This is a genomic window from Streptomyces sp. ATCC 21386 (genome assembly GCF_018728545.1).
Taxonomy (GTDB): Bacteria; Actinomycetota; Actinomycetes; order Streptomycetales; family Streptomycetaceae; genus Streptomyces.
In genome coordinates, this window is the sequence record NZ_JAAVVL010000001.1 from 1,311,949 (window position 1) to 1,369,619 (window position 57,671).

Annotated in this window: 50 protein-coding genes (2 of these 50 only partly in view); 20 read left to right on the top strand and 30 right to left on the bottom strand. The window is 70.6% G+C overall.

Features of this window, described 5'->3' with window-relative positions:
* The 6 genes from GWK25_RS05765 to GWK25_RS05790 all read left to right on the top strand — a co-directional run.
* Positions 1 to 580: the 3' end of a sensor histidine kinase gene (locus tag GWK25_RS05765; RefSeq protein ID WP_215448780.1), read on the top strand. Its footprint begins 599 nt before the window's first position; only the last 580 of its 1,179 coding nucleotides appear in the window; its start codon lies beyond the left edge, outside the window; the stop codon is at positions 578 to 580.
* Positions 573 to 1,343, top strand: a complete 771-nt coding sequence (locus tag GWK25_RS05770) for a response regulator transcription factor (protein WP_215448781.1) — start codon at positions 573 to 575, stop codon at positions 1,341 to 1,343. Before GWK25_RS05765 ends, GWK25_RS05770 begins: the two co-directional genes overlap by 8 nt.
* 105 nt (positions 1,344 to 1,448) lie before the next feature.
* Positions 1,449 to 1,661, top strand: coding sequence for a hypothetical protein (locus GWK25_RS05775; RefSeq protein WP_215457223.1), 213 nt, complete (start codon positions 1,449 to 1,451; stop codon positions 1,659 to 1,661).
* A 5-nt stretch (positions 1,662 to 1,666) separates the two neighbouring features.
* A complete protein-coding gene (locus GWK25_RS05780) occupies positions 1,667 to 2,284 on the top strand; it encodes a pilus assembly protein TadG-related protein (protein ID WP_308404177.1) in 618 nt (205 codons plus the stop codon).
* A gap of 15 nt (positions 2,285 to 2,299) precedes the next feature.
* Positions 2,300 to 2,896, top strand: a complete 597-nt coding sequence (locus GWK25_RS05785) for a hypothetical protein (protein ID WP_215448782.1) — start codon at positions 2,300 to 2,302, stop codon at positions 2,894 to 2,896.
* Between the two features lie 2 nt (positions 2,897 to 2,898).
* Positions 2,899 to 3,582: an OmpA family protein gene (locus tag GWK25_RS05790; protein WP_215448783.1), complete on the top strand. Its 684-nt coding sequence runs from the start codon at positions 2,899 to 2,901 to the stop codon at positions 3,580 to 3,582.
* A gap of 31 nt (positions 3,583 to 3,613) precedes the next feature.
* Here the strand turns inward: GWK25_RS05790 and GWK25_RS05795 are convergent, their stop codons facing one another.
* The 10 genes from GWK25_RS05795 to GWK25_RS05840 form a co-directional block, all read right to left on the bottom strand.
* Positions 3,614 to 4,711 carry an ankyrin repeat domain-containing protein gene (locus GWK25_RS05795; protein ID WP_215448784.1) on the bottom strand — a complete coding sequence of 366 codons (1,098 nt, stop codon included), beginning with the start codon at positions 4,709 to 4,711 and terminating at the stop codon, positions 3,614 to 3,616.
* Positions 4,712 to 4,837: 126 nt separating this feature from the next.
* Positions 4,838 to 6,244 carry an AI-2E family transporter gene (locus GWK25_RS05800; protein ID WP_251828735.1) on the bottom strand — a complete coding sequence of 469 codons (1,407 nt, stop codon included), beginning with the start codon at positions 6,242 to 6,244 and terminating at the stop codon, positions 4,838 to 4,840.
* 165 nt (positions 6,245 to 6,409) lie between these two features.
* Complete coding sequence (locus GWK25_RS05805) at positions 6,410 to 7,132, bottom strand: transglycosylase SLT domain-containing protein (RefSeq protein WP_215448786.1); 723 nt, start codon at positions 7,130 to 7,132, stop codon at positions 6,410 to 6,412.
* 387 nt (positions 7,133 to 7,519) lie between these two features.
* Entirely contained in the window at positions 7,520 to 8,845 is a 1,326-nt protein-coding gene (locus tag GWK25_RS05810; RefSeq protein ID WP_215448787.1) for a PhoH family protein, read from the bottom strand.
* A gap of 326 nt (positions 8,846 to 9,171) precedes the next feature.
* Positions 9,172 to 9,945, bottom strand: coding sequence for an isoprenyl transferase (locus GWK25_RS05815; RefSeq protein WP_215448788.1), 774 nt, complete (start codon positions 9,943 to 9,945; stop codon positions 9,172 to 9,174).
* A 612-nt stretch (positions 9,946 to 10,557) separates the two neighbouring features.
* A complete protein-coding gene (locus GWK25_RS05820; protein WP_215448789.1) occupies positions 10,558 to 11,340 on the bottom strand; it encodes a class I SAM-dependent methyltransferase in 783 nt (260 codons plus the stop codon).
* A gap of 197 nt (positions 11,341 to 11,537) precedes the next feature.
* Positions 11,538 to 12,071 (bottom strand): carboxymuconolactone decarboxylase family protein, encoded by a 534-nt coding sequence (locus GWK25_RS05825; RefSeq protein WP_215448790.1) that lies wholly within the window; start codon positions 12,069 to 12,071, stop codon positions 11,538 to 11,540.
* A 72-nt stretch (positions 12,072 to 12,143) separates the two neighbouring features.
* Positions 12,144 to 14,507, bottom strand: a complete 2,364-nt coding sequence (locus tag GWK25_RS05830; RefSeq protein ID WP_215448791.1) for an ABC transporter permease — start codon at positions 14,505 to 14,507, stop codon at positions 12,144 to 12,146.
* On the bottom strand, positions 14,504 to 15,208 hold the full coding sequence (locus tag GWK25_RS05835) for an ABC transporter ATP-binding protein (RefSeq protein WP_215448792.1): 705 nt from the start codon (positions 15,206 to 15,208) through the stop codon (positions 14,504 to 14,506). The genes GWK25_RS05830 and GWK25_RS05835 overlap by 4 nt, the downstream gene beginning before the upstream one ends.
* Complete coding sequence (locus GWK25_RS05840; RefSeq protein WP_215448793.1) at positions 15,205 to 15,729, bottom strand: PadR family transcriptional regulator; 525 nt, start codon at positions 15,727 to 15,729, stop codon at positions 15,205 to 15,207. The genes GWK25_RS05835 and GWK25_RS05840 overlap by 4 nt, the downstream gene beginning before the upstream one ends.
* A 344-nt stretch (positions 15,730 to 16,073) precedes the next feature.
* Between GWK25_RS05840 and GWK25_RS05845 the strand changes: the two genes are divergently transcribed.
* Entirely contained in the window at positions 16,074 to 18,461 is a 2,388-nt protein-coding gene (locus tag GWK25_RS05845) for a transglycosylase domain-containing protein (protein WP_215457225.1), read from the top strand.
* A gap of 186 nt (positions 18,462 to 18,647) precedes the next feature.
* Here GWK25_RS05845 and GWK25_RS05850 read toward each other — a convergent pair whose 3' ends face one another.
* From GWK25_RS05850 to GWK25_RS05865, 4 genes are all read right to left on the bottom strand, one after another.
* Positions 18,648 to 20,771, bottom strand: coding sequence for a SpoIIE family protein phosphatase (locus GWK25_RS05850; protein ID WP_215448794.1), 2,124 nt, complete (start codon positions 20,769 to 20,771; stop codon positions 18,648 to 18,650).
* A 343-nt stretch (positions 20,772 to 21,114) separates the two neighbouring features.
* Entirely contained in the window at positions 21,115 to 21,807 is a 693-nt protein-coding gene (locus GWK25_RS05855; RefSeq protein WP_215448795.1) for a DUF402 domain-containing protein, read from the bottom strand.
* Positions 21,808 to 21,921: 114 nt separating this feature from the next.
* The gene (locus GWK25_RS05860; RefSeq protein ID WP_215448796.1) at positions 21,922 to 23,307 is read right to left on the bottom strand and encodes an aspartate ammonia-lyase; all 1,386 of its coding nucleotides are present in this window, start codon (positions 23,305 to 23,307) and stop codon (positions 21,922 to 21,924) included.
* 216 nt (positions 23,308 to 23,523) lie between these two features.
* Positions 23,524 to 25,191 carry a fumarate hydratase gene (locus GWK25_RS05865; protein WP_215448797.1) on the bottom strand — a complete coding sequence of 556 codons (1,668 nt, stop codon included), beginning with the start codon at positions 25,189 to 25,191 and terminating at the stop codon, positions 23,524 to 23,526.
* Between the two features lie 189 nt (positions 25,192 to 25,380).
* On the opposite strand from GWK25_RS05865, the gene GWK25_RS05870 reads away from it, so the two are divergent.
* Together GWK25_RS05870 and GWK25_RS05875 are read left to right on the top strand one after the other, a co-directional pair.
* Positions 25,381 to 26,103: a DUF1707 domain-containing protein gene (locus tag GWK25_RS05870; protein ID WP_215448798.1), complete on the top strand. Its 723-nt coding sequence runs from the start codon at positions 25,381 to 25,383 to the stop codon at positions 26,101 to 26,103.
* A gap of 184 nt (positions 26,104 to 26,287) precedes the next feature.
* Positions 26,288 to 26,665 carry a WhiB family transcriptional regulator gene (locus tag GWK25_RS05875; protein WP_215448799.1) on the top strand — a complete coding sequence of 126 codons (378 nt, stop codon included), beginning with the start codon at positions 26,288 to 26,290 and terminating at the stop codon, positions 26,663 to 26,665.
* Between the two features lie 90 nt (positions 26,666 to 26,755).
* On the opposite strand, the gene glpX is transcribed toward GWK25_RS05875, so the two are convergent.
* Positions 26,756 to 27,790, bottom strand: a complete 1,035-nt coding sequence (glpX, locus tag GWK25_RS05880) for a class II fructose-bisphosphatase (protein ID WP_184898984.1) — start codon at positions 27,788 to 27,790, stop codon at positions 26,756 to 26,758.
* A gap of 134 nt (positions 27,791 to 27,924) precedes the next feature.
* On the opposite strand from glpX, the gene GWK25_RS05885 reads away from it, so the two are divergent.
* A complete protein-coding gene (locus GWK25_RS05885; protein WP_215457226.1) occupies positions 27,925 to 28,434 on the top strand; it encodes a DUF4245 domain-containing protein in 510 nt (169 codons plus the stop codon).
* A 109-nt stretch (positions 28,435 to 28,543) separates the two neighbouring features.
* Here the strand turns inward: GWK25_RS05885 and GWK25_RS05890 are convergent, their stop codons facing one another.
* From GWK25_RS05890 to xseA, 3 genes are all read right to left on the bottom strand, one after another.
* On the bottom strand, positions 28,544 to 29,134 hold the full coding sequence (locus GWK25_RS05890; RefSeq protein WP_215448800.1) for a malonic semialdehyde reductase: 591 nt from the start codon (positions 29,132 to 29,134) through the stop codon (positions 28,544 to 28,546).
* A gap of 191 nt (positions 29,135 to 29,325) precedes the next feature.
* Positions 29,326 to 29,604 (bottom strand): exodeoxyribonuclease VII small subunit, encoded by a 279-nt coding sequence (locus GWK25_RS05895; RefSeq protein WP_215448801.1) that lies wholly within the window; start codon positions 29,602 to 29,604, stop codon positions 29,326 to 29,328.
* Between the two features lie 10 nt (positions 29,605 to 29,614).
* Positions 29,615 to 30,865, bottom strand: coding sequence for an exodeoxyribonuclease VII large subunit (gene xseA, locus GWK25_RS05900; protein ID WP_215448802.1), 1,251 nt, complete (start codon positions 30,863 to 30,865; stop codon positions 29,615 to 29,617).
* Positions 30,866 to 31,147: 282 nt separating this feature from the next.
* Between xseA and GWK25_RS05905 the strand changes: the two genes are divergently transcribed.
* Together GWK25_RS05905 and ppgK are read left to right on the top strand one after the other, a co-directional pair.
* Complete coding sequence (locus GWK25_RS05905) at positions 31,148 to 32,158, top strand: 4-hydroxy-3-methylbut-2-enyl diphosphate reductase (RefSeq protein ID WP_215448803.1); 1,011 nt, start codon at positions 31,148 to 31,150, stop codon at positions 32,156 to 32,158.
* A 140-nt stretch (positions 32,159 to 32,298) separates the two neighbouring features.
* Positions 32,299 to 33,045, top strand: coding sequence for a polyphosphate--glucose phosphotransferase (gene ppgK, locus GWK25_RS05910; RefSeq protein ID WP_215448804.1), 747 nt, complete (start codon positions 32,299 to 32,301; stop codon positions 33,043 to 33,045).
* Positions 33,046 to 33,160: 115 nt separating this feature from the next.
* Here the strand turns inward: ppgK and GWK25_RS05915 are convergent, their stop codons facing one another.
* Entirely contained in the window at positions 33,161 to 33,628 is a 468-nt protein-coding gene (locus GWK25_RS05915) for a DUF6542 domain-containing protein (protein ID WP_215448805.1), read from the bottom strand.
* Positions 33,629 to 34,082: 454 nt separating this feature from the next.
* Between GWK25_RS05915 and ychF the strand changes: the two genes are divergently transcribed.
* Entirely contained in the window at positions 34,083 to 35,171 is a 1,089-nt protein-coding gene (ychF, locus tag GWK25_RS05920) for a redox-regulated ATPase YchF (protein ID WP_215448806.1), read from the top strand.
* A 130-nt stretch (positions 35,172 to 35,301) separates the two neighbouring features.
* On the opposite strand, the gene GWK25_RS05925 is transcribed toward ychF, so the two are convergent.
* From GWK25_RS05925 to fxsA, 7 genes are all read right to left on the bottom strand, one after another.
* A complete protein-coding gene (locus tag GWK25_RS05925) occupies positions 35,302 to 35,946 on the bottom strand; it encodes a TetR/AcrR family transcriptional regulator (protein WP_308404179.1) in 645 nt (214 codons plus the stop codon).
* A gap of 76 nt (positions 35,947 to 36,022) precedes the next feature.
* Positions 36,023 to 36,421 carry a PaaI family thioesterase gene (locus GWK25_RS05930; RefSeq protein ID WP_215448807.1) on the bottom strand — a complete coding sequence of 133 codons (399 nt, stop codon included), beginning with the start codon at positions 36,419 to 36,421 and terminating at the stop codon, positions 36,023 to 36,025.
* Positions 36,422 to 36,493: 72 nt separating this feature from the next.
* Positions 36,494 to 37,585 (bottom strand): HEXXH motif-containing putative peptide modification protein, encoded by a 1,092-nt coding sequence (locus GWK25_RS05935; RefSeq protein ID WP_215448808.1) that lies wholly within the window; start codon positions 37,583 to 37,585, stop codon positions 36,494 to 36,496.
* Positions 37,582 to 38,862, bottom strand: coding sequence for an FxsB family cyclophane-forming radical SAM/SPASM peptide maturase (locus tag GWK25_RS05940; RefSeq protein ID WP_215448809.1), 1,281 nt, complete (start codon positions 38,860 to 38,862; stop codon positions 37,582 to 37,584). The genes GWK25_RS05935 and GWK25_RS05940 overlap by 4 nt, the downstream gene beginning before the upstream one ends.
* 90 nt (positions 38,863 to 38,952) lie before the next feature.
* On the bottom strand, positions 38,953 to 42,924 hold the full coding sequence (gene fxsT, locus GWK25_RS05945) for an FxSxx-COOH system tetratricopeptide repeat protein (RefSeq protein ID WP_215448810.1): 3,972 nt from the start codon (positions 42,922 to 42,924) through the stop codon (positions 38,953 to 38,955).
* Positions 42,914 to 44,215: a TIR-like protein FxsC gene (locus GWK25_RS05950; protein WP_215448811.1), complete on the bottom strand. Its 1,302-nt coding sequence runs from the start codon at positions 44,213 to 44,215 to the stop codon at positions 42,914 to 42,916. The genes fxsT and GWK25_RS05950 overlap by 11 nt, the downstream gene beginning before the upstream one ends.
* 160 nt (positions 44,216 to 44,375) lie before the next feature.
* Positions 44,376 to 44,546, bottom strand: a complete 171-nt coding sequence (gene fxsA, locus GWK25_RS05955) for an FxSxx-COOH cyclophane-containing RiPP peptide (protein ID WP_215448812.1) — start codon at positions 44,544 to 44,546, stop codon at positions 44,376 to 44,378.
* Positions 44,547 to 44,842: 296 nt separating this feature from the next.
* On the opposite strand from fxsA, the gene GWK25_RS05960 reads away from it, so the two are divergent.
* Positions 44,843 to 45,016, top strand: a complete 174-nt coding sequence (locus tag GWK25_RS05960; protein ID WP_215448813.1) for a hypothetical protein — start codon at positions 44,843 to 44,845, stop codon at positions 45,014 to 45,016.
* A 36-nt stretch (positions 45,017 to 45,052) separates the two neighbouring features.
* Here the strand turns inward: GWK25_RS05960 and GWK25_RS05965 are convergent, their stop codons facing one another.
* Positions 45,053 to 46,159, bottom strand: coding sequence for a threonine synthase (locus GWK25_RS05965; protein ID WP_215448814.1), 1,107 nt, complete (start codon positions 46,157 to 46,159; stop codon positions 45,053 to 45,055).
* 219 nt (positions 46,160 to 46,378) lie between these two features.
* Here GWK25_RS05965 and GWK25_RS05970 point away from each other — a divergent pair, with 219 nt between their 5' ends.
* The 6 genes from GWK25_RS05970 (at position 46,379) to GWK25_RS05995 (ending at position 53,341) form a co-directional block, all read left to right on the top strand.
* Positions 46,379 to 47,596, top strand: a complete 1,218-nt coding sequence (locus GWK25_RS05970; RefSeq protein WP_215448815.1) for a DUF4190 domain-containing protein — start codon at positions 46,379 to 46,381, stop codon at positions 47,594 to 47,596.
* Between the two features lie 147 nt (positions 47,597 to 47,743).
* Positions 47,744 to 48,496 carry a GntR family transcriptional regulator gene (locus tag GWK25_RS05975; protein ID WP_215448816.1) on the top strand — a complete coding sequence of 251 codons (753 nt, stop codon included), beginning with the start codon at positions 47,744 to 47,746 and terminating at the stop codon, positions 48,494 to 48,496.
* Between the two features lie 446 nt (positions 48,497 to 48,942).
* On the top strand, positions 48,943 to 49,143 hold the full coding sequence (locus tag GWK25_RS05980; RefSeq protein WP_215448817.1) for an SPOR domain-containing protein: 201 nt from the start codon (positions 48,943 to 48,945) through the stop codon (positions 49,141 to 49,143).
* 45 nt (positions 49,144 to 49,188) lie between these two features.
* A complete protein-coding gene (locus tag GWK25_RS05985; protein ID WP_215448818.1) occupies positions 49,189 to 49,596 on the top strand; it encodes a (deoxy)nucleoside triphosphate pyrophosphohydrolase in 408 nt (135 codons plus the stop codon).
* Positions 49,597 to 49,826: 230 nt separating this feature from the next.
* Positions 49,827 to 50,234, top strand: a complete 408-nt coding sequence (locus GWK25_RS05990) for an ATP-binding protein (protein ID WP_215448819.1) — start codon at positions 49,827 to 49,829, stop codon at positions 50,232 to 50,234.
* A gap of 317 nt (positions 50,235 to 50,551) precedes the next feature.
* Entirely contained in the window at positions 50,552 to 53,341 is a 2,790-nt protein-coding gene (locus tag GWK25_RS05995) for a SpoIIE family protein phosphatase (RefSeq protein ID WP_374105846.1), read from the top strand.
* A gap of 28 nt (positions 53,342 to 53,369) precedes the next feature.
* Here the strand turns inward: GWK25_RS05995 and GWK25_RS06000 are convergent, their stop codons facing one another.
* From GWK25_RS06000 to GWK25_RS06010, 3 genes are all read right to left on the bottom strand, one after another.
* The gene (locus tag GWK25_RS06000; protein ID WP_308404181.1) at positions 53,370 to 55,346 is read right to left on the bottom strand and encodes a hypothetical protein; all 1,977 of its coding nucleotides are present in this window, start codon (positions 55,344 to 55,346) and stop codon (positions 53,370 to 53,372) included.
* A gap of 106 nt (positions 55,347 to 55,452) precedes the next feature.
* The gene (locus tag GWK25_RS06005) at positions 55,453 to 56,229 is read right to left on the bottom strand and encodes a succinate dehydrogenase/fumarate reductase iron-sulfur subunit (protein WP_215448820.1); all 777 of its coding nucleotides are present in this window, start codon (positions 56,227 to 56,229) and stop codon (positions 55,453 to 55,455) included.
* Positions 56,226 to 57,671, bottom strand: partial view of a fumarate reductase/succinate dehydrogenase flavoprotein subunit gene (locus GWK25_RS06010; RefSeq protein WP_215448821.1) — the 3' portion only. It continues 504 nt past the right edge of the window; only the last 1,446 of its 1,950 coding nucleotides appear in the window; its start codon lies off the right edge, out of view — the gene reads right to left on this strand; the stop codon is at positions 56,226 to 56,228. The genes GWK25_RS06005 and GWK25_RS06010 overlap by 4 nt, the downstream gene beginning before the upstream one ends.

Genomic DNA, 57,671 nt, shown 5'->3' on the forward strand with positions numbered 1-57,671 from the left:
CAGACAACAGGCCGGCCTGGTCGCGTCGGCCGCCCGCCGGGCCGCCGCCGAATCCCGCGACCTCCTGACAGACCTACGCCGTCACACCGACCTGACGGCACCGGCCCCGACCACCGACCTCACGGCCGAACTGAGGTCGAGGGCAGCGGACTTCGCGACCCGCACCGCCCTCCCCACCCACGTCACCGTCACCACCCACACCGGCGGCGAGGCACCCCCACCCCTCCCACCCGAAACGACCCACCACCTCCTGGCCATCACCTCGGAGGCCCTGGAGAACATCCACCGCCACGCCCACGCGACGAGGGCGGTCGTGTCCCTGACGACCACACCGGACACGCTCCAGCTCACGATCAAGGACGACGGAGTGGGCCTGCCGCCCGACCTCACCCTCGAAGAAGCGCAAAGATCCGGCCACTTCGGCCTCCTGGGCATGGCGGAACGAGCGGCCCGCACGGCCGCGACCCTCGACGTACGCACGACCCCCACCGGCACGGAAGTAAGACTGACCCTCCCGCTGCCCACCGCCGAGTCCCCGGTCACCCCCCTCACCTCCCGACAGGAGGCCGCACATGCCTGACCAGCCGCAGGCACGCCCCGGCCCGCCCCTCCGCGTACTCGTCGCCGACGACAACCCGGTGGTCCGCGCCGGCCTCACGGCCCTGCTGGGCGCGCACCCCGACATCACGGTGGTGGCCCAGGCCACGAACGGCGACGAGGCGGTGGACGAAGCGCGTCGGCACCGCCCTGACGTCGCCCTGCTCGACGTCCGCATGCCGGGCACGGACGGTCTGACCGCGCTCCCCGAACTGACCGCCCTCTGCCCCGTGATGATGCTGACCTACAGCACGGAGCCCGAGGTGGTGACCGAAGCCCTGCGCCGCGGCGCGTCCGGCTACCTGGTCCACGGCGACTTCACGGCTCCCGAACTGATCACGGCGGTACGGGATGTACGGGAGGGGCGCCCGACCATCTCCGCGACTGTCTCAACTTCACTCGGCGTTTCCTACGAACCTTCACACGAAAGTCATGACCTAGCTTCGCAGCTGCAACCATTTATGACACAGTCGCCCAAGGCGACTCCGGTGCGTGCACCGACCCCGCACCGCCATGCTCTCGACCGCTTCAACCGACCGTCCTTCGGCCTGAGTTCAAGGGAGGTGGAGGTGATGGACCTCATCGCGTCCGGCATGAACAACCGTCAGATCGCCGCCACCTGCTTCATCAGCGAGAAGACGGTCAAGAACCACATCAACCGCATCTTCGCGAAACTGCACAGCCAGACGCGCAGCGAAGCCATAGCCCACTGGTTGGGCACGTCCCTCGGAGGGTGGTCCCGATGACCCCACCCCCCAATCAAAGTTGGGCCCCCGGACCCACCCCCCGTACGTGCCGACTCACGTACGGTGATCCGGTTGGTGTCGGCATCGCGCGGGAAGGCAACCGCCATGAAGGTGAAACACCGTTTCGAAACCTGGAGGACCACGGTCACGTCCCGCATGCGCGGCAAGGACCGCGACGCGGGCGCGGGTTTCGTGGAGTACGCGGGCATCATGATCATCGTCGCGGGGATCTTCGTGATGATCGACCAGCTTGGTCTCGACGGTCTGATCTCGCAGGCGATCGGCGACGCGGTGGGGGACGTGGTCGGTGGCGGCTGAGGTGGGTGACATTCCGTCGGCTGAGTAGCGATCGAGGCTCGACACTCCCGATCTACATCTGGCTGACGACGATCCTGCTCTTCACAGCGTTGGCCTTCTTCGTGTTCGCACAGGCGGCATCTGCTCGCAGCGGCGCCCAGTCCGCAGCGGACGCTGCGGCGCTGGCGGCTGCACAACAGGCGCGGGACGAACTGCTGCTGGAACTCGTGGACGCCATTGATACCGGCAACGGAAACTGGCTGGACTGGCTCGACCTGTCCGGAGGACTCCCGCCCGAGGGCGAGGCCACCGCTGCGGCTGCGGAATTGGCCGCCCAGAACAACTCGACCCTCGAAGGTGGTGCCCAGGCCACCGAGGTGGATGGCTTCCCTGGGTTCCAGGTCGACGTCGTAACGGACTACACCGTGGGTGATTCGATCATTCCCGGTACCGAGGACATGACGGCCACGGCCCAGGCCGTGGCCGTCATCCAGCCACGCTGCGACTTCCCCCCGAGCACCAATCCCACGGATCCCGTCTCTCTTGACTGCGACGGTGTATCCGTGGACATCGACCCAGGAAACTTCAATCCGGGCGCCCTTCCCGACGCGTCCGTGCTGTTCTCTGTGTATTTGGCCAAGTGAGAGGAAGCCGTACCGATGAACCTCCGGCACACCATGAAGAGCCGCAGGGCAGTGACCGCGGTGGCGATCGCGACCGGGCTGCTCCTCACGGTGGCCGGCTGTGGAGGAGGAGGTGAGGATGACTCGAAGGAGCCCTCATCGTCATCCTCCGCTCCCAAAAAGAGCGACGGCGATGGAGCCGAGGAGACCGAATCGCAGCCGTCGGAGTCGAACGAGACGCTGGCCACTGCCAAGGACGGCGACATCTCGGTGACCATCACATCCGCTGTGCGCGATTCGGGCGGCTTCATCACGGTGGCAGGCACGGTCAAGAACGACGGCAGCCGATCGTGGCTCGGTGCCAACTGGGCGAGCGACGAGCGCGAGCTCAGGTCCAACGGGGGCTCGTTGTCGGGTGCCAGTCTTGTCGACAACGTGGGCAAGAAGAAGTACCTCATTCTGCGGGACACCTCAGGACGCTGCCTGTGCACTAAGTTCAGCGGCCAGATCATGCCCGGGGGCACAGCCGACTGGTACGCCCAATTCCCGGCCCCCCCAGAATCCACCACCTCCGTCGACTTCCAAGTCGGCTCCATGCCCCCCGCCACGATCGAACTCTCCGAGGACGAGTGACCATGACCGTCCTCACCCCACGGGTCACCGCGGCCCTCGCCGTCCTCGCCGCCCTCGGGCTCGCCCTGGCGACCCCCTCCCCGGCCGCCGCGGACGACCCCAGCGAACCCCCGGGCACGGTCACCACCTCCCCACCCCCGGAGGTCGACGCGAACAGCCCGGGGCTGAAGCTTGCCCAAGGGGCCACGCTCGCCCCGGCCAAGGTCCTGGACATCAAGTCGGTCGTGGAGGACCTCGGCGGCGAGGAACGCCGCGAGGACACCAACGAGAACGTCACGTTCGCCCTCCAGGCCGAGGTCCTCTTCCCCAAGGACAGCGCGAAGCTCAACCCACAGGCCCGCTCCCGCATCCAGACCATCGCGGAGGAGATCAAGAAGCAGAGCGCGGGCACCGTCCGCGTCTTCGGCTTCACGGACAACCTCGGCTCGTACGCCCACGGCCTGACCCTCTCCAAGAAGCGCGCCGAGGCAGTTCACGACCTCCTCGCCGCCGACCTGGGCGGCAACGTCACCTTCGAGGTGCGCGGCTACAGCGAGGACTACCCGATCGCCGACAACTCCTCCGAGGAGGGCCGCAAGAAGAACCGCCGTGTCGAGGTCTCCTTCCCCCGCACCGGGGCGGACCCCCAAACCGCCGCCGACACCAGCACCGACACCGGTACCGGCACGGACGACGGAGAGAGCTGACGCGAGGCGACGCCCGCCCCGCCCCGGCCTCTCACTCCGGCAACGAGTCCCGTACCTCCCACAGCCGCTCCTGGGGCCACCGCTCGATGACCCGGTACGCACGCGAGTAGTACCGGGTCTCACGCGGCTCGTCGAGATACCGCCGTACGAGAATCTGCTCGGCACGGAACGGCAGTGGTCGCCCGGCGTCGTGACGGCCCAGCGCGCAGGCCGCGTCGTGGACCACGGACGGGTCCCGGTCGTACAGAGCGCGGCGCAGCAGGGTGTGCACGGCGCGCATCGGCTCGGCGGGGTCGAAGACGTGCGACAGCGTCGCCAGGGCGTAGCCACGCACCTCGGCGCACGGGTCGCGAGCCAGGTCGAGCAGGACCCCCATCCCCTCCCGGTCCGTACCGCCCTCGCCGTCCTCCCCGCCCTCCACCTCCACGACGTAGGCGACCGCCGCGCGCACCTCGGGGTGCGGGTGACGGGCGTAGCGCAGGATCTCCCGGGCGTCGTCGGCGTAGCCGGACTGCTGCACCAGCCCCCGGATGACGAGCCCGAGGACGGCGGGATGCTCCTCCACGGCCATCCGCGCCCGCAGCAACGCCGCGGCCTGCCGCATCCGGTGTGCGCCGTTGCGCAGGGAGGCGTTGTAGAGGCAGAAGAGCCTGAGCAGGTGGGCCGCGAAGTACCGTTCGGGCGCCCGGGGGCTGTTCAGGGCCGCTTCGGCGCCGGCCACGGTCTCGTCGTCCGCCCAGCCGTCCAGCGTCCAGACGGCCCTGGACCAGATGTCGCTGTCGGGGTCACCGAACCGGATCGCCCGCTCCATCGTCGTCGCGAAGTCGGCCCGTCTGCCGAAGTACTTCTCCAGATCGGTGACGATCATCAGATACCCGGGTGCGTCCGGGTGGCGCGCGGCGCCCTCCTCCGCGAAGTCGAGCGCGCTGCGGCCGTGTTCGTCACGCAGCGCCACGTACGCCCCGTTGTCCCGCAGCACGTCCGCCGCGTGGTGGGCACCGGCCCCCGCCGCCAGCATCAACGCGGTCAGCCCGCCGGGCGACCGCCCGTTGACATCGGCACCGCCGTCGAGAAGGGCCTTGACCGACTCCGCGTCGTCGTCCCGCGCGGCCCGCCCCAGTGGCTCCAAACCGGCTCCCCCAACCCTCGACTCCCTCGAACGTCCATCCGAGGCACCCTAGGCCGGTACGCCGACACGAGCGACCGAATTCCCCACCGCGACCCACGTCCGTGCGCCCGGCCCCCGCCGCGAACGCTAGCGGCTGCTCTCGTACAGGTCCCGCCCCTGCTCGTCCGCGTAAGCCCGCAGTGACCCCACCACCGTGTTGGTGACCGCGACCAGCGGCACGGCCACCACCGCGCCCCCGATCCCGGCGACCATGCCACCGGCGGCGACCGCCAGCACGACGGCCAGGGGGTGTACCCGGACGGCCCGGCCGAGGATGAACGGCTGGAGGATGTGCCCCTCGATCTGCTGCACGGCGAGCACCACGGCCAGCGTCATGACGGCCGTGAACACGCCCTGGGTCACCAGCGCCACGACCACGGCCAGCGCGCCCGAGACGACCGCACCCACCAGCGGGATGAAGGAGAACAGGAAGATGAAGACGGCCAGCGGGACCGCCATCGGCACATCGAGGAAGTAGATCCCCAGGCCGATGAAGATGGCGTCGATCAGCGCCACGACCACCGTGCCGCGCACGTACGCCGTCAGCGTCCGCCAGGCGCGCGGCCCCGCGTCGGCGACACCCGGCCGGGCCGCCGTGGGCACCAGCTTCAGCGTCCACTGCCAGATCCTCTTGCCGTCGTACAGGAGGAAGAGCGTGGAGAACATCGTCAACAGGATGCCGGTGAGCGCCTCGACGATGACCGTCACGCCCTCCAGCCCCGCCGAGGTGATCGTGTCCGTGTTGTCGCTGATCGCCTCGCGGAGGTTCTTGGCGATGTCGTTGATCTGGTTCTCGGTGACATGGAACGGGCTGTCGAGCAGCCAGCGCTGCAACTCGTCGATGCCGTCCTGGATCTGGTCGGAGAGATCGTCGATGTTCTCCATGACCTGCCAGGTGACGAACCAGCCGATCAGTCCCATGACGATGAAGCCGAGGGCGGCGGTCAGCGCGGTGGCGAGGCCGCGCGGTACGCCGTGCCGGGTCAGCCGTGCCACGGTCGGCTGGAGCACGGCGGTGACGAGCAGGGCGGCGGTGAACGACAGCACCAGCAGCCGTACGGAGCTGATGACCCGCATCAACACCCAGACGGTGCCCGCGAGCACGAGCAGCCGCCAGCCGGCCTCGGCCGCCACCCGCATCCCCCAGGGCACCGCCGACGCGGGATCCGGACGGGTGTAGAGGACGGGGGCGGTCGTCGACCGGCTCTGGCCACCCGCGGCTCCACCGGAACCCGCGGACCCGGTGGAGCCGCCACCGGGGGCGTCGGACCCACCCGCCCCGCCCGTAGCATCGGAGCCGCCCGCCCCGGCACTCGTGCCGGAGCCGCTCGGATCGTCGGAGCCGCTCGGACCGTCGGAGCGGGTCGGGCCGTCCGTGGGCGGCTCGGAGTCCTCCGCCTCCGCCGCCATCTCCGCCCTGCGCCGCTCCAACCGCTCGCCCCATCCGCTCAGTCCGGCGCCGAGCCGGCCGAGCCACCCTGGAACTCGCGACATCATCCGTCCTCTTCCCCCGTCGCTCCTGTGGGTCACCACTCCTCCCGGAGGCCGCGAATCCTCTCGGGGGCTCCGACCGTACATGGCCGAAGCCCCCCACCAAAGGACGGTGGAGGGCTTCGGAAGGTTGAGCGGCGGGTGTGCGTCACCCTGTCGCCGACCGGCCTAGTACCAGTGGTTGGCCTGCCAGAAGGACCAGGCCTCGCACGGGCTGCCGTAGCGCGATTCCATGTAGTTCAGGCCCCACTTGATCTGCGTGGCCGGGTTGGTCTGCCAGTCGGAACCGGCGGACGACATCTTGGAGCCGGGCAGCGCCTGGAAGAGACCGTAGGCGCCCGAGGAGGGGTTCACGGCCTTGTAGTTCCAGGTGGACTCGTGGTTCACGATGTTGCTGAAGCACGTCCACTGGTCGCTGGCCACGACCGCCTTCGCCATCGCCTGGATCTCGGCGACGGTGTACGAGCTCTGTGCGGGGATGTCACCGAGCGAGCCGGCGGCAGCGGCCTTCGACTTGGCCTCGGCCTCCGCCGCCTCCTTCGCCTTGCGCTCCTGCTCCGCCTTCTCCGCGGCCTTCTGCTTGTCGATCGCGTCCTGGGCCGCCTTCTTGCGGGCGGTCTCCTCGGCGTCCTTGCGGGCGCTCGCGTCGGCGGCGATGGCCTGGGCGTCGGCCTGAGCAGTCAGGGACGCGGTCTGCACCTGGGCCTGCTGGCCCACGGGTATGTCGGCGAGCAACGTGGTGTCGTTCGCGACCGCCTCGGCGTCGTCAGTCGTCTGCGCGGTGCTGCCCGAGGCAACTCCGACGACACTGCCGACTGCGGTGACCGCGGTGGCCGAGGCCACTGCGAATCCCCGGACCGAAATCCGGCTCACACGGTTTCCTTCCAGCATCGCCCGCCTCGGTGACCCTGGCGGACGCAATCGTGCCCCTGACGCTGGCCTCCCAACTGCGGGGTCACGGAGGCGCGGGCCCGGTGGGCAACTCCCCTGCGGGGAGCGCCGCGTGGTGCTCGGGCGGCATACGACGACGCTGTTGAGTTGACCTGGTGGTGCTGTTGTTCCGTACCGCTGGGGGTACAGGTGTGTCGTATGCGGGGCCTGACAGGAATGAGACTCTGCCGTAACCCGACACCGGGAGGCAATTCAGTGGTGAGTGTGAAAGGTCACACCTCGTTTGACGCCGGAGATTCCAGGAAACGCCCACACGCCGAGGCGCCGCCCGGCTAGGCTGCTGAGCCTTTTGCCGGGCGGCGCCCCGGGGTTGGTGCGGGAGTCGGGTTAAATCTGGCCGTCCTCCAGCATTTCGGTCACAAGGGCCGCGATCTGGGACCGTTCGGACCTCGTCAACGTGACGTGGGCGAACAGGGGGTGGCCCTTCAGCTTCTCGACCACGGCCACGACGCCGTCGTACCGACCGACCCGCAGGTTGTCCCGCTGGGCGACATCATGGGTCAGAACGACCCGCGAATTCGCACCGATCCGGGATAGAACGGTCAACAGGACGTTCCGCTCCAGCGACTGGGCCTCGTCCACGATCACGAACGCGTCGTGCAGGGAGCGGCCGCGGATGTGCGTCAGCGGCAGGACCTCCAGCATGCCGCGCGCGGTGACCTCCTCGATGACCTCGCGGCTGGTGACCGCGGACAGCGTGTCGAAGACCGCCTGCGCCCAGGGGCTCATCTTCTCGGACTCGGAACCGGGCAGATAGCCGAGCTCCTGTCCGCCCACCGCGTACAGCGGCCGGAAGACCATCACCTTCTGGTGCTGGCGCCGTTCGAGCACGGCCTCCAGACCCGCGCACAGCGCGAGCGCCGACTTGCCGGTGCCGGCCCGCCCACCCATCGACAGGATGCCCACGTCCGGGTCGAGCAGCAGGTCCAGCGCGATGCGCTGCTCGGCGCTGCGCCCCTTGATGCCGAACGCCTCCCGGTCGCCGCGCACCAGACGGACGTTGCCGTCGGGCGTGACGCGGCCGAGCGCCTTGCCGCGCTCCGACTGGATCGTCAGGCCGGTGTGGACGGGCAGCGCGCTCGCCTCGGGGACGTAGATGGACCCTTCCTCGAAGAGGATGTCGACCTGTTCGCCCGGCAGGGTCAGTTCGGACATCCCGGTCCAGCCGGAGGCGTCCGTGATGGCCAGCTCCGCGCGGTACTCCTCGGCGAGGAGGCCCACGGAGGACGCCTTGATCCTGAGCGGGAGATCCTTCGACACGACGGTGACGTCGAAGCCCTCGGCCTGCAGATTGCGGGCGACCGCGAGGATCCGGGAGTCGTTGTCCCCCAGGCGGTAGCCGCTCGGCAGCACGCTGGGATCCGAGTGATTGAGCTCGACCCGTACGGTGCCCCCGAGGTCCCCGATCGGGATGGGGGCGTCCAGGCGGCCGTACCGGACCCGGAACTCGTCGAGCAGGCGCAGGGCCTGCCGGGCGAAGTAACCGAGTTCGGGATGGTGCCGCTTCGCCTCCAGCTCCGTGACCACCACGATCGGCAGCACGACTTCGTGCTCGTCGAAGCGGCTCAGAGCATTCGGGTCGGCCAGCAGGACGCTGGTGTCGAGAACGTAGGTGCGCCGGTCTGGCATGCGGCGCTTTGTGCTGGTCACCACGGAAGGACGTACCCCCTCGGATGAGGTCGGGGAGCGACGGGTTCGAACTGGGCCGGTCGTCGGCGCCGTTGCACGGGCCGGTGACCGGCCCTCCGCTGCTTCGTCCGTGCTGTGACCGCACGATCGGGCTGGTGCAAAGGGCCTCCCGGGCGGACGGCCCCGAGCCGCCCGCTGAGATCCGACACCCGTGGTTCGGGCGTCGACCTGACTGGCTTATGCCCTCGAACGTGCGCCGCCATGCCAAGCGGTACGACGGCGGCCCGGTGAACTCCTCGTTACTTCTGCCCCGGTGGAGACGGTACGCACCTCACGCGTATGGCGGAGGGTCAGCCTCCGTAGCGGCGGTGTCGCGCAGCGTAGTCGCGGAGCGCGCGCAGGAAGTCCACCTTGCGGAAGGCCGGCCAGAAGACGTCGCAGAAGTAGTACTCGGAATGGGCGGTCTGCCAGAGCATGAATCCGGACAGCCGCTGCTCGCCGCTCGTACGGATCACCAGATCCGGGTCGGGCTGGTCGACGGTGTAGAGATGGCTGCCGATCAGGTCCACGGAGACCTTCTCGGCGAGTTCCTCCATCGAGGTGCCGCGCTCCTGCGCGTCCTGGATCATCGACCGGACGGCGTCGGCGATCTCCTGGCGTCCGCCGTACCCGATGGCCACGTTGACCAGTATTCCGTCGACGTCCGCGGTGGCCTCCTCGGCCTCCTTGAGCGTGCGCTGCATCCCGGGGGAGAGCAGGTCCAGCGCGCCGACGTGGTGCACGCGCCAGCGGCCGTCGGCGGCCAGGGAGCGGACGGTGTCCTCGATGATCCCGAGCAGCGGGACGAGCTCTTCCTTCGGGCGGTTGAAGTTGTCGGTGGAGAGCAGCCAGAGAGTGACGACCTTCACGTCCGTCTCGGTGCACCAGCCGAGGAACTCCTCGATCTTGTCCGCCCCCGCCTGGTGGCCCTGCACCGTGGTGGAGCCCGCGGCCTTGGCCCAGCGGCGGCTGCCGTCCACGATGACGCCGATGTGCTCGGGCACCTGGGCGTGGTCCAGGTGGCCCTCGACCCTGCGTGCGTAGACCTTGACCAACAGGCCGCGCAGTGTGTCGCGCAGGTTCACGTCTTCCAGCCCCTCCGGTGCGGTGGCAGTCCCCTAGGTTGGCAGAGCCTACCGGGGCTGGAGGCCAACTACGCCAAGGGGTGCGCGGGGTCGGAAGCCCTCCGGGGCCCCGGCGGCGGCCTCGTCGGAGGGCCGCCTTCCGGGCAGAAAAAACGGGCCGGTCCGTGGGGGGGAGACGGACCGGCCCGAGGGGGGGTTTCCACCATAACCCTTCGTGAGTGATGCTGCGTGCATCGGCGTGCCGCAACTACTCTCCGAAGTCGGACGACAGCGTGGCGGTGAGTGCGGAAGGGTTCATTCAGGGTGTGATCGTGCGGTGATCATGGCCGAATCCCGGCGGATTCCAAGGAGAAATGAAGGAATCCCAGTGGGAATGTGGGGTTTGGGCACCCTTGTGCGACTTCCGGGGAGAGGAGTCCCGGCGCCCCGTACGGGTGAGCGCGGGCGGAACGTGCGCTTGACGCCGACGGCGGGGCGCACGGCTTCGCGCAGCCCCCTCCACTGCGCGAGGCCGTGCCGCGCAGCTTTGCTCACGCGAATTACCTTGGTCTGAACCTACGCGAGTAGACCCGGATAAGCCAAGCCGCGGGCGATAACGATGTGGACACCGGCTCAGTCCGCCGACGGCATGCGGGCCTCGAACAGATGGCGGGCGCTGTGCGCCACGAACGGGCCCTCGGTCTCGATCCGCTCGTGCAGGGCGCGGAGCTGCGGGAGATACGCCTCGACCGTGAAGCCGGGGACCATCCAGACGACCTTCTTGAGGAAGTGCACGACCGCCCCGATGTCGAAGAACTCCATCCGCAGCCGCTCGGCCCGCAGATCCACGATCTCCAGGCCGGCCGCCTCCGCTTCGGCGCGCTCGCCGTCGGGGTGGCGGGCGTTCCGGTTCTCCTCGGGCAACGGTCCGGTGAAGTGCTCGACGAGTTCGTAGACGCTGCTCGGCCCCACGTGCTGCGCGAAGTACGTGCCACCGGGCCGCAGCACCCGGGCGATCTCCGACCAGTGCGCCCGCACCGGGTGCCTGCTGGTGACCAGGTCGAACGCCCCGTCGGCGAACGGCAGCGGCGCGTCCTGCGCGCTGGCCACCACCACCGCGCCCCGGGGATGCAGCAGGGCGGTCGCCTTCGCGACGTTCGGAGGCCACCCCTCCGTGGCCACGGTCACCGCCGGAAACCGCGGAGCGGAACCGAGCACCTCGCCGCCCCCGGTCTGGATGTCCAGCGCCGCCGAGGCCCGCCCCAGCCGCTCGGCCATCCCGCGCGCGTACCCCCATGAGGGCCGGGCCTCGGTGGCCCGCCCCTCGAACCAGGAGAAGTCCCACCCGTCGGTGGGCACGGCGTCGGCCTCGGCGACGAGGCTTTCGAAGGTGGGGGAGGGGAGGGAGGAGGCCATGGGGCGAGCTTCCCAAGAAGGCGAGTGCGCGCGCGACCGCATTTATGAAGGGCCGCAGGCTCCTTCAGGGGCGCGGGGAACTGCGCGATCAACCACATCCGACCCGCGGCCGCCCCACGACCCACCACCCCCCGAGCTCGTAGGCGATTCCAGGCCACCCCGCTCCTGGCGACCCGCTCGAAGAGAATCCCGGCGGCCTACTCGCAGAGAATCGACTCGGCCTCCACCGTGACCCCCACCGCCTGCACCACCGACGCGACCCGGAACGCCTCCTGCACGGTCTCCCGGCTGACGCCGGCCTTCCGCAGCACCCGCTCGTGCGAGTCCAGACACGCCCCGCACCCATTGATCGCGGACACGGCCAGCGCCCACAACTCGTAGTCGACCTTGTCCACCCCGGGGTCGCCGATGACATTCATCCGCAGCCCCGTCCGCAGCGACCCGTACTCGTGGTCGGACAGCAGATGCCGCGTACGGAAGAAGACGTTGCTCAACGCCATCGCCGCGGCCGCGGACTTCGCCGCCGTGTACGCCTCCGGCGACAGCCGCGCCCTCGCCTCCGGAGCCAGCTCGCGCAACACGACCGGCGAACGCGAGGCGATCGCCGTGGCCAGCACCGTCCCCCACAACCGTTGCGCCGACAGCCGCGAGTCGCCGAGGACGGCGTCGAGGTTCCGGCGGAGGTCCCCCGCGTAGTCCGGAATCAGGGTCCGCAAGGTGTCGAGCGACATGACGTCCTCACTCCCGGTGGGCGGCCGACGGGGTCCAGTGTGGCGGTGCCGCGGGGACCCCGCGGCACCGGCCTACTCCGTACGCAGCCCCTCCGGCCGCATGAGCCGCACCAGCGGCGGCATGCTCAGGGCCGTGACCAGCAGGACGACGCCCGCCCCGATGCCCGTCATCGACAGCACCCCCAGCCAGTCGACGGCGACCGGGAAGCCCGTCATCTTCAGCAGCACCGCTCCCAGGGTCAGTCCGACCGACGAGGCCAGGACGAGGCCCAGCGTGATCGGGATCGCCGTCTGCCACAGTACGGACAGACCGAGCGTGCGGCGTCGGGTGCCGAAGGCGACCAGGGCCGACAGCAGCTTCCTGCGTTCGCGCAGCTGCTCCAGCTGCGAGACCAGGAGGCTCGCGCCGATGAGGACGAGCACGGCGGACGCGCCGACCAGCAGACCGGTGCGGATGTCCGTGAACTGCTCCAGTCGACGGGTCGACGCCCACTCCCAGGTCCGGATCAGCGGATCGACCGCGACGGCGGCGTTGCGCACCTCGTCGAGCGCGTTCGGCACCTCGGGATCGGTGCGGATGTAGAGGGTGCTGGAGAGTTCCTCCCCGGCCTTCGCGGGCAGGGCACCGCGAGTGGCCAGTAGCCCCTCCATGCCCACCCGCAACGGGTCGGGCCGCTGGAGCACCTGCGGTACCTCGGCCGGCAGCTTCCAGGCGATCTCGGCTCCCGGCTCCTCCCCGCTCAACGACGCGTCGAAGTACAACGTCTTTCCCGGGACACCGAACCGCGCCACGTCGGCTTCCCTGAACCTTTCAGGGGTTCTCACCACGAAGACGTCGCCGTCGCGGCAGGAGGAGAGCGTGGCGAGTTCGCGCAGCGCGGCACAGTCGCCGACGGTCACCCCCATCCATGCCTCGGGGTCCTTGGCGGTGAGGGAGACCTCGGCGGTGGAGAGCACGGCGGTGCTCTTGGCCCCCTTGGCCCGCTTCAGCTCCTTGCCCGCGACGTCCAGGGGGAGGTCGTCCGGCAGCGTCAGCTCCAGTTGGGTGCGCGTGACGTCCATGCCGGTCGACTCGGTGTACCTGCCCTCGGCGCCGGCGAACAGCATCTGCAGCGCGATCGCACCGGCCACCGCCACCGCGATGCCGTTGACCATGCGGGCCGCCGTACCGCTACTCAACTGGAGCCTGCGGACCGCCAGTTGCCAGGAGACGGCACCGGAGCCCAGCCGGGCGACGAACGCCTCGACGACCCAGGGCAGCAGTGCGGTGATGCCGAACAGCAGCAGGACGACACCGCCGGTCACCATGTACTCGTTGAACGTCCCGTTCTCCGCGCCCTGGCCGATCATCGGGTAGAGCAGGGCGAGACCGGCGAGCGGCGGCAGCAGCCGCCACCAGAGCCTGCGGCGCGGCGGTTTGGCCGTGCGGACCACGCCGAGGGGCTCGATGACGACGCCGCGCAGCGCGAACAGGGTGACGAGGACGGCGGCGGCCGGCACCGCGAGGGCCACCAGCAGGGCCAGACCGGGGGAGGGGTCGAGGTCGCTCGGGAACACGCTGACGTCGAAGACCTCGACGGAGCCGGCGACCTCCCTGCCGAGCATGAAGAAGCCGGCGCCGAAGGCCAGCCCCAGGAGGGCACCCGCGAGCGCCTCGCCCGCCGCGATCCGACGGGTCATCCGCCCGTCGGAGCCGACCAGCCGCAGCGCCGCCAGCCTGCGGTCGCGCCGCTCACCGCCGAACCGTACGGCCGTGGCGATGAAGACCGCGACCGGCGTGAGCAGCACCACGAAGACGACCAGGGTGAGCAGCAGGAGGATCGGGTCGACCGGATCCTCGTCGGACGTGCCGGCGGTGTCCGTGCCGAACGCGTCGATCCGGGCCACCACCGAGCCGTCGACGCGGTCGGCGATCCCCTTGGCGCCCGCGTAGTAGACGAGGTCGGTCGAGCCGATGAGCCCGGCCTGGCCGATGGTGCCCACCGTCTCGTACGGCAGGCGCTCGCGCAGGAGCTTCCCGGCGTCGGACCTCAGCAGGTCGGACAGTGCGGGGGAGACGACCATCTCGCCCGGCGCGGGGAACTCGGCGACCCCGGGCGGCAGCGGGGCGCCCGCGCCCTCGGGTTCGAGGAGTCGTCCGCGGATCTCCTGCTGCTGGTACTCGGTGTCGGTGTCGGCGATGACCAGACTCTTGTCGGTCGGCTTCGACTGGGGCTGGAGGTAGCCGATCCCCCGGTCCTGCCGGGCCTCCTCGCGGGTCTCCCGCGCGGACAGCACGTTCGGCACCGCCGCGGTGAGCAGCAGCAGCGCGACCCCGAGGCCCACCCCGACGGCGGTGAGCAGGGCCCGCACCCACCCCTCACGGCCCCCGGTGAAGGTGAACCGCATCCCCATCGCCAGGTCCCGGTACCACTGGCGGAACACGGCGGACCTCATACGACGCGCTCCATGTCCCGGGACTTCCCGTCCCGTACGACGATCTCGCGGTCGGAGTACGCGGCCACCCGCGCCTCGTGCGTGACGAGGACGACGGCGGCGTTGGTGGACCGGGCTGCCTCGGTCAGCAGCTCCATCACCCGTTCGCCGTTGAGTGAGTCGAGCGCGCCGGTGGGCTCGTCCGCGAACAGCACCCGGGGGCCCGTGACCAGCGCGCGTGAGACGGCGACCCGCTGGCCCTGGCCACCGGATACCTCACCGGGCCGCTTGCGGGCGAGGTCGTCGACCTCCAGGCGTTCCATCCAGCCGAGGGCGGTCCGCTCGGACTCCTTGCGGGAGGCGCCGTTCAGCCGGAGCGGCAGGGCCACGTTCTCCACGCATGTCAGTTCCGGGACGAGCTGGCCGAACTGGAAGACGAACCCGAACTCGCTGCGCCTGAGCGCGCTGCGCTGGGCGTCGTTCATGGACGCCATCTCGCGGCCGTTGTACGTGATCGAGCCCGAGTCGGGCGGCACGATCCCGGCGAGACAGTGCAGCAGCGTCGACTTCCCGGAGCCGGAGGGGCCCATCACCGCGACGACCTCGCCGGGGTGGATGGAGAACTCGGCGCCGTCCAGCGCGGTGGTCGGGCCGTAGGCCTTGCGCAGGTCGGTCGCGACGAGGAGGGAGCCGGCGGGGGCCGGCGAGGCGGTCGGGTTCACCGGGTCACCGCCTCGGCCAGCTTGCCCAGTCGGGCGGCGGTCAGCTCCAGCCATCGCAGATCGGCCTCCAGATGGAACAGGGCGTGGTCGCAGATCAGCTGGTCGGCCAGGTCGCCCTTGCGCTTGCGGTCGGTGAGGATGCGCATCATGCGCAGGTGCTCGGAACGCTGGGTGTCGAGGATGTCGCCCGCGTTCCGGTCGGTGAGCAGGGCGAGGACGACCTTCGTGTAGAGGGTCGACTGCAGGTACGGCTCGGGCTTCTCGGGTGTCGCCAGCCACCGCTGGACATCCGTGATGCCGGCCTCGGTGATCGCGTACCGCTTGCGCTCGGGTCCGCCGCCGGGCTCGATGCCGTCGACCTCGACGAGGCCGTTCTTCAGCAGGCGCGACATCGTCGAGTAGACCTGGCCGTAGTGCAGCGGCCGGTCGTGACCGAACTTCTCGTCGAAGGCCCGCTTCAGGTCGTAACCGTGTCGGGGCCCGGACTCCAGGAGTCCCAGGAGAGTGTGACCGATGGACATGAGCACGACTGTACACACGAGGTATACACCGCACGTATACCTGCCGTGTATAGGTCCCGCCGGAGGGAGAGGGAGCGCAGGTCAGAGCCGATTGTCACGGTTCTGTCACCGAGAACGTCAGGAACGTGTCAGAAACTCGTGAGTCGGGTGGGGCAACCATCGCCCCTGTTGGAACGTCCGTTCCGGTGGGATGAGGTCTGTGGACACGCGTCGCGCGTGCGCTTTGTCACGTTGTCACAGAGTGGGCCGACTCCCTCTTGTCATAGTCCTCGGTGTTAGCTTGCTGAGCTGACAAGACCCGAGTGACGTATGAGACCGAGCAGAAGGCGGAGCGGACCGGAGCCATGGGACGAGCGGAAGAAAGACGAGCGCGGCAGCGCGGCGGTCGCCGCGCGGCGCCCCAGCCCTCGTCCGGAGGCGATGCGGGGGCGACGGCGGTCATAGCCCCGCCGGAGGGCGGCGGCCGGGCGGCGGCCCGCGCCGCGGCCAAGGCCGGCAACAAGAAGCAGAAGAAGGGGCAGAGGAGCTTCCTGCGCCGCCTCTTCACCTGGAAGAAGATCCTCGGCGCCTTCTTCGGTGTCTGTCTCCTCGGCATGGGCGCCTTCATCGTGCTCTACCTGATGATCGACATCCCCAAGGGGAACCCCGAGGCGACGCAGGAAAGCAACGTCTACAAGTACTCCAACGGCAAGATCTTCGCCCGCACCGGCGACACCAACCGCGAGATCGTCGAACTCGACAAGGTCCCCAAGCAGGTCCAGCTGGCGTTCGTCGCCGCCGAGAACAAGACCTTCTACAACGACCCCGGCGTCGACCTCAAGGGCATGGCGCGCGGTGTCATCAACACCCTCTCCGGCAAGGGCAAGCAGGGTGGCTCGACCATCACCCAGCAGTACGTCAAGAACTACTACCTGACGTCCGACCAGACGGTGACCCGCAAGCTCAACGAACTGGTCATCTCCCTGAAGCTGGAGCGCGAGGAGACCAAGGACTACATCCTCGCGGGCTACATCAACACCAGCTACTACGGCCGTGGCGCGTGGGGCATCCAGGCAGCCGCCCAGGCCTACTACGGCGTCGACGCCAAGGACCTCGACGTCGCGCAGGGCGCCTACCTCGCCGCTCTGCTCCAGGCCCCCAGCCAGTACGACCTGGCCACGGCCACCCCGACCGGCAAGAAGCTGGTCACGGCACGCTGGAACTACGTGCTGGACAACATGGTCGAGATGGAGGACCAGACCAAGCTGACCGCCTCGGAGCGGGCGGACCTGAAGCTCCCCAAGCCGAAGGCGCCCCAGGCCGCCGCCGGCATGGCAGGCCAGAACGGCTACCTGGTCGAGGCCGCCAACAACCAGCTGGCCAAGCAGCTCGTGGCCTCGGGCAAGGCGGACGACACCGAGGACGCCAAGGCGCTCATCGACCTGCGCGGCTGGACGATCACGCTGAACATCAACCCGAAGAAGCAGGCCGCGCTGGAGAAGGCCGTCAAGGAACGCCTCACCAGCAAGCTGGACCCGAAGAAGCGCAAGGTCGACAAGCACATCCAGGCCGGTGCCGTCTCCGTCGACCCGAAGACGGGGAAGGTCGTCGCCATGTACGGCGGCGTCGACTACGTCAAGCACTTCACCAACAACGCCACCCGCCGCGACTACCAGCCCGCCTCCACCTTCAAGCCGGTGATCCTCGCGGCGGCCGTCGACGAGAACGCCGAGACGCAGGACGGCGACCCGATCACCGCCAGCACGGTCTACGACGGTGACAGCCGGCACAAGGTCACGGACGACGGCACCGCGGTCGGCTTCGCCCCGCCGAACGAGGACAACGTCGACTACGGCGACGTCACCGTGCAGACCGCCATGAACAAGTCCATCAACTCCGTCTTCGCGCAGATGGGCGTCGACGTGGGCATGGAGAAGGTCATGGAGGTCGCCGGGAAGCTCGGCATGGACACCGAGGGCATGCAGGCGGTCCCCGCCCAGACCCTGGGTTCCATGGGCGCCAGCCCGCTGGAGATGGCCGGCATCTACGCCACCCTCGACAACCACGGCAAGAAGGTCACCCCGACCATCATCGCCGAGGCCAAACGCCGGGATTCCGAAGTCGAGTTCGACGACCCGATCGGTGAACAGGTCATCAGCGAGGAGGCCGCCGACACGGTCACCTCGGTCCTCACCGGCGTGGTCGACGACGGTACGGCCCAGAAGTCCGTCCGCGACAACCCGGCCCGCAACGGCCAGCAGGTCGCCGGCAAGACGGGTACCTCGGACGAGAACCGCTCGGCCTGGTTCACCGGCTACACGCCGAACCTCGTGACCTCCGTCGGCCTGTTCGGCGAGGACATGAGCAAGAACGGCAAGCACGTCTCCATGTACAACGCCCTCGGCGTCCCCCGGGTCAACGGCGGTGGCTTCCCCGCCCAGATCTGGGCCACATACACCTTCGGCGTCATGGGCAAGACCACCAAGTTCGACCTCGACACGAAGCAAGGAGCCGCGGTCGCGCCGACGGAGTCCCCGACCCCGTCGCGGACGCCGTCCGAGACTCCTTCCGAGACGCCGTCCGAGAGTCCTTCGGAGACGCCGTCCGAGAGTCCTTCGGAGACACCCACCACGGAGGAGCCGACCAGCGAGCCCCCGACGACCGCGGAGACCTCCCCGGACGAGACCCCGTCGGGCGACAGCGGCGGCATCGAGTTCCCGACGGACCCGAACGACCCACAGTTCGAGGGCTAGCGCACACGACATGCGAAGGGCGCCCGGTGATCTCACCGGGCGCCCTTGGCGCGTCTGAGGGCCGCAGGCCCTCCAGGGGCGCGGGGAACTGCGCGACCAGCCACGACGAACCCGCACCCCGCCGAGCACAGTCGCCCCCGAGCTCTCAAAGGCTCAAAGGCTCAACGGCTCAACCCAGCAGAGCGCTCACGCCTGGTTGAGCTCGAACCACACGACCTTCCCCGCACTCAACCGAGTAGCCCCCCACCGCTTCGCCAGCCGATTGACCAGGTAGAGCCCACGGCCCCCCTCGTCCGTCGCCCGGGCCTGCCGAAGCCGGGGCAGCTGAGGCACGTCGTCGGTCACCTCGCACCGCAGCACATCGGTCCGCAACAACCGCAGGGTGACGGGCCGCGTCGCATACCGCACCGCGTTCGTCACGACCTCACTGATGAGCAGCTCGACCGAATCGGTCAACTCCTCAAGGCCCCAGCGGGACAAGGCATGCCGGGCCAGCCGACGCGCCCGCCCCGGAGCCATCTCCTCCGGTTCCAGGAACCAGTACGCGACATCGCTGGGAGCGATCCCATCGAAGCGCGCGGCGAGAAGCGCGATGTCGTCGTCCCGGTCCCCCGGGCCGAGCATGTCCAGCACCTCGTCGCACAGCGCTTCCAGCGGCGGAGGATGATCCGGCCCGGTCAACTGAGCGGTCGCGGCCAGCTTCTCCCGCAGCTGCTCTATCCCGGTCCACACGTCCCGCAACCGGGACTCCACCAGCCCGTCGGTGTACAGCAGCAGCGTGCCACCGGCGGGCGCGTCCAGCTCGACGGCCTCGAAGTCCACCCCGCCCACACCGATCGGTGCGCCCGGCGGCACCCGCAGCACCTCGGCGCGCCCGCCGAGATGCAGCAGCACCGGCGGCGGATGCCCGGCGTTGGCGATGGTGATCCGGTGCGATACCGGGTCGTACACCGCGTACAGGCAGGTCGCCATGCGATCCGTGCCGAGCCGCTGGGCCTGCTCGTCGAGGTGGTGCAGCACCTCCTGCGGCGGAAGGTCCAGCCCCGCCAGTGTCTGCGCGGTGGTCCGCAGCTGCCCCATGATCGCGGCCGAGGTCATCGAATGACCCATCACATCGCCCACGACCAGCGCGACCCGGCTTCCCGGCAGGGGAATCGCGTCGTACCAGTCGCCGCCGACCCGCGCGGTCTCGGCGGCCGGCAGATACCGGTGCGCGAGCCGCACGCCGGTGCACTTCGGCAGCGCCTCGGGCAGCATCGTGCGCTGCAACTCGTCGGCGATGTACGCCTCGCGGCCGTACAGCACCGCCTTGTCGATGCCGAGCGCGCTGTGCGTGGCGAGCTGGGCGGCGACCAGCAGGTCGTCCTGCTCGAACGCCATCCGTTCCGGGCGGCGCAGGAAAACGGCCGCACCGATCACCCGGCGCCGGCCGCGCAGCGGGGCGAGGATCGCCCGCTGCCCCGTCGGCACCGTCAGCTCGGCGTCCGGGCCGAGCAGTTCCGGCAGCGCGTCGTGCGCGGCGGGCGCGTCCGCGAAGACCGGGCGCACGCCCCGCAGCACCTCGGCGAGCGCCCCTCCGGGCCGCACCTCGCACTGCTCGGCGGTGACGACCGCCAGGTCCACGGGCTGCTCGGGCTGGAGCGAGGAGGGCATGAAGCCGCCCTCGGTGTCCCGTTCCTCCGGGATCCGGTCGGTGCGGCGCAGCCGCAGCACCATGGGCCCGGTGGGCCGCTCGTCCCCGACCGGCAGCGGCTCGCGGAGATACACGAGGATCGCGTCCGAGAACGTCGGCACGGTGGCCCGGCACAGACCCATGACGATCTCGTCCAGGTCGATGCCCCGGGCGATCCGCCGGGTCGCGGCGCCCACGAAGCGCAGCCGGTCGCCGTCGCGCCGCATCGGCATGGGGGCGCCGGGCGGCACTCCCTGCCCGCCGCGCCGCTCCAGACCGCCGCCGTTGCCGCCGCTCGACCGGTCCGGCTCGCCGCCGGGCTGCGCCGGGATGGTCTCCGGCGCGGGCCTCGGGCGGTGCGGGTCGGGCTCGGTCGCCGCGGGCTGCGAGTGCTCGCCGACCGCCGGCTGGGCGTGCTCCGGGGCCTGTCCGGCCTGTCCGCTCTTCGTGCACGGGGCCGCGGTGCCCGGCTCGGCCGACGCGTCACCCATGCGTGCCTGAGCGGGTAAGGCCGTGGCGGGCGCGGTGCGCATCGGCTCCTGGGTACGCAGAAGCGCCCCGCGGGGGTCCGTGGGGCCTGCGCCGCCCTGAGGGCGCTCGTGGGAGGTGGGGTGCTCCGTCACGCGTGTCGAATCCATCCGTCCGGGACTGCGCGTGGTGAGCGCAGTGCGTCCCGCAAACCCGATACTTCGTCCCGCAGAAAGGCCGATACCCGGATTACGTGTCCTGGGAACGGAATTCCCGCGTGGTCAGAGGCAGTTCCTGTGCCACACACGGTACCGGCGGGCACGGCGAACGACAGCACTGCCCGTCCGGCGGGCCGTCTCCGGCTCGTCCCGGTGTAACCCTCGTACCCCTTGATCACGTCTTGCCGCCCCTCGGTGACGTACGGTCAAGCCCTGCCCGAACTGCGGGAGTTGCCCCAGTGAACTATTGCGGAGGACGATCCTACGGTTGCGGACCGGGGGCGCATCAAGGGTCTCATGAGGACAAGTGCGCGGGCGTACGGTCCCAGTCGTCCGGGAGAGACGGTACTCCCCACGCCGGGTTCGGGCGCCAGTGCTGCCAACCGTCCGAGAACGGCGCGTCCCACGCGTGGATCACCTCCACCGCCGAACGTCCCGCCTCCCGCACCCGCTCGGCCGCCTGAGCGTCCATCAGACCGTCCTGCTGGGCCTGCGCGAACTCGTCCTCGTCGAGCCAGTTCCACGTTCGGTCCGGATACACGCAGATGTCCAGGAAGTGGTCCTCGGAGTCCACACCGCCGTCCCAACGGGCCAGCGGCGTCTCCAGGTTGACGTACCAGTTCTTGAAACGCCAACCCTGCTCCCAGAACAGCCACACCGACCACGGCTCTCCCGGCCGCGCCAGCTTCAGCACTCCGGAGCCCGACCACCTGCCGAGCCGCACGCCGCGCGGCTCCTTGTAGCGGGACGCGAGGGGTACCGAGTTCAGCGAGGCACCGTCCGCCAGCACGGGCCGTACACACTCGGTACCGGGCGCCATCCACACGGCCAGTAGCTCCGCGTCGTCGCGCACCACCGTGACGGGACGCGCGATATGGAAGCGTTCGCCGCCGTTCTCCCGGTATCGCCACAGGATCTGACTCCCCGGCTCCCAGAACGCCGCCGACCCGCCCGCTTCCACTCGTCTCACCACTCCGTCGTCTCCCATGCGCAGATATTAGGTGTCATGCGCATATGACGCTGCGGTACCGGTCACGGTTCACGCCCTGGCGGGAATCGGTTACCCGGGCGACACCCACGAAGGCCGGAATCCGCCGTCCGGTCACGGCCGCGTCATGCGCAGGACATCCAGAGCCTCGTCGAGCTGTTCCAGTGTCAGGTCGCCGCGCTCGACGTAACCACCGTCCAGGACGACCTCCCGGATGGTCCTGCGCTCCGCCAGCGCCTTCTTGGCGACCTTCGCGGCCTCCTCGTACCCGATGTACTTGTTGAGCGGGGTGACCACGGACGGGGACGACTCGGCGTACTCACGGGCCCGCTCCCGGTTCGCGACGATCCCGTCCACGGTCCGGTCGGCGAGCAGCCGCGAGACGTTCGCCAGCAGCCGGACGGACTCCAGGACGTTCTTGGCGATGACCGGCAGCATGACGTTGAGCTCGAAGTTGCCGGAGGCGCCGGCCGTGGTGACCGTGACGTCGTTGCCCGTGACCTGCGCGGCGACCATGAGCACGGCCTCCGGGATCACCGGGTTGACCTTGCCCGGCATGATCGAGGAACCGGGCTGGAGGTCGGGCAGGGAGATCTCCGCGAGACCGGTCCTCGGGCCCGACGCCATCCACCGCAGATCGTTGGCGATCTTGGTGAGGGAGACGGCGATCGTACGGAGCTGCCCGGACGTCTCGACGATCCCGTCCCGCGCGCCCTGCGCCTCGAAGTGGTCCCGCGCCTCGGTGAGCGGCAGCCCGGTGACCCGGGCGACCTCCTCGATGACGGCGGCGGAGAACCCGGGCGGAGTGTTGATGCCGGTCCCCACGGCCGTTCCGCCCAGGGGGAGTTCGGCGAGCCGGGGGAGTGAGGCCGTGAGCCGCTCGACGCCGTACCGCACCTGGGCCGCGTACCCGCCGAACTCCTGGCCGAGGGTGACCGGCGTGGCGTCCATGAGATGGGTACGGCCGGACTTCACGACATCCGCGAACTCCACGGACTTGCGGGTGAGGGCGGCGGCGAGATGCTCCAGCGCGGGGATCAGATCACGCGTCACGGCGGCGGTGGCGGCGATGTGGATGGAGGACGGGAACACGTCGTTGGACGACTGCGAGGCGTTGACGTGGTCGTTCGGGTGGACGTCCCGCCCGAGCCGCTCGCTGGCGAGGGTGGCGACGACCTCGTTGGTGTTCATGTTCGACGAGGTCCCGGAGCCCGTCTGGAACACGTCCACCGGGAAGTGCTCGTCCCAGCGGCCCTCCGCGACCTCCTCGGCCGCCTCCCGGATGGCCTCGGCGATGTCCTTGTCGAGCACGCCCAGTTCGGCGTTGACCTTCGCGGCCGCGCCCTTGATCCGGGCCAGGGCCTCGATGTGGGCGCGCTCGAGGTGCTGCCCGGAGACCGGGAAGTTCTCGATGGCCCGCTGGGTCTGGGCCCGCCACTTGGCGTCCGCCGGCACGCGGACCTCGCCCATGGAGTCGTGTTCGACGCGGTAGTCACTCATGACGGGTACAGCGTCCCGGCCGCCCGTGGTGTTCCCGGCGGTAGGCCATGAGGGTGGGCCGGGATCAGCCCGTCCGGCGTTCGAGGACGAGGCCGTTCAGGCCGGCACGGGGTCGGGGGCGGAGCCCCGGCTGGGTCGAAGGGGTGCAGCCCCTGGGATGGGACGGGTAGGGGCGGCGGGTGCGGGAATCCTCCTCCCCCCACCGCCCCTCAGGCGCTACGCCAGCCCCGGCCCCCGCACCGGGATCGACGTGAACGTCGGTGCCGGTGCCGGGTCCTTGAAGAAGTCGTTGCCCTTGTCGTCGACGACGATGAACGCCGGGAAGTCCTCGACCTCGATCTTCCAGACCGCCTCCATGCCGAGCTCCTCGTACTCGACGACCTCGACCTTCTTGATGCAGTCCTGCGCGAGGCGCGCGGCGGGACCGCCGATGGAGCCGAGGTAGAACCCGCCGTGCGCCCCGCACGCGTCCGTGACCTGCTGCGACCGGTTGCCCTTCGCCAGCATCACCTTGGAGCCGCCCGCCGCCTGGAACTGCTCCACGTAGGAGTCCATGCGCCCGGCCGTCGTCGGACCGAACGACCCCGACGCGTACCCCTCGGGGGTCTTGGCCGGGCCCGCGTAGTACACCGGGTGGTCCTTCAGGTACTGCGGCATATCCTCGCCCGCGTCGAGGCGCTCCTTGATCTTGGCGTGCGCGATGTCACGCGCCACGACCAGCGGGCCGGAGAGGGACAGGCGGGTCTTGACCGGGTACTTCGTCAGCTCGGCGAGGATCGACTCCATGGGCTGGTTGAGGTCGATCTTGACGACGTCACCGGCCTCGTCGAGGTGCTCGTCCGTCGTCTCCGGCAGGAACCGCGCCGGGTCCGTCTCCAGCTGCTCGAGGAAGACGCCCTCGGCGGTGATCTTCGCTACCGCCTGGCGGTCCGCGGAACACGACACCGCGATCGCGACCGGGCAGGACGCGCCGTGGCGGGGGAGGCGCACCACGCGCACGTCGTGGCAGAAGTACTTGCCGCCGAACTGCGCGCCGATACCGATCTTCTGCGTCAGCTCGAAGACCTTCTCCTCCAGCTCCTTGTCCCGGAAGCCGTGCCCGAGCGGCGACCCCTCGGCGGGGATCTCGTCCAGGTAGTGCGCGGAGGCGTACTTCGCGGTCTTCAGCGCGTACTCGGCGGACGTACCGCCCACGACGATCGCCAGGTGGTAGGGCGGACAGGCGGCCGTGCCCAGCGAACGGATCTTCTCCTCCAGGAACTTCATCATGGAGGCCTCGTTGAGGACGGCCTTCGTCTCCTGGTAGAGGAACGACTTGTTGGCGGAGCCGCCACCCTTGGCCATGAAGAGGAACTTGTACGCGCCGCCGTCGGTCGCGTAGAGCTCGATCTGCGCCGGCAGGTTCGACCCGGTGTTCTTCTCCTCCCACATGGTGAGCGGAGCCATCTGCGAGTAGCGCAGGTTCAGGTTCAGGTACGCGTCGTAGATGCCCTGGGAGAGGGCCCTCTCGTCGCCGCCCTCGGTGAGCACGTTCTGCCCGCGCTTGCCCATCACGATCGCCGTACCGGTGTCCTGGCACATGGGCAGCACACCGGCGGCCGCGATGTTCGCGTTCTTCAGCAGGTCCAGCGCCACGAACTTGTCGTTGCTCGACGCCTCGGGGTCGTCGATGATCCGGCGGAGCTGCGCGAGGTGCGCCGGACGCAGATAGTGCTGGATGTCGTGGATCGCCTCGGCGGCCAGCTTGCGCAGCGCCTCCGGCTCCACCTTGAGGAACGTCCGCCCGTCGGCCTCGAAGGTGGAGACACCCTCGGAGGTCACCAGCCGGTACGGGGTGGTGTCCTCTCCCATGGGGAGCAGATCGGTGTACTCGAACTCAGGCATGTCGCCCATTCCTCACTCGGCACTCGGCGCTCGGCGCTCGACAAGACGGCGCGGCTGGCCTCCATCGGCAGCGTCCACCAGCGTAGAACCTGGCTCGGAGGGCGGGCTTGTGAGGTAAGGCTCAGTTCGTCGGTCCGGAGTTGTCCACACCCCTGGTCGCGATCTATCGCGAGTGGGTACGCTGCTGCCGTGGACCTTCAGAAGCGCCCCACCCAGGAACCGCCGTTGTCCGCCGCCGAGCTGCGCGCCTCCGACGCCGACCGCGACCGGATCGCCGACCTCCTGCGCGACGCCCTCGCCGAGGGCCGCCTCACCGCCGACGAGCACGCCGAGCGGGTCGAGGGCGTGCTCGCCGCGAGGACGGTGGGCGAGCTGGACGTCTTCGTACGGGACCTGCCGGCCGGTCAGGCCCGCAAGGCGGGCCCGGTGTACGTGCCGCCCGTCTCCTCCGTGCCCAACCGGCCGACGCCCGGCGCCATCCCCGTCGACCCCGACGACCGTCTGGTCGCCGTCTTCAGCGCCTCCACGCGCAAGGGCCGCTGGCGGCCCGGCCGCCGTATCCACGCCTACGCGATATTCGGCAGCGTCGAGCTGGACCTGAGCGAGGCGCTCTTCGAGCACCGCCAGGTGATGATCAAGTCGATATCCGTCTTCGGCAGCGTGGAGATCCGCGTCCCGGAGAACGTCTCGCTGCGGGGCAGCGGCGGCGCCATCCTCGGTGACTTCACGGTGGACGCGCTGGATTCGGGCGAGACCGACGCCCCCGTCGTCTACGTGGACGGGCTGGCGGTCCTCGGGAGCGTCGAGGCCAAGCCCAAGCGGGGGAAGGTGATCGCGGACCTCCTCGGCCGGGTCACCGACCACGTGGCCCGCAAGGTCGACGACCATTTGCGCAAACGCATGGATCGTTGACGCTTGTGAATTCGACCACGCCCGGACAGCCCCGAAGGGATCCGATCCGGTGGTGATCCGGTGGTGACCACGCGGTGTTGACAGCGAATTCCAGCGGTTCGGGACTCAGTGCATAGGCCCGCGCACAGCGGGTATCCCTTGCTGCATCGTCTCTCGCTCGCGAAGCCGTCGTCAGGAGTAGACCGTGCTGCATCCGCCGCATTCGTCCCTGCAGGTCGCTGCTGTACCGCCCCAGCGGGTGCCAGTGCGAGACAGGGACCAGGAAGCCCCGTGGCACACGGAGGCCGTGTGCCGGCGTGACGAGGCCGGGCTGTTCTTCGCCCCCTCCAAGGAACCCACCGCGTCCCGGCTCTCCCGCGAGGAAGCCGCCAAGCGGGTCTGTGCCCGCTGCCCCGTCATGGTCGAGTGCCGGGAACACGCACTCCTGCAACCCGAGCCCTACGGCGTCTGGGGCGGCCTCACCGCCGCCGAACGCCGGGTGGTGCTGGCCCGCAGGCGCCGCCGCGACCTCGAACTGCAGAAGGCCGCGCGGGCGAACGGGACGATAGCGGCGGCGGGTTGACCCCGCCGACACCGTAGAGGGCGCCTTCTCCGCACAAGAGGGCGCCCTGTCCGTGTGGAGGGGCAGCGCCCCGTCAGGGGCGAGCTCGACCTACTTGGCCTTCTCGAAGTCGATCGAGCTGTAGGCCCGCAGCTTGCTCAGCCGGTGCGTCGAATCGATCCGCCGCACCGTCCCCGACTTGGACCGCATCACGATCGAGTCGGTGGTGGCGGTCTCCGAGCGGTACCGCACCCCGCGCAGCAACTCACCGTCGGTGATCCCCGTGGCCACGAAGAACACGTTCTCCCCGGACACCAGGTCGTCGGTCGTCAGCACCCGGTCGAGGTCGTGCCCCGCGTCGATCGCCCGCTGCCGCTCCGCGTCGTCCTTCGGCCACAACTTGCCCTGGATCGTGCCGCCGAGGCACTTCACCGCGCAGGCCGAGATGATGCCCTCGGGCGTACCGCCCACCCCGAGCAGCAGGTCGACGCCCGTACCCTCGCGCAGCGCGAGGATCGAGCCGGCGACGTCACCGTCGGAGATCAGCTTGATCCGCGCCCCGGCCTCCCGGATCTCCTTGATGATCCCCTCGTGCCGGGGCCGGTCCAGGATGACCACGGTCACATCGTCCGGCGCGGACCGCTTGGCCTTCGCCACCCGGCGGATGTTCACCGAGATCGGCGCGTCGATGTCGACGAAGTCGGCCGCCTCGGGCCCGGTGACCAGCTTGTCCATGTAGAAGACGGCCGAGGGGTCGAACATCGTGCCCCGGTCGGCCGCCGCCAGTACGGCGATCGCGTTCGTCATGCCCTTGGCCGTCAGCGTCGTGCCGTCGATCGGGTCCACGGCGATGTCGCACTCCGGGCCGGTGCCGTCACCGACGCGCTCGCCGTTGAAGAGCATCGGAGCCTCGTCCTTCTCGCCCTCCCCGATCACGACGACACCGTTCATCGACACGGTGGAGACGAGGGTCCGCATGGCGCGCACGGCCGCTCCGTCCGCCCCGTTCTTGTCCCCGCGGCCGACCCAGCGGCCCGCGGCCATCGCGGCCGCCTCGGTCACCCGTACGAGTTCCAGGGCGAGGTTGCGGTCAGGGGCTTCGGAGGGGACTTCGAGCTCGGACGGCAGATGATGGTTCTCGGTCATCGGAGCGCACCTTTCTGATACGACGACGGCCGGATGAGGGTTCCGCCCGACTCTATCGTCAGTTCGACAGAATGAGCAGGGGACCCCACGGATGAGCAGACCAGGGCACCTGCGACGATGAGGGCGTGGCAGGTATGAAAGGCAAGCAGACCGTTCGCGACATGGTCCTCTCCCTGGGGCTCATCGTGCTGGCGGCATGGGTCATCTATCTCTTCATCCCGCATGACGAGACCGAGCAGGAGCCCAAGCGCGTCGACTACCGCGTCGAACTGCTGACGGCACGTCGCGCGGCGTCCTATCCGGTGGCCGCGCCCGAGGGTCTGCCCGCCGCCTGGAAGGCGACCTCCGTCCGCTTCCAGGGCGACGAGTCCGACCGGTGGCACCTCGGGTTCCACGACCCCGACGGGCGGTACGTGGGGATCGAGCAGTCCGCCGAGAAGCCGTCCCGGTTCATCGCGGACGCCACGCAGGACGCGAAGAAGACCGGGACCACGCAGGAGATCGGCGACGAGACCTGGACCCGCTACGAGGGCGACCGCTACGACGCCCTGGTCCTGGAGGGCTCGAACTCCACCACGGTGGTCACCGGCTCCGCGTCCTTCGCCCAACTGACGAAGATGGCCGAGGCGCTCAGGACGGAGTGACCGGCGCGGAGCGACGCCCTCGGGGCGGAGCGGCCGCGCCCCCGGTGGGACGAGACGTGCGAAGGGCCCCGGCGTGCGCCGGGGCCCTTCGTCATGGCTGCGGTGGGCCTCAGACCGTGGTGACGACGTGGTCGTAGTCCAGGCGCGGGGAGCGCGGGTAGGACGCGCCCTCGCCCGGCCGGCCGATGTTGACGATCATCAGCGGAGTGTGGTCGTCGTCCAGGAACTCCTTCTGGACACCGGCGAAGTCGAAGCCCGTCATCGGACCGGCGGCCAGACCGGCGGCGCGGACGCCGATGATGAAGTACGCGGCCTGGAGGGCGGCGTTCATCCCGGCCGCGGACTCACGGGCCGCGCGCTCGGCGAAGAAGAGGTCCTTGGCCTGCGGGAACGCCGGGAACAGGGTGGGCAGTTCCTCGTGGAACTCGTTGTCCGCGGCGAGGATCGCGACCAGCGGGGCGGTCGCCGTCTTGCCCTGGTTGCCCTCGGACATGTACGGCACGAGACGCGCGCGAGCCTCGGCGGAGCGGACCAGGACGATGCGCAGCGGCGTCTGGTTGAAGGCCGTCGGGCCGTACTTGACCAGGTCGTAGATCGCCTGCACCTGCTCCTCGCTCACCGGCTCGTCGGTGAACGTGTTGGCGGTGTGGGCCTCACGGAACAGCAGGTCCTGGGCGGCGGGGTCGAGAACGAGCGACATGGGACAACCTTCGTGCGTCGGGCGGTGCGAGGTGTACGCCCCCACCGTACGACAGAGAAATTCAACTTTCAATCAAAGCGGGTCCCGGTGAGCCGCTTCACAGTGGCTCCGCAGGTGAGAACGGTGACTCACCAGGTCGGACAGTGGCTCCGCCGGCGAGAGGTGTTTCCGTGAGAACCGTCAGGACGAGGTCAGCCGGACTCGGCGTCCCCTTCGCTCTCCTCGCCCTCCGCCAGCGCCGCGTCCAGCCGCGCTCGCGCCCCGTCGAGCCAGCGTCGGCAGACCTTGGCCAGCTCCTCGCCCCGCTCCCAGAGGGCGAGGGACTCCTCCAGCGTCGTACCGCCCGCCTCCAGGCGCCGGACGACCTCGATCAGCTCGTCCCGCGCCTGCTCGTACCCGAGGGCGCGGTCGGCCTCCGAGACCCCGGCGGCCTCGGTCGTCCCCTCGGCCTCACTCACGTTGCTGGTCATACGGCCCACCCTATGCGTCCCCTCCGACAGTGCCGGTCTCCTGTCCGGCCCCCGCTCCGTCGACCCGGACGGCGAACTCGCCCTCGGCCACCCGCGCCCGCAACGGCTCTTCCGGCCCCACCTCGCCGGGGGCGCGGACCACATGCCCGTCCGCCTTCTGCAGCACCGCGTACCCCCGCCGGAGCGTCGCCGCGGGGGAGAGGGCCACCACGCGCGCGTGCGTGTGCGTCAACTCCGAGGAGGCGCGGTCCAGATGGTGCCCGAGGCAGCGGCGCCCCCGGTCGAGCAACGACGCCACATGGTCGGCGCGTTCGTCGATCATGCGGTGCGGGTCCTCCATCGAGGGACGGGCCAGCGCGTGGGCCAGCCCCCGCTCCTCCCGTTCCACGAACGCCTGCACGCACCGCCGCGCCCGGTCCCGCAGCCAGCGCACCCGCTCGTACTCCTCGCCCACGTCCGGCACGACCTTCTTGGCCGCGTCGGTGGGCGTGGACGCGCGCAGGTCCGCCACGTAGTCCAGCAACGGGGTGTCCGGCTCGTGCCCGATCGCCGACACCACCGGCGTACGACAGGCCGCGACCGCCCGTACGAGCTGCTCGTCGGAGAACGGCAGCAGGTCCTCCACGCTGCCACCGCCGCGCGCCACCACGATGACGTCCACGTCCTCCATCGCGTCCAGCTCCTTCACCGCCTGCACGACCTGCGGCACCGCGTGCACGCCCTGCACGGGGACGTTGCGCACCTCGAAGCGGACGGCCGGCCAGCGGTGCCGGGCGTTCTCCAGCACGTCCCGCTCGGCGGCCGAGGCGCGGCCGCACACGAGGCCGATGAGCTGCGGCAGGAAGGGCAGCGGCTTCTTCCGCTCGGGCGCGAAGAGCCCCTCGCCGGCCAGCGACTTCTTCAACTGTTCCAGCCGGGCGAGCAGTTCGCCGACCCCGACCGGCTTTATCTCGGTGGCCCGCAACGACAGCTGCCCGCGCGGCGCGTACCACTCCGGCTTGGCCAGGACGACGACCCGGGCGCCCTCGCTCACGACGTCGGCCACCGCGTCGAACACCTGGCGGTAGCAGGTGACGCCCACGGAGATGTCGTGCGACGGGTCCCGCAGCGTGAGGAACACGACGCCGGCGCCCGGGCGCCGCGACAGCTGGGTGATCTGCCCCTCCACCCACACCGCGCCGAGCCGGTCGATCCAGCCGCCGATGAGGCGGGAGACCTCGCCGACGGGGAGGGGGGATTCGGCGGACGTGTTCAAAGCCATGCGGCCGAGCGTAGCGGGGGGTACGGACAAAGCCGCCGCACAGCTCGGGGGTTCGCGTGCGCCGGCGGGTGCGGGTGGTCCGTGGCCGCTCGCGCAGTTCGCAGCGCCCCTGGAAAACCAGGCCCCTGCGGGCCTGAAAAAGCACGGGGCGCAGCCCCGCTTTCTCAGGGGCGCGGGGAACTGCGCGAGAAGCCCCACCGGCCCGCACCCGCCGGCGCACAGGCACCCCCACCCCCTCCCGCGCTCCCCGTCGGACAAGGCCCCGCCAGGGAACCCCCTACGATGGAAGACATGACCGCTTCGCCTGGCCGCCGCCGTGTCCTCCTCGCCGCCCCGCGCGGCTACTGCGCGGGTGTCGACCGCGCGGTGATCGCCGTCGAGAAGGCCCTGGAGCAGTACGGGGCCCCGATCTACGTCCGTCACGAGATCGTCCACAACAAGTACGTCGTGCAGACGCTGGAGAAGAAGGGCGCCATCTTCGTCGAGCAGACGGAGGAGGTCCCCGAGGGCAACATCGTCATGTTCTCGGCCCACGGCGTCGCCCCGACCGTCCACGAAGAGGCCGCGCGCGGCAAGCTCGCCACCATCGACGCGACCTGCCCGCTGGTCACCAAGGTCCACAAGGAAGCGATCCGGTACGCCAACGAGGACTTCGACATCCTCCTGATCGGGCACGAAGGACACGAAGAGGTCATCGGGACCTCGGGCGAGGCGCCCGACCACATCCAGCTGGTCGACGGCCCCGAGGACGTCGCCAAGGTCGAGGTCCGCGATCCGTCCAAGATCGTCTGGCTCTCCCAGACCACCCTGTCCGTCGACGAGACGATGGAGACCGTCGGGGCGCTCAAGGAGAAGTTCCCGCTGCTCGTCTCGCCGCCCAGCGACGACATCTGCTACGCCACGCAGAACCGTCAGCTCGCCGTGAAGCAGATGGGCGCCCAGGCGGAGCTGGTCATCGTGGTCGGCTCCCGCAACTCCTCCAACTCGGTCCGCCTCGTCGAGGTGGCCAAGCTCGCCGGCTCCCGCGAGGCGTACCTCGTGGACTTCGCCAGCGAGATCGACGAGGCCTGGCTGGAGGGCGTGGAGACCGTCGGCGTCACCTCGGGCGCCTCGGTGCCGGAGGTCCTCGTCGAGGAGGTCCTGGAGTGGCTGTCCCAGCGCGGCTACGAGGACGTCGAACTGGTGAAGGCCGCCGAGGAGTCGATCACCTTCTCCCTGCCGAAGGAGCTCCGCCGCGACCTGCGCGAGGAGGCGGCCTCCCTGGTCGCCGAGCGCACCGGCCAGGGCTCCTGACCCTCCGCACGCGCGCGTACGGCCCCGGGACGTGAAGGTTCCGGGGCCGTACCCGTTCGGGGACGTGAGGATTCCGGCCCCCGGCGGCGGTCGCCCACCTCATGAGCGTGACTGTCAGTCGTACGACGTAACGTAGGGCCATGCACATCTTCGGCGTGGACATCGGCGGTTCCGGGATCAAGGGCGCTCCCGTGGACCTGGACCTGGGCGACCTGGCGGACGAGCGGTACAAGGTGCTGACCCCGCACCCGGCGACGCCCGACGCGGTGGCCGACGGGGTCAAGGAGGTCGTCGGCCACTTCGGCTGGACCGGTCCGGTCGGCATCACCTTCCCCGGCGTGGTCACGGGCGGTTCCACGATCCGTACGGCGGCCAACGTCGACAAGAGCTGGATCGACGTGGACGCACGCGCGCTGCTGAGCGAGCGGATCGGCGGGCTGCCGGTGACGGTGGTGAACGACGCGGACGCGGCGGGCGTGGCCGAGGTGCAGTTCGGCGCCGGGCGCGACCGCCGGGGCACGGTCATCCTGCTCACCTTCGGCACGGGCATCGGCAGCGCCGTCTTCTCCGACGGGGTCCTCGTCCCGAACACGGAGCTCGGCCACCTGGAGCTGCACGGCCACGACGCCGAGACCCGCGCCTCCACCAAGGCCAAGGAGGACCACGAGCTGACGTGGGAGCACTGGGCCAAGCGCGTCACCAAGTACCTCGCGCACGTCGAGATGCTCTTCTCACCCGAACTCTTCATCATCGGCGGCGGCGTCAGCCGCAAGTCCGCGAAGTTCCTCCACCTCATCGAGGGCATCAGGGCGGAGATCGTCCCGGCCCAGCTGCAGAACAACGCGGGCATCGTGGGAGCGGCGATGAGAGCGGCAAAGGCCGAGTAACGAAAGGAGGCCCACACCTCCTGACTTACGCCGGCACCCCAAGGGGCGCGAGGAATGGCGCGACCGGCCCCGACGGCGCCGCACAACCCCCGGACCCGGCCCTCGCGCGGAGCGCTCAGCGACCTCGGGGGGCCGTGCGGTGCGGCTGTGCCGGAGGCCTCGGCGTCCGGGGGCCCACGGGCCGGCGGTCGTAGGGGGACCGGTCCCGCTCGGCGGCCCGGCGGGACATCAGCCGCAGCTTGCGCACGGTCACGATGACCCCGGCGACGAGCGTGCCGCCGTACAGCCAGCCGGCCTGCATGGCGAGGGCGGTGACCAGGGCCATCAGATGCCCCCCGAGCCCGCCTTCGCCCTCGGCGAGCAGCGGCAGCCCCACCGCGAAGGCGATCGGCACGACGACGGGCGCGCTCGCCAGGTCACCGGGCCGCACCCACCCCGCCCCCAACATGCTGACCAGCAGGAACAGCACGCCGTACACGGTGGCGGACGAACCGATCAGCAGCCGGTCCAGACCAGCCAGCACGAACATGGACACCCCGCAGAACAACCCGCAGCCCAGCCCGGTGAGGCGCGGCTCCGGCATCCGACGCACGGCCCGGCGGGCGCTCCGTACGGCTCGCGCGATGCTCCGCACCGCTCGGACCGGAGGCGGTACGGGCCCGCGCGCGACCGGAGCACGCCGCGGCGCCCCCGCGCCGGGACCCCGGCCCCCTCTGCCGCCCTGCGGCGGAAGCGGAGAGGCGCCGCGGCGCGGCACGGTCCGAGAGGGCTGCGGAGGGTACGTCCGTTGCTGCTGGTCCACTCGCCCAACCTAGGTCGGTTAATGTGCCGAATGGGTTCACAGACACGCCGTCGAGCGGACCTTGGCCAAGCGTTCGATACCTCGCCGGGGCGGGTGCCGGTAAGCCGTAAACTGGGGGATCGGCCGGCCTTCCGGCCGCTGGGGCACGATCCGCCGGACAGGCTCCGGGCCGGCCCCAGGCCCAGCCGCTCCAGCCCCGGCCGCCTGGCCCTCCTACGTACGGGAAGTCGCAAACGTGTCGCTCACGATCGGAATCGTCGGTCTGCCCAACGTCGGCAAGTCGACCCTGTTCAACGCCCTGACCAAGAACGACGTGCTGGCGGCCAACTACCCGTTCGCCACGATCGAGCCGAACGTCGGCGTCGTGGGCGTCCCGGACGAGCGCCTGACGAAGCTCGCCGAGATCTTCAGCTCGCAGAAGATCCTCCCGGCGACGGTCGACTTCGTCGACATCGCGGGCATCGTGCGCGGCGCCAGCGAGGGCGAGGGCCTCGGCAACAAGTTCCTCGCGAACATCCGCGAGTCGGACGCGATCTGCCAGGTCATCCGTGCCTTCCAGGACGAGAACGTCGTCCACGTCGACGGCAAGGTCTCGCCCAAGGACGACATCGAGACGATCAACACCGAGCTGATCCTCGCCGACCTGCAGACCATCGAGAAGGTTCTGCCGCGTCTGGCGAAGGAGTCGCGCATCAAGAAGGACATCGCGCCGAAGGTCGCCGCCGTCGAGGCCGCCAAGGAGATCCTGGAGAAGGGCGACACCCTCTTCTCGCAGGGCATCGTGCAGGGCTCCGGCAACGAGGAGCTCCTCCACGACCTGCACCTGCTCACCACCAAGCCGTTCCTCTACGTCTTCAACGTCGACGAGGACGAGCTGACCGACGAGGACTTCAAGAACGAGCAGCGCGCGCTGGTCGCCCCGGCCGAGGCGATCTTCCTCAACGCCAAGCTGGAGGCGGACCTCGCCGAGCTGGACGAGGCGGACGCGATGGAGCTCCTGGAGTCGGTCGGCGCGGAGGAGCCGGGCCTCGCCACCCTCGCCCGGGTCGGCTTCGACACCCTGGGCCTGCAGACCTACCTCACGGCCGGCCCCAAGGAGTCCCGCGCCTGGACGATCAAGAAGGGTGCGACGGCTCCCGAGGCGGCCGGCGTGATCCACACCGACTTCCAGAAGGGCTTCATCAAGGCGGAGGTCATCTCCTTCGCCGACCTGGTCGAGACCGGCTCGGTGGCCGAGGCCCGCGCCAAGGGCAAGGCCCGCATGGAGGGCAAGGACTACGTCATGCAGGACGGCGACGTCGTCGAATTCCGCTTCAACGTGTGATCGACTCGCTGCTCTCGGGCAGTGATGTCGGGACGCAGGTCACAAGGGCTGGGCTCCGGCCGGCTCAGCTCTTCCGCCTTCCCGTGCCGACTCGGCGTCGGCTCCCGGCCGCACGTCGCCGCCTGATCGTTCAGCCCGGCTGTGTCACGTCGGCCGTCGAGGGTCTGAGCGTGCGGGACGCGGTGAGCAGAGCGCCGTGGACGGCCGAGGACGCCGCCCGTCCGATGTAGCGGTCGCTGTCGGGAGGCCACACATCGCGCTCCTGGTGGATCAGAAGAGAAACCGCTCCGTGCACGGCGGCACACAACACTCGGGCGGTTTCGGTGCTGCTCGTCACAGGCACTCCCGCATCCCGGCAGGCGATGACCTTCTCCCGGAAATAGCGGAAGCACGCGTCCTCGTTCCGGCGGCTGGCTTCGGTGGCCTCACCGTCCATCACGAGTCGGTACTGGGAAGGATGCCGAAGTCCGAAAGCGATGTAGGCGACGCAGGTCTCGTAGAGCGCCGTCACGGGATCCGGGATTCTCCGGGACACCGCTTCCAGTTCGGCGAACATCGAGCTCCACACACGCAGGCACGTCGCATGGACCAGTTCCCTCTTCGAGGCGAAGTGGAGGTAGACGGACGGCGGGCTGACTCCCGCTCTCGTCGCTACCGCACGAATCGTCAGAGCGTCGGCGCCTCCGGCTTCCAGCAGCTGATCGGCGATGTCGAGAAGCTGGTCGCGGAGCAGACCGCCCTGGCCCTTGGCGGCGCGCACCCGGGAACCGGTCACGGATGCGAGCCTTCGCGAGCAGGTTCCCGTACGCAGGTGACGGAACCTCGATGTCCTGACGGTGCGTGACCGGGCATCACGACGCCTTCGGTCGGACGGTGGCGATCACCTGGGTCACCCGGGTGCACAGTTCACCTTCGGCGTCATGAATGTCGACCTCGATGACCGTGTTGCGCCCCACGCGCAAGGGGCGAGCAGTCGCGACGACGCTCGTGTGTGCGGGCCGCAGGAAATGCGTGCTCGACTCCACGGTGGCCGGCGCGGTGCCGACCGGACCGTTGAGGGCGGCGCACACGGCGGCGCACACATCGGCGAGCCCCATCAACGCCCCTCCGTGGAGGCCGCCGCCCACCGTGGAAAGGGACAGATCGTGCGCGAGTCCCGCTCGAACGCAGGCTGGCGCGATCTCCTGGAACTCGACTCCGAGCGTCTTGGCGTACGGCGCGAGCGCGTAGACGTCTTCGGCTGTGGCCACAGGGGGCTCCCCTCCGGGTTAGTGGCGATAACTTATCGCTGTTAACTCATAGGGGCAACGGTGAGGTCGGATTCATCGGCCGGGTAGCGCCCCCGTCGGCACGGGCGGACGGCGCACGGCCTCGCGCAGCTCCGTCACGAACCGCTCGCCCACGGGCAGGAGTTCACCGCTCGCGAGCAGCGTGTGGGCGGCCGCATCGGTGTGCCCACGCCAGGTGTCGTACTCGCGACGGGCACGCTCGCCTCCCGTCCCGGAGGCGAGTTCGGTGCGCCAGAAGTCCGTCACGCCCAGGTGCGCGTACGTCCCCTGGAGCAGCGCTCCGGCGGGCCGCTGATCAGGGCGCCACGGTGCGTGGTAGCGGGCCTCCGTCGGCGGACCGTGCAGCGGCAGCAGGTCGAGCAGCGCGCCGAGTTGGACATGCAGAAACTCGTGCACGAGGGTCAGCGCGAGAAGTACCGGGTCGTCGGGGAGGGAGGCGGCGACGGCTCCGAAGGCGCGACGGGCTGCCGAGCTCACCTCGGTGCCGTCGGGGTGGGGAAGCAGCGGCACCACTGTGGTCAGGCCGGCGGCGATGGTCTGGGCGTGCCAGGGGTGCCGCCGCACGAGCACGGTCCAGGCCGCGTCCAGTGCTCGTGTCCACTCCCTGACCTGCCCGGGGCAGAGGGGCTCGGCGAGTTCGTGCCCGTGCGACTCACGGAAGGGGCCCTGGTCGGCGAGCCGCAGTTCGAGTGCCGCGCCGTCACAGACGGCTTCGACGCGGTGCCACGCTCGTCGGCCAGGGTCCACCATCAGCTGTTCCAGCCACCGCAGATCCACAGGCACCCCGCGCTCCAGCGCGACGAGAGCGCGGTTCAGACCCTCGTCCAGATAGGGATACAGCATGACCTCGCGCCAGGCCGCGCGGTCCCGCCGGTTCAGTTCGGCCAGGCCGCGGTACACCGCCACCGCGGCGCGTTCGTCCGGATGCCCGTGCGCCGCCTGACGCAGCGCCCGCACCATCAGCATGCGTTTGCTCAGTTGCCCGCTCTGCAGCAGGCCCACGGCGGACGCACCACCACGGGCGCGGGCCAGCGCCGTGAAGACGGGGGCGGGCACGGTGTGCGGGACGAGATCCTGGCCGGGGCGTGGTGCGACACCAGCCCCCTGGTCCGTCGCTGCTCTCATCGGGTCGCCTTCCGCCGGGGCACGGTCAGCGCGGCGACGTCCTGGCGCAGCCGGGCGCCGATGTGGTCGACCAGGACCGCCAGGTCGTCGCAGTACACGGAGGGCGCCGAGAAGACCGGTGCGGCTCCGGGAAAGTATCTGTGGGCGTACAGGCCGCCGCCGCACACGCGGGAGCGGGTGCAGGAGCGGCAGACCGGGCCGAGCCCGCTCAGCCCTCGCTGCCGGGCGCGGAAGGCGGGATGCGCGGCGGCGTCGGCGAAGGTGTCGCGGAACACGTGCAACCCGGTCTCGGGGGCCCCGGGGTAGCTGACCTTGAGAGAGTCGGCCTGTTCGATCGCCCCGTCGGTCTCGACGACGACGAGGTCGACGGGCGTGAGTCCGACCACCTCGCTGCGGGCGGTTCCGCCCAGCAGCAACACCATGATCTCCTCGAACAGCCGGATGCCGGTTTCCCTGCGCGGGGCGCCGTACCAGCGGTCGAAGACCGCGCACAGCCAGTCGGCGTACGGGGTGGCGCGCGCGGCCGTGCCCGGCGCGGGCGGCGCCGAGGGCGGGGCGATCCGCGTGTCGAGGCCGGGCGGCGGAGCCTGCCAGGTCCCGTGCGGGAGTAAGAGGTCCAGCCGGGGGGGAGCGAACCGCAGGAGCGCGTCATACGTCTCCAGCGGGTCGGTGCTGGCGTCGATCACGCACAACAGGCCGGCGAACAGGTGCCGGTGGGCCGGTTCCGTCAGCAGTTCGAGCGCGCGGGCGGTGGCGGCGTGACTGCCTTTTCCATCGGCCCGCCGTCGATGCAGGTCGTGTCCTGCGGGTGTGCCGTCCAGGCTCACCCCGATCCGGACCGCGTGACGGTCGAGTACGGGGAGCAGTCGCGGGTCCTCGGCGAGCCGGATGCCGTTGGTCTGCAGGGAGAAGCGCGGCGTGGCGATCCCGGCCAGGGCATCCGTGACCGTCCCGAGGAGATCTTCCAGGTACTGCGCTCCGACCAACAGGGGCTCGCCGCCGTGCAGCACCACATGCACCTCGGAGAGCGCGTGCTCCGTGGCGTGTTCGGCCATCAGCCGCGACGCCCGCCGTACCGTCGCCGGAGCCATGCTCCTCGGCCGTTGCCGCCAACTCTGGTCGGCCGCCTCGTACATGTAGCAGTAGGTGCAGGCCAGATTGCACCGGCTGTGCACCTTCAGCAGGAACTGCCGGAAGGGCACGGCCTCCGTCCCGCTGTCCGGCCAGGAGGGCGCGGAGGGTGCGGCGGGTGGGGCGTTGGTGGCGGACATCGGCATCGATCGCTCTGCTACGGCGGCGGAGGAAAGAGGCCATCATAGGTACCCCGTGGACGCCGTGGGGCTCGCGGGGCGGATGACGTCCTCTGATCAGGTGGTCGGCGGTTCGATGTCCGAATCGAGTCGCTTCCCGGACAGAATCGCCCGGGTCGTGGGGTGTGCCTCGCCCAGCTTCTCCCGGGCCCTCAGCGCGGCTTCCTCCGCCAACTGCCCCGCTTCCTCGGTACGGCCGATCGCCCGCAGGCTCAGGCCCAGGTTGGAGGTGATGGTGATGGCGTCGTAGTGGTCAGGCCCCAGGATGTCGAGGAAGTACCGCCGCGCACGCCGGTCCAAGTCGACCGCCTGCTCCAGTTCGCCCGCCAGAAAGAGGTCGTTCGCGTGGTTGATCATGCAGCTCAGGCTGTACGGGTGGCTCTCCCCGGCGATCCGTGACATCTGGTGCAGAGCCCGGTGGGACAGCTCGCGTGCGGATTCGGTACTGCCCGTCAGCCGCCGGTACACCGAGAGGTTGGTGGCACAGGCCAGGGTGACGGGATGTTCCGCGCCCAGGTAGGTGCTGTAGCGGTCCATCGCCCGCTCGGCCAGTTGCCGTGCCCGCTGGGGCTCCCCGAGCGCGGCCAGGTCGCAGGCCAGACCACAGGCCGCGGCGAGCGTGTCCGTGTGCTCCGTGCCGTGCGCCTCGACGTACCGGGAGTGGATGTCCTCGTCGATCTTTCTCGCCTGTTCGTAGTCACCCGCCCGACGCAGCGCCACGGCGAGGTTGCGGCGCGTCCTCAGCGTCTCCATATGGCTGTCCCCGAGGGTCTGTTCGTACCACTGGACGGTGGCGCGCAGCAGGTCCAGGGCCTCCCGCAGACTCCCGGTCTCCCGCAGATCCCGGGCGTAGTTGCTGGCGAACAGCAGGGAGTAGAAGTTGTCCCGGCCGCGGGCGTCGCTCTGTTGCCGGTAGGCGAGTTCGTGGAGATCCAGGGCCGCCCGGCGATCGCCCGCGAGGTACTCCGACATACCGAGGTTGTTGGTGTACATAAGGGTGCGCGGATGGTCATCACCCAGTGTCCGCAGGGCTCCGTCGAGGGTCTGACGGTCGAGCTCCCGGGCCTCGAGGTAGCGGCCCAGGGCGCGCAGGTCGGCGGCGACGTTGCCGGCGGCAGCGAGCGTGTGCGCGTAGTCCGGGCCCTTGGTGCGACGGAACCGCTCGAAGGTGTCGTGGTCGATCTCGTACGCCGTCTCCAGCCGCCCCCTGGAGCGGAGCACGTTGCCGAGCTGGATGCGCAGCATCAGGGTCTGCGGGTCGTCGGGGTGCCCGATCCCGCACGCCGTCCAGCGGGCCAGTGTGCGCTCCGCGAGCTCCTGGCCATCCGTGTGCAGGCCGCGTTTCCACAGGTAACGCACGGAATCGGTGACCCACTTGCGCACCTCGGGGTCCGGGCTCTCGGCCGCCAGGCTGGGCCGCAGATGGGGAAGGAGTTCCGCATAGCGGTCCCAGTCCCCCGGTACGTCGGGGTCGCCCGGGTCGGCGTCCACCAGCGCGGCGTGCACCACGCCGCGGGCCTGTGGGGTGCGTGTCTCGTCGACCTGGTCGCGGATGACGGCCTGCACCAGCCGGTGCACCGTGAGGGTCGCACTGCTCTGGTCGCTCTTGGCCAGGCCGAACCGGTTGATCGCCCGGACGAGTTGGGCCACCGCCATCTCGTCGCGCGGCTCGCCCGGCGGCAGGGTCAACGCCTTGGTGACGGCCTTGCTGTAGAGGAGTCGCAACGGAATGGGATCGGGTCCGAAGAAGGAGCAGATCTCCAGCATCTCGGCCGCCGCCTGGTTCACCCGGCGCAGCTCGTCCACCGCCAGGTTCCAGGTGGCCGCGGCGGAGCGCGGGTAGTCCCGCTGCGGTAGCCGGGTCGTCTGCAGCACCTCGGTGAGGCGTGCCTTGAGCAACTCCAGATAGGTGGCCACCGGCATGCTGCTCTCGCTCAGCCACACCGCGGCCTGGGCGACGGCGAGCGGCAGGTCGCCGAGCTCCCTGGCCACCTCGTCGGCGTCGGAGGCCGTGAGTCCGGTGTTGAGGCGGTGCAGCAGGTCGGTGCTCTCCTGGCGCTGGAACACCTCGACCTCGACCAGCCCCGCGTCGTTCACCCAGGTCCGGTCACGGGAACTGAGCAGGACGTGTCCGCCGGGCGGCCCGGTCGGGATGAACTCCGCGAGCTGTTCGGGGCGTCCGGCGTTGTCGTAGACCAGGAGCCAGCGGTCGAAGGGTTCCCCCCGGCGCAGCGCCCTCAGCACCGACTCCGCGGTGCTCACCATGTCCTCGCCGACCTCCAGGCCGAGACGCGGCGCGAGATCGGCCAGGGCCGGGCGGATCAGACCGGGTTGCGCGGCGGTGACCCACCAGACCACGTCATAGGCCGCTTTGAAGCGGTGTGCGTACTCTTGAGCGATTTGCGTCTTCCCTACGCCGCCCAGCCCGTAGAGGACCTGCGTCGTGTTGCCGGAAGTGAAGCCGTTGCGCAGCCGTTCCAGCAGGAAACCCCGGCCGGTGAAGCTGACGTTCCTGGAGGGAACGCGCTGCACCGCGGGGGACGTGCCGGGGAACGGCGGGGCGGGCGAGCCGGGAACCGGTGCGACGCTGCCCGGGATACGGGCGCGGCGGACCGGGCCGACGACCGACAGCAGCTGGGCCTCCGCCTCCTCGGGGGTGCAGTGGGTGAGGTCGGCGGCGTACCGCCCTCCGAAGGGATCCCGAGCACTGGTTTCGCCCTCCTGGACGCGCACCGCCAGCAGCGATCCGTCGGCGCTCTGATGACCTCGCAACTGCTTCCAGACGTCCTGGGCGCGCCGCTGCACCACGTACTCGGGGGAGAGCAGGGCGAGCAGCCGCCCGCGTCCCTTCAGGACGGGGGTGACCTCCGGCAGCGCCCCGGAGCCCGGCTCGGCGGCGCTGTGCAGCGAGACCTGGTATCCGATGCCCTCCAGCCGGGCCGCGATCCACTCCGCCCACATGCGGTCGGCCGAGGCGTAGCTGACGTGGATGCGCGGCCACGACGTCCTGGGGTCGAGGTAGGCGGCACGCATCCGCTGCCGCTCCTCCTCCGGATGGGGGACGAGGGATCGCACCCGGCCGTCGGTGACCCACGAGGTGAGCCGCTCGAAGGCCGCGAGCAGGTTGCCCGGCTGGGAGGGCCGGTCCCGGACCGTGGTCGGGATCTCGGCGTAGGCGTAGTACTTCTTGTAGGGGATCTCGACCTCCCCCCAGTACTGTTCGTGCTCCGGTTCGGCCAGCCAGGCGAGGAACGGCCCGAACTCGGCACGAGCCAGGTCCCGGCCCCATTCGAGCAGTTCCTGTTCGCCGTCCTCGACCCGCATGGGGACCGGGAGGATACGTACGGGGTGGCGCGCTTCCGAGGCCACCGACTGCGCGACGTCCAGGCCGCCCTCGATGCTCTGATGGTTCAGCACGAACCCGTCGACGAGGACGTCCGGCATCACGGTGGTGCAGATCCCCGAGATGTCGCTGACCCCCGTGCGGCTGTCGATGAGGACGTAGTCGTACGAGGCCTTCATCTCCTCCCGCAGCGCCTGGAGGAAGGCGCCGCCGCCCAGGCGTTCGTAGAACGCGCGCCAGTTGAAGCTGGTGACGTCCGCGGAGTACGACGGGGACATGCGCCCCGCGGGCAGGAAGTCGAGCCGGCCACCCGCGGGGAACCGAAGGTCCAGGCCGGTGGTGCGCGGGCCGAGCCGTGCGTGGGATCGCAGTTCGTCGTCACTCATCACCGTGGTCTCGGCGCCGGAATCCGGTGGCTCCCCGGGGCTTATCACCTGTCCGACGAAGGCGTTCACCATGTTGATCAGGCCGTCGGTGTCCCGCAGCTTCGGGTCGAGGAGGAAGGGGCGCAGATAACGGTGCAGGCCGGGAGCCTCGAGGTCCCAGTCGACCAGCAGCACCCGCTTGCCGTTGCTGGCCATGATCCAACCGACGTTGACCAGGGCCATCGTGCGGCCGGTGCCACCTTTGTAGGAGTAGAAGGTGACTATCCTGCCGACGTCACGAGCCTCGGCCTCAGAGCTCATCGTCCTGATCCTTCTGCAGGGGAGTACGACCCGGCTGCTCGGTCGGATCGTCGGTGCTGGGCAGTGGTGTGTACGGGACACTGAGTCCGGGCATGGGCGGTACCGACGGTGCGGCGGGCAGCCGGCGCGGAGCGGCCTTCTCCATGAGGCGGTTCTGGGCGACCACCACCATGCGGGCCAGCCGGTCCTCGAACCGGTGTCTTTCGACCTGGACCTGGAACAACGGATCGTAGGGGTCGTTGCGCCGCATCCAGTTGCGTCTGAAGACCTGCTGAAGGTCGGTCCACAGCGTCTCGTCACCGGATTCCTCGTCCGTCTCGTGACACGGCACGAGTACGCCGGTGACGGGGTGGTTCTGCCGGTCGTAGTCGGACAGCGGAGCGCGGTACTGGCTTTCCCGGGCCGCCCACGCGTCGACGAGCAGCACGGACGTCTGGTTGTTGTACATGGCCTCGTCGAGCTTCTCGCCGAGGCCCCGGTCGACGACCTCCAGACTGGTCGTGCACCCCTCGTCGATGATGACGCGCTGAGCCCGTAGCGCCACGGTGGGATGGATCGGAGGGTGGTACGGCGTCCAGTCGAGCGGTGAGGGCCCGTAGTACTCGCGCCGCTGCCGGCCCGTGGGCAGGGGGTCGGTGACGCCCGCCGCGATGAACATCCGGACGTGACCCGTGCTGTGTCTCCCCGGCCCCGCGGGTTCCCGTCCCTCGAAGGGGCTGCGCACGGCCCCGAGGTCGAGGCCCGGTGCGCGGGGCAGCCGGAAGTGATCGGCCACGTGGTGCACCCGCTTCGCGACCAGTTCCAGGACGGCGCGGTAGGCGCGGCCCCCGGGGGCGGAACGCAGCAACCCCATCAGACCCTGCTCCAGGTACTCCTGGCCCATCGCCGGTTCGAAGTACTGGTACTTGCTGATCTCCGGCGGCATCGCATGGTGCAGGGGGGTCCACAGGACCGGTATGAGCGCCGGCACCTCTATGTCGGTCTGCTCGCGATACCTCAGCAGCCGGGATTCGAACGCGGCCCATTCCTTGCCGCAGTAGAGGCTGTTGACGTAACCGGGCGAGCACAGGGCCACCACGGCCCGGCAGAGCCCGATCTCGCTGCCGAGCGTGCTCTCCCAGTCCATGCCCAGGCCGATCCGCTCGACGTCGAGGAACGGCTGTTGTCCGCTGCAGTCCGCGCCCAGACGGCCCAGCTCCGCGACCAGGTCGTCGTAGAAACGGCCCACGAAGGCGCTGCCACGATCGTCCCGGCGCGCATAGCTGAGGAAGAAGTACGGCTCTCTCTCCAAAGCACCCCCCGGCCGCCGTATCCGGCCGCAGGCGTTTCACCGCGCCTGAGAGCCGGGACACGTGCGTAGCAACGTGATACCCAGCCGGGTACGGGCTCAACTCACCGTGGAGGGACGGATCGTAGTTGGCCGAAAGGAGGTGCGACGGGCCGCCGGTGCGTCAGAGAAGGGCCGACGAGAACGCGGCGAAGCTCTCGCCCGACGGGAAGCGCACGTCGTGGAGCACCGACGCGAGGACCGTGTCCGGCAGGTCGTCCAACGCGTCCATGGGCAGGTCGGCGATGTCCACCAGGTCCGAGACGTACTCGGAGCCGCTCGTCTCTCTCAGCACCTGCAGTGCCTTTCTACCCCGCACGCGCCGACTTCGGCGGCGTACCTGATGTCCGGTGCCACGCCGGAGCACCGGGCGACGGACAGAGCCTAGCCGCAAGGCCGCTCTGTTACGCATCCGGAAGCCCGGTGCCAGGAAAATCGTGCCCTTTGCCGACGGCGAGCGGTTGTAGCAGGTCTGGCCGGAGAAGGACGCTCCCGGGCGGGGTCTGCGGGAAGGCGGGGTTCCGGGGTGTCGATCTCTTGGGGTGGGCAGCTTTCCGGCAGCAGGTGTGTCGGGCCGGGAGGGGGGACCACATGTGGGTGGCATTGGCGATACTCGGCGTGCTCGTCGTGTTCAACGGTGAGTTCCGCGTGCTGGCGGTCGCCGCCGGAGCCCTCCTGTTGTGGGTCGGGCACAAGCGCAGCAGCATGCTGCTGACGGCGGTCGGTGCGGGTTTCCTCGCGCTGATGCTGTACGCGGCGTACTGAGCCCGGCCCGCTTCCGAGGGCCCTCGTCCTCGTCGGTCAGCTCCCCGCCAGCCCCGTCTTCACTCCCGCGCCGCACAGCGGCACCACCGCCGTGCGCGACCCGAGCGCTCCCTCCCGTACCGCCGCCCAGCAGGCCACGCCCGTGGACTCGACGTACAGGCCGCGGGAGGCCAGGTCGCGTTGGGCGTGGCGGATCTGGTCCTCCGTCACGGTGAGGAAGGCGCCCCCCGAGTCGCGTACGGCACGGAGGATCTGGCGGGCCCGGGGCGGGCGCGGGATGGCGATGCCCTCGGCGAAGGTGGGTGCCACGGGTGTGGTCCCGACGAGGTCGTCGGCGCCCTCGGTCCAGGCGTGGGCGAGCGGCGCCACGGCGGCGGACTGGACGGCGTAGAGAGCGGGCCGGCGGTCGATGAGGCCCGCCGCGTGCAGTTCGGCGACGGCCAGGGAGGCGCCCAGCAGCAGCGTGCCGTTGCCCACCGGTACGACGATCACCTCGGGGAGGCGCCCGCCGAGGTCCTCCCACAGTTCGTGGACGTAGGTCTTGGTGCCGTGCAGGAAGTACGGGTTGTAGACGTGCGAGGCGTAGAAGACGCCGTCCTCGTCCGCCGCCGCGCGGGCGATTCGGGCCGTGGCCTCGCGGTCGCCGTCGACGAGGTGGAGCTGCGCGCCGTGCGCTCCGATCTGCTCCAGCTTCTTGTCCGACGTGCCGGCCGGGACGTACACCGTGCAGGGCAGCGCGGCCCGTGCGCAGTACGCGGCGACCGCCGTGCCGGCGTTGCCGCTGCTGTCGGCGATCACCTGCCGGGGCCCCAGCCGCAGGGCCAGCTCGGTGAGGAGCACCGCGCCCCGATCCTTGAAGGAGAGCGTCGGCATCAGGAAGTCGAGCTTGGCCTGGATGCCCTCCCGCAGTTCGACGAGCGGGGTGCGGCCCTCGCCCAACGAGACCGTGGGCGACGCCAGGGGTAGGCATTCCGCGTAGCGCCAGAGCGAGTTCACCCGGCCGGAGAGGGACTTGAGCGATGCCGGTGTGGGCGCGAAGTCCAGGTCCAGGGGGCCTCGGCAGGCCGGGCAGCACCAGGCGAGGGAGGCGGCGGGGACGCGCGTTCCGTCCGTCGGGCAGAAGCGATCCGGCAGAGGGGTCATGCACGCAGGTTAGTTCGGGGGAGGCGGGTCGGCAGGTGCGGCAGAGGTGGCTGTGGTCGCGGCCGAGGGGGAGGGGCCGGGAGGGGCTGCGAGCGCCGCCGGCCCGCTGGGCGCAGCCCGGGGTGCGCCCCGGCGTGTTCAAGGCGCCCGGCACCCGCTTACCATGCGCCCAGTCGTACGTCAGTTCCTCTCTGCGCACCGCAAGGAGTACCCGCACCCGTGGCCACACCCCCGCCCCTCGGGCCCCAGCCGCCGCACGGAGGTGGCCCGTTCCCGCCGCCGGGGCAGCCGCAGCCGGGGGCCGGTCAGCCGTCTCCGTACGGGGCGGCCGCCGAGCCCTGGGGTCGGGCCTGGGGGCAGCCGAATCCCGCGTGGGCGCCCACCCCGCCCGTCAACGGGGTCGCGATCGCCGCGCTCGTGCTCGGGGTGCTCTGCTTCCTGCCGGGGATCGGGCTGGTCCTGGGCGTCGTCGCGCTGGCGCAGATCAGGAAGAAGGGGGAACGCGGCAAGGGCATGGCGGTGGCCGGAATCGGGCTGTCGACGGTGGGCGCGCTGCTGATGACCCTCGCCTTCACGACCGGCGGCGCGCGCGACGCGTATGAGGGCTTGCGCTCCGCGGCGAGCGGCGCGGGTGGCACGTTCTCCGTGGCGAAGGGCGAGTGCTTCGACTCGCGCAGCGGCTCCCTGGAGGGGTACGCGTACGACGTCGACATCGTGCCGTGCGACGGTGCGCACGACGCCGAGGTTTTCGCCTCCTTCGCGATGCCGGACGGCGGCCGTGACTTCCCGGGCGACGACGCCGTCGTCGATGCCGCCGACGAGCGGTGCTACGCGTACTCGGAGGCGTACGCGATGGACACCTGGGCGCTCCCGGCCGACGTCGACGTCTACTACTTCACGCCCACGCGGGAGAGCTGGCGTTACGGCGACCGCGAGATCACCTGCATGTTCGGCAACGTCGACCCGAAGGCCCACCTGAGGGGCTCGCTGCGGCAGGACCGGACGACCCTCGACGACGACCAGCTCGCCTTCCTGGAGGCCGACGCGATCCTGAACGGCGCTTTCGACGCGATGCCTGAGGCGGAGTACGTCGAGGACGACCTGGCCGGACACAAGGAGTGGGCGACGCAGGTCGTCGACGCCCTGGAGCGGCAGGCACGCGCCCTGCGCGCGCACGACTGGGAGCCCGGTGCCGAGCAGGAGGTCAGCGACTACGCCCAGGCGCTGGACGAGGCGCGCGAGGCGTGGGAGGCGGCGCACGAGGCGAGCGACGCCGAGGAGTTCACCGATCGCTGGGACGACGCGCACCGACAGACCGACGGCACGAAGGCCATCACCGCACGCAAGGCTCTGGGGCTGGCCACCGCACCGCCCACGTACGACGACGAGGACACCGGCGAGGGCGACGGCGAGGACGGGCCCGGCGCCGAGGTGTGATCGCACCCATAGTGGGGAGAAAGTGCCTGCGTAAAGCCCTTCCCGGGTGCATGTCATCACATCGAGTGATTCTCTGGCCTTTGCTTGCATGGCTGAACCCACGGTTGCCAGGCTGTTGCTGTCTGTACATCCAGATGGGAGCGGCCAGTGACTTTCGGTGAGCAGCCGGCGTACTTGCGTGTCGCGGGTGATCTCCGCAGGAAGATCGTGAACGGATCGCTGCCGCCGCACACCCGCCTCCCCTCGCAGGCCCGTATTCGCGAGGAGTACGGCGTCTCGGACACGGTCGCGCTGGAGGCCCGCAAGGTCCTCATGGCCGAGGGGCTGGTGGAAGGTCGTTCCGGGTCGGGCACGTATGTGCGAGAGCGGCCGGTGCCGCGCCGGGTCGCCCGCTCCGGGTTCCGGCCCGCCGGGGGCGCCACCCCCTTCCGGCAGGAGCAGGCCGACGCCGCGGCGCGCGGCACCTGGGAGTCGCGCAGCGAGCAGGTGGAGGCGGGACCCACGGTCGCCGAGCGGCTCGCGATCCAGCCCGGCGACCGCGTGATGTGCACCAGGTACACCTTCCGGGACGCGGGCGAGACGATGATGCTCTCCACCTCCTGGGAGCCCCTCGCCCTCACCGGCCGCACCCCCGTGATGCTTCCTGAGGAGGGCCCCCTGGGCGGTATGGGGGTCGTCGAGCGCATGGCCGCCATCGACGTGGTCGTGGACAACGTCACCGAGGAGGTCGGTGCCCGTCCGGGCCTGGCCGACGAGCTGCTCGCCCTCGGTGGTGTCCCCGGGCATGTCGTCCTGGTCGTCCACCGCACCTACTTCGCCTCGGGGCGCCCGGTGGAGACGGCGGACGTGGTGGTGCCGGCGGACCGTTACCAGGTGGCGTACCACCTGCCGGTGAAGTGAGGCCGGAGGGCGGTCCGTTCGGGAATCCGGCGGAATCCGTGTGTAACGGGCGGTGACGCGGGCATGGGTCAAGTGGCCCTTGCCGGAGGGAAGTTGAGACCGTCGCAGCCGCGGGGGAACCGTCCGAACGTAGTTCGAATTCGGTCGTTCTCGGCGGCGGGATGTCATGGCGCCCGGTAGGTGCCCGTTTCGGGCGAAGGGCGCGGGACCGCTGCTCGTCGGAGCGTTGGGGGGCGCGCGGGTGGTGATCGGCGGCGCGTTCGACGGGGTGCGCCCCCCTCGCCCTGGCTGGTTGCGTACCTCTTTGTGAGAAGTCGGATTCGCTGTGTGAAGGTTAGGCGTACGCTCGGGCATATGCGGATTGCGGTTTCCTTAGGTGGCGGGGCGCGGCGACATCCGGGGGCGGGACCTGGAGGGGCCGGGGCGGGAAGGAGCGGTGGGGGTCGATGAACGACGGCACGATCACTCTTCCCTGGCTCGTCATACGGCAGGACGACAACGGCAATCGCTACCGGGTCGGCAGGTACGCGACGCGCGCCGAGGCGCAGAAGATCGCGGACAGTCTCGACGACCGCGGCCACAAGCAGCTCTACTGGGTCGAACGTATCGGGCAGAGCAGTCAGAACGGGATGAGTGGGAGCAAGTGACGCACCCCGCCCGGCGTCCGTGTCCGCTCCCGTAGGCTCCCGCGCATGACCGAACCGATCGTGGTGGTGGGCGCCGCTCTGCTGAGCGGCGGCCGACTGCTCGCCGCGCGCCGCAGCGCACCGCCTGAGCTGGCCGGACGGTGGGAGCTGCCGGGCGGCAAGGTGGAGCCCGACGAGTCTCCCGAGCAGGCGCTCGTGCGTGAGCTGCGCGAGGAGTTGGGAGTCGAGGCGAAGTCCGCGGAGCGGGTGCCCGGCGAGTGGGTGGTGCGGCCGGGCTATGTGCTGAGGGTGTGGATCGCGCATCTGCTGTCCGGTGAGCCTCGGGCGCTGGAGGACCATGACGAGCTGCGTTGGCTCACCGCGGACGAGGTGTGGGACGTCGACTGGCTGGACCAGGACGTACCGGCGGTGATGGAGGCCGCGCGGCTGGCTTGGGGCGACGGGGGAGTGTGACCCCGCCCCTTCCGCCCCGGCTTCGGCGGCGTCGAGGACTCGGGGCTCTGCCCCGGACCCCGTTCGCGCACTTCCCCGCACTCCCGAAGGGCTGAGCCGACGGTTGCGGCTTGTCGCCCCTACGCCGTTCGTGCCACAGTGCGCCCTCGTGCGCGGTACTCCGGCCTCGATATCGGGTATGTGCCCATTAACCCCATGAAACCGGACAGGGTCTGCTTCTGGACTGGGAAGTGATCGGCGTGATCGACAGCGGAGACGACTGCGCCGAATGGACCTTCCCTGCGCAGCCGGGGGCGGTGCGGGACGCTCGTGCGGTGGTGCGGGCGCGGCTGCGCGAGTGGGGGCTCGAAGTGCTCGCGGACATCACGGCCCTGTTGGTGAGCGAGCTGGTGACCAACGCGCTGCGGCACGCGACGGGACCCATCGGAGTGCGGCTCGTGCGTCCCACCGACCCCTCCGGGACGCTCCTGGTCGAGGTCTCCGACCCGTTGCCCGATCCACCACGCGAACGCGCGGCCGATGTCGACGACGAGAGCGGCCGGGGCCTGCAGTTGGTGGCCTGTTCCTCGCGAGCCTGGGGTACCCGCCCCGGGGAGGCGGGCAAGACGGTCTGGTTCGAGCTGGCGGTTCCCGGCTGAGCGACCCCGTCGACGTACAGGGCGATGGGGCGGGTGCACGGCGGGGGTTCACGGCGTACGGCCGGGGGGAGGGGGCGGCTCCCGGGGGCGCGCGTGCGACCGACTGGTTCAAGCCAGTAGCGCTGGCAGGGGTCTTTGGTTCGAGGGGGCAACGCCTGGTTAGAAGAGTTGGGAGTATGTCGCAGCCGGTCCAAAAACGATCGGGACCGTGCTGTGATCGTGAACACCGTGTTGTGCGGCGCCGTAGTGCTGGATACTGCGGGCAGCCGCCCCTGGTGACCGAAGCCGGACGCGGTGAGCTGGAGGGGACGGTTCGCGTGAGCGAGATACCAGCGAAGGCCACGAAGTCCACGGGGTCAGGGAACCCGTCGGACCGCGCGAGGCCCGAGGCCGCAGACGATTCCGGCCTGGGCGGAGCCACCCGCGACAGCGGCGCCGCACGCGACAGTACGGCGGCCGCGTCCGCCGGCGGGGCGGACGGCTCGACCGACGGGGCGACAGAACCCGTCCAGGGGGCGGTCGGATCCGCCGACGGGACGGTCGGATCCGCTGACGCTCCGGGTTTCATGGGTGGTCACGCGGTCGGTGACCCGATGTGGCAGACCAGCCCGCCCGGGTCCATCTACGACTACATCAAGGTCGCCTCGTTCTCGATCGGTCCCGACGGACTCGTCGACCAGTGGAGCCTGCGGGCCGAGCAGTTGTTCGGTATCTCGGCGGAACGGGCCGTGGGGATGGACCCCATCGAGGCCTTCGTCGACCCCGATCGGCGTGCGGAGGGCCAGCGGAAGATGGCCGAGGTCCTCGACGGCCGCGAGTGGACCGGGGTCGTCCCCTTCCGTATGCCGGGCCCCGGCGGGGAGGAGGGGCTCGCCGAGGTCTATGTGATGCCCACGACCGCGGACGGCGGCGAACGGGCCGCCGTGTGCATCGTCGTGGACGTCCGGACCCTGCGCCGGATAGAGACCGACCTTGCCGCCTCGCAGGCCATATTCGGCCAATCTCCGTTCGGGTTCCTTCTGATAGACACCGATCTCCGGGTCAGGCGCGCCAACCGGCGTTTCGCCTCCATCTACGGTGGCGAGGTCGACGACCACCGGGGCCGAGGTGTCCACGACTATCTGCAGTCCCCGGAGGCCGAGCGGGTCGAGGCGACCCTGCGGCGCGTCATGGAGACCGGCGACTCGATCACGGACATGCACATCACCGGCTTCGTGCCCGGCTCCGAAGAGCGCCGCCACTGGTCCATCAACCTCTTCCGCGTGCACAGCGGCACCGGCCGCCCCATCGGCATCGCCTGGCTCGCCACCGACATCACGGCCCGCCGCTCCGCCGCCCGTGAAGCGGCCGCCGCCCGGCGGAATCTCGCCCTCCTCAACGAGGCCGGCACACGCATCGGCAACTCCCTCGATCTGGAGACCACCGCCCGCGAACTCCTCGACGTCGTCGTCCCCGGCTTCTGCGACCTGGCCACCGTCGACCTCTACCAGGGCCTGCTGGTGGGAGACGAGACACCGCCCGGACTCGCCGACGGCAGCGCCGAGTTGCGCCGGGTCGCCTTCTCCAGCGCCGTCTCCGACGCGCCCTTCGTCGGCGGACCCGCCCCCGTCAGGGTCGGCGCCGTCCACCACTATCCGTTCAACTCGCCCTGCGCGGACGCCCTGCGCACCGCCCGCCCCCAACAGGTGCCCGAGGAGGGCAACCTGATCCAGTCGACGCTCGCCGTGCCGATGGTCGCGCACGACACCGTCGTCGGACTCGTGCAGTTCTCGCGGACCAAGGGCAGCGAACCGTTCGGGGAACGCGACCGGGGCCTCGCCGTCGAACTGGCCGCGCGTGCCGCCGTCTGCATCGACAACGCGCGTCTCTACCGCCGCGAACACGAACGCGCCCTCATCCTGCAGCGCTCCCTGCTGCCGCCCGGCGACCCCGAGGCATCCGGGCTCGACATCGCCTGCCGCTATCTGCCCGGCAACGCGGCCACCGAGGTCGGCGGCGACTGGTTCGACGTCATCGAACTCCCCGGTCACCGCACGGCACTCGTCGTCGGCGACGTGATGGGCCGCGGACTGCGGGCAGCGGTGGCCATGGGCGAACTTCGTACGGCCGTACGCACGTTGGCCCTGCTGGACCTGGAGCCCGCCGAGGTCCTCTCGGCGCTCGACGAGATCGCCCGGGGCCTCGGCACCCCCGGCGGCGTCCAGTCGGCCTCCCGCACCGCCGCCAGCCGGCCCCACGACAAGGACCTCTCCGAGGTCTACCTCGCGACGTGCGTCTACGCCGTCTACGACTCGGTGACCCGTCGCTGCACCTTCGCCAACGCCGGCCATCTGCCGCCGGTGCTGGTCGAGCCGGGCGAGAGCGCGCTGATGCTCGACGTGCCGCCCGGCATGCCGCTCGGCGTCGGCGGCGAACCGTTCGAGGAGGTGGAGGTCGAACTGCCCGAAGGGGCACTGTTGGCGCTCTACACGGATGGACTGGTCGAATCCCGCGACCACCCCCTCGACGAGGGGCTCCAGGCGTTCGTCGGCGCGCTCACCGACCCCGGACAGCCGCCGACCACGCTCCGCGCGGACACGCCGCGGTCCCTGGAGGACGTGTGCGACCACGTCCTCAACACCCTCGACACCCACCACGGCGAGGACGACATCGCGCTGCTGATGGCCCGGGTGCAGGGGCTGCCGGAGGACTCCGTCGGCGACTGGACCCTGCCGCGTGAGCCCCGCAGTGTGGGCCGCGCCCGCGAGTACGCGCGCGGCCGGCTGCTGGCGTGGGATCTGGAGCCGCTCGTCGACACGGCGGAACTGCTGGTCAGCGAGCTGGTCACCAACGCGCTGCGGTACGGCGAGGGCGAGATACGGCTGCGGCTGCTGCTGGATCGGACGCTGGTGTGCGAGGTGTGGGACGCCGGGCTCGTGCAGCCACGCCGGCGTCGTGCGCGGGACACGGACGAGGGCGGACGCGGGTTGCAGCTGGTCGGGCTGCTCTCCGCCGCGTGGGGCTCGCGCCGGACGCCTCGCGGCAAGACGGTGTGGTTCGAACTGCCGTTGCCGGGTGGGGAGCACGGGCTGACGGATCCGGCGGAGGCGTTGCTGAGCCTGTTCTAGGACTGGGGCGCGGGTGTGGTCCGGCTGTTCAGAACCGGCCGCTCCTCGCTCTGCGGGCGCGGGTGGCCGTGCCGCCGTAGCAGGCGGGGCCCCGTAGGTCCGTTCGGCCGGTGACGTCGGAGGGCTCGCCGAGGATGATGCCGCCCAGGAGGGCGCCGGCGAGGCCGTCACCGACCGGGCCGCCGTACGGGTTGCCGTAGGCGCGTACGTCCTGCTCGGCCAGGTCGCGGGCCTCCCGGGCGAGGGTGTCCGCGCGCCGGGCGTGGTCGGAGTTCTCGGCGTCGCCGTCGTCCAGTCCCAGGTGCCGTTCCGCCTCCGACAGCCGGATCCTGGCCCGTACGCCCACCGCCGCCCGGTGGGTGGTGATGAAGTCGGCCGTGGCCGCGACGGTGCTGCGGGACGGCAGCCGCCAGCGGCTCTGGCTGCGCAGTACGTCGAGGGGGTCGTCGTACGGGCCTGTGCGGGGCGCACCCTGCTCCGCGAGCTCGGTGGCGCGGGCCAGCTCCGCGGCGAGCCGCTCGACTCCGGTCACGAACAGGTCCGCCTGGTCGATCGCGCCCTCGGCGGCCCGCAGGTGGACGGCCGCGGTCTCCAGGTCGCCGGGGTAGGCGGACTGACGGGCCCGGTTCAGTTCCGTGGTGGCGAAGACCAGGCGGTCCTTGGCCTGCTCGACGTGGCCGGTGACGGGGAGGGAGGCGGCTGGGACGTAGGTGTCGCGGAGGGCGGTGAGGGTGGTGGACGCGGTCGCGGTACGGCCGGTCAGCTCACGGAAGCGGGCTTCCGCGTGCTCCAGGGCGGGATTGATGTCCCGCTCCAGGGAACGGAGTTGATCGAAGGCGGGGGTGGCCGTGTCGAGTCGCCGCTGTGCCGTGGTGCACCGGGTGAGGATCTCCTCCAGCAGCGCTCGCTCCTCCTCGGGCGTCAGCGAGCCGCCCTCCTCGTCCAGCCGCAGGCCCGCCCCGAACGCGGCCACCAGTTCCCCCCGTGCGTCCGCCAACGCCTCCACGAACGGCCGCACCGCGTCCCGCGCCGCGGGCGTCTCCGCGAAGGGCTGAGCCGGATCGAGCACGAACGGTTTCGGTGTGCGGGGCCGGCTGGGGCCGACCGCCGGTGGTGTTGCTCGGTGGGGCCCGCCGGGAGTGGCTGCGGAGGGTTCTGCCTGGCGGGGTCCGCCGGGGGCGTCCGGGGCGTCGGCGCCGGGCCTTCCCGTGTCTGGGGCGTCCGTGTCGGGGGCATCCGCGTCCGGGGAGTCCGTGTCCCGCTTCCCCGTGTCCGGCGCGTCGATGTTGGGCCCGTCCGCGTCGTCGTTGTGGCCGGAGGAGCCCGCTGAAGGGGTTTCGGCACCGTCGCGGTCCGCGGTGCCTTCCGTGTGCGGTCCGGCGGCCCCGCGCTCCGGCGCGCGCTCCGGGGGCGGCTCGGTCTCGTCGTGTCCCGTCGGATCCTTCCCGAGCGGCTCGGTGGGGGGCCGGCCCGGGCGGGCCGCCGCGAAACCGAGTTCCTCGGTGCTGGTGCGGACGCTGTCGTCGGTCTCGACGAGCAGGCGTCGGGCGCGGCTGTGCACATCGGACAGGGGGGTGGTGGGAGGTTCGTAGACGCCGGTCGGGGTCGTGCGCAGCCGGGCGCGGCGCCTGCGCCGTACGAGGGAGTACGTGGCGACGGCGACGGCCGTGCCCGCGGCCGCCACCGGCAGGATCAGATCCGAGCCGGAGCTGTCGTCGGCCGGAGCCGCGCTCCCGTCGCCGTCGGGGGCCGGGGCCGGGGCCACGACGAGCCGACCGGGCGCGGCAGCCGCGGGCCACTCGCCGACGGGTGGCCCCATGACCCGGGCCACGGACCCGTCGGGGGCGTGCGGGCCGGTGGGGCGCCCCTCCGCGGCCGTCCGCGTCGCCGTGGGCAGCAGCAGCCACGCCAGGGCCACGAGCCCTCCGAACGCGGTGTGGGCCACGCGCACGGCTATCTGGGACGTGGCCCCGCGCGCTCGGCTCCTTCTCAGACGCGACGTCACATTCGGGAGCGTATGACCGGTACCGGGCGCCCGCGAGCGGGGTGGGCCGGAGCGGGGGAGCCGCCCGGGTGCGGCGGGCGGGGTGCCGCCCGCCCGGCCGGGGGCCTCACCCCGTCGAGGAGCGCCTCCTGATCTTCGAGCCCAGCCACACCAGCGGGTCGTACTTGCGGTCCGCCGCCCGCTCCTTCAGCGGGATCAGCGCGTTGTCGGTGATCTTGATGCCCTCGGGGCAGACCTCCGTGCAGCACTTGGTGATGTTGCAGTAGCCGAGGCCGTGCTCGTCCTGGGCGGTCGTCTTGCGGTCGAGGCCGGTGTCGGCCGCCGCGTCCAGGGGGTGCATGTCGAGCTCGGCGACCCGCATCAGGAAGCGGGGACCGGCGAACGCCTGCTTGCTCTCCTCGTGGTCGCGGACGACATGGCAGGTGTCCTGGCACAGGAAGCACTCGATGCACTTGCGGAACTCCTGCGAGCGGTCCACGTCCTCCTGCATCATCCGGTACTCGCCCGGGCCGAGATCCTCGGGCGGTACGAAGGCCGGGACCTCGCGCGCCTTCTGGTAGTTGAAGCCGACATCGGTGACGAGGTCGCGGACCACGGGGAAGGCGCGCAGGGGGGTGATGGTGATCGTCTCCTCCCGCGTGAACACCGACATGCGGGTCATGCACATCAGCCGGGGCCGCCCGTTGATCTCCGCCGAGCACGAACCGCACTTGCCCGCCTTGCAGTTCCAGCGGACCGCCAGATCGGGGGCCTGCGTGGCCTGGAGGCGGTGGACGATGTCCAGCACCACCTCGCCATCGTTGACCTCGACCTCGAAGTCCTCCAGGCCGCCGCCCCGGACATCGCCCCGCCACACCTTGAAGCGGGCCTCGTAGCTGCTCACTCGTACAGCTCCCCTTCGGCGAGGTACTTGACCAGCTCCTCCTTGTCGAAGAGGGCGAGCAGGTCGGGACGGATGGGTTCGGTGGTCTCCCGGGTGAGGGCGATCGCGCCGGCGACGGCGTCGCCCGCGGGATCGGCCGCCGGATCGGTGAGCCGGCACAGCAGGTTGATCCGACGCCAGTCGCGGTCCATCGTCGGATGGTCCTCGCGGGTGTGGCCGCCCCGGGACTCCGTACGCTCCAGCGCGGCCCTCGCCACGCACTCGCTGACCAGCAGCATGTTCCGCAGGTCCAGGGCGAGATGCCAGCCCGGGTTGAACTGCCGGTGCCCCTCGACACCCGCCCGGCGCGCCCGCACCCGCAGATCGGCGAGCCGCTCCAGCGCCTGCTCCATCTCGCCCGCGCGGCGGATGATTCCGACCAGGTCGTTCATGGCCTGCTGGAGTTCCTGGTGGAGGGTGTACGGGTTCTCCTGCGGCAGGCCCCCCGCCGCCTCGGGCTGCCCGGGCGCGGGGCCCTCGGCGGAGAACGGGCGCAGCGCCTCGGCGGCGGCCGTGTCGACCTCGATGTCGTCCACCGAGGGGCGCGCACCGGCCAGGCCCGCCGCGTACTCGGCCGCGTGCAGGCCGGCCCGGCGGCCGAAGACCAGCAGGTCGGAGAGGGAGTTGCCGCCCAGCCGGTTGGAGCCGTGCATCCCGCCGGCCACCTCACCGGCCGCGTACAGGCCCGGTACCCCGCGGGCCGCCGCCGTGTCCGACTCGACCGCGATCCCGCCCATCACGTAGTGACAGGTGGGCCCGACCTCCATGGCCTCCGCCGTGATGTCGACGTCCGCCAGTTCCTTGAACTGGTGGTACATGGAGGGGAGCCGGCGCCGGATGGTCTCCGCCGGCATCCGGGTCGACACGTCCAGGAAGACCCCGCCGTGCGGCGAGCCCCGGCCCGCCTTCACCTCGGCGTTGATGGCCCGCGCCACCTCGTCGCGCGGCAGCAGCTCGGGCGGGCGCCGGTTGTGGTCCGGGTCCTCGTACCAGCGGTCGCCCTCCTCCTCGGACTGCGCGTACTTCTCCTTGAAGACGTCCGGGATGTAGTCGAACATGAACCGCTTGCCCTCGGAGTTGCGCAGAACACCGCCGTCGCCGCGCACCGACTCCGTGACGAGGATGCCCTTCACCGACGGCGGCCAGACCATGCCCGTCGGATGGAACTGCACGAACTCCATGTTCAGCAGCGGCGCGCCCGCGAGCAGCGCCAGCGCGTGACCGTCGCCCGTGTACTCCCACGAGTTCGACGTCACCTTGAAGGACTTGCCGATGCCCCCGGTGGCGATGACGACGGCAGGCGCCTCCAGTACGAAGAAACGCCCCGACTCGCGCTCGTACGCGAACGCCCCGGAGACCCGGTCGCCGTCCTTCAGCACCCGGGTGACCGTGCACTCCTGGAA

Excerpts from the sequence above, each read along its gene's own strand:
- GWK25_RS05805 (WP_215448786.1), bottom strand. The coding sequence starts at position 7,132 with ATGCTGGAAGGAAACCGTGTGAGCCGGATTTCGGTCCGGGGATTCGCA.
- GWK25_RS05775 (WP_215457223.1), top strand. The coding sequence starts at position 1,449 with ATGAAGGTGAAACACCGTTTCGAAACCTGGAGGACCACGGTCACGTCC.
- GWK25_RS05905 (WP_215448803.1), top strand. The coding sequence starts at position 31,148 with ATGGAAGACATGACCGCTTCGCCTGGCCGCCGCCGTGTCCTCCTCGCC.
- GWK25_RS05940 (WP_215448809.1), bottom strand. The coding sequence starts at position 38,862 with ATGCCGATGTCCGCCACCAACGCCCCACCCGCCGCACCCTCCGCGCCC.
- GWK25_RS05865 (WP_215448797.1), bottom strand. The coding sequence starts at position 25,191 with ATGCCTGAGTTCGAGTACACCGATCTGCTCCCCATGGGAGAGGACACC.
- GWK25_RS05935 (WP_215448808.1), bottom strand. The coding sequence starts at position 37,585 with ATGAGAGCAGCGACGGACCAGGGGGCTGGTGTCGCACCACGCCCCGGC.
- GWK25_RS05790 (WP_215448783.1), top strand. The coding sequence starts at position 2,899 with ATGACCGTCCTCACCCCACGGGTCACCGCGGCCCTCGCCGTCCTCGCC.
- xseA (WP_215448802.1), bottom strand. The coding sequence starts at position 30,865 with ATGGCTTTGAACACGTCCGCCGAATCCCCCCTCCCCGTCGGCGAGGTC.
- GWK25_RS05785 (WP_215448782.1), top strand. The coding sequence starts at position 2,300 with ATGAACCTCCGGCACACCATGAAGAGCCGCAGGGCAGTGACCGCGGTG.
- glpX (WP_184898984.1), bottom strand. The coding sequence starts at position 27,790 with ATGACCGAGAACCATCATCTGCCGTCCGAGCTCGAAGTCCCCTCCGAA.
- GWK25_RS05890 (WP_215448800.1), bottom strand. The coding sequence starts at position 29,134 with ATGTCGCTCGTTCTCGACCCCGCCGCCCAGGACCTGCTGTTCCGTGAG.
- GWK25_RS05960 (WP_215448813.1), top strand. The coding sequence starts at position 44,843 with ATGTGGGTGGCATTGGCGATACTCGGCGTGCTCGTCGTGTTCAACGGT.
- ppgK (WP_215448804.1), top strand. The coding sequence starts at position 32,299 with ATGCACATCTTCGGCGTGGACATCGGCGGTTCCGGGATCAAGGGCGCT.
- GWK25_RS05770 (WP_215448781.1), top strand. The coding sequence starts at position 573 with ATGCCTGACCAGCCGCAGGCACGCCCCGGCCCGCCCCTCCGCGTACTC.
- GWK25_RS05885 (WP_215457226.1), top strand. The coding sequence starts at position 27,925 with ATGAAAGGCAAGCAGACCGTTCGCGACATGGTCCTCTCCCTGGGGCTC.
- GWK25_RS05845 (WP_215457225.1), top strand. The coding sequence starts at position 16,074 with ATGGGACGAGCGGAAGAAAGACGAGCGCGGCAGCGCGGCGGTCGCCGC.
- GWK25_RS05825 (WP_215448790.1), bottom strand. The coding sequence starts at position 12,071 with ATGTCGCTCGACACCTTGCGGACCCTGATTCCGGACTACGCGGGGGAC.
- GWK25_RS05980 (WP_215448817.1), top strand. The coding sequence starts at position 48,943 with ATGAACGACGGCACGATCACTCTTCCCTGGCTCGTCATACGGCAGGAC.
- GWK25_RS05800 (WP_251828735.1), bottom strand. The coding sequence starts at position 6,244 with ATGTCGCGAGTTCCAGGGTGGCTCGGCCGGCTCGGCGCCGGACTGAGC.
- fxsT (WP_215448810.1), bottom strand. The coding sequence starts at position 42,924 with ATGAGCTCTGAGGCCGAGGCTCGTGACGTCGGCAGGATAGTCACCTTC.
- GWK25_RS05985 (WP_215448818.1), top strand. The coding sequence starts at position 49,189 with ATGACCGAACCGATCGTGGTGGTGGGCGCCGCTCTGCTGAGCGGCGGC.
- GWK25_RS05915 (WP_215448805.1), bottom strand. The coding sequence starts at position 33,628 with ATGCCGGAGCCGCGCCTCACCGGGCTGGGCTGCGGGTTGTTCTGCGGG.
- GWK25_RS05850 (WP_215448794.1), bottom strand. The coding sequence starts at position 20,771 with ATGGATTCGACACGCGTGACGGAGCACCCCACCTCCCACGAGCGCCCT.
- GWK25_RS05830 (WP_215448791.1), bottom strand. The coding sequence starts at position 14,507 with ATGAGGTCCGCCGTGTTCCGCCAGTGGTACCGGGACCTGGCGATGGGG.
- GWK25_RS05840 (WP_215448793.1), bottom strand. The coding sequence starts at position 15,729 with ATGTCCATCGGTCACACTCTCCTGGGACTCCTGGAGTCCGGGCCCCGA.
- GWK25_RS05965 (WP_215448814.1), bottom strand. The coding sequence starts at position 46,159 with ATGACCCCTCTGCCGGATCGCTTCTGCCCGACGGACGGAACGCGCGTC.
- GWK25_RS05855 (WP_215448795.1), bottom strand. The coding sequence starts at position 21,807 with ATGGGAGACGACGGAGTGGTGAGACGAGTGGAAGCGGGCGGGTCGGCG.
- GWK25_RS05860 (WP_215448796.1), bottom strand. The coding sequence starts at position 23,307 with ATGAGTGACTACCGCGTCGAACACGACTCCATGGGCGAGGTCCGCGTG.
- GWK25_RS05895 (WP_215448801.1), bottom strand. The coding sequence starts at position 29,604 with ATGACCAGCAACGTGAGTGAGGCCGAGGGGACGACCGAGGCCGCCGGG.
- GWK25_RS05820 (WP_215448789.1), bottom strand. The coding sequence starts at position 11,340 with ATGGCCTCCTCCCTCCCCTCCCCCACCTTCGAAAGCCTCGTCGCCGAG.